Raw genomic sequence first — 44,514 nt, 5'->3', positions numbered from 1 at the left:
CCACGCACACACAAAGAAGGCCACCCCGAAGGATGGCCTCCCCGCTGAGATCCGAAGACCCGGCTGAGTTGGGACACCGACGGTACGCCGCTGGCCGTCAAGCGGTCGTACGATCTTTAAAACATGATCCACATGTGCTCTGACCTGCTGGCGCGGCCGGAAGGATTCGAACCCTCAACCTTCTGATCCGTAGTCAGATGCTCTATCCGTTGAGCTACGGCCGCAGGACCCTGACGGACCAATCAATGAGTGTACCGGCCAAAGGCGGCTGAGCGGAAATCGGTTCTGGATCCGCGCTACGCGGGCCAGCTTGGCGCCCACGATCTGGTACGGACCACACCGCGATTATGGTGAGGTGAGGTACGGACCAGTGTCCGTTTTGTTCGCAAATTGACCCCTGCATGTGAGCCTCTTCACCCCAGATAATGTTCCACGAGCTGAGATGCGGCCTTACGGTCGGAAGTATCCCGTGAATTTCCGCCCGCTCCCGAATGGCCTGGACGGGCGATGTTCGCCGTTCACACCGTCGGCCGCATGCCGGACGGCAACACGAGAAGAGGGTGATTCGACCGCCATGACAGCCATCGCCGATCACCACGTTTCCCACGACTTCGACGACGCACCGACCTCACACCCGCGACTGCTCGCGTGGGTCCGCGAGGTCGCTGAACTCACCCAGCCCGATCGCATCCACTGGTGCGACGGATCCGACGCCGAATGGAACACGCTCACGATCGAACTCGTCGAGGCCGGGACGCTCGTCCCACTGGATCCAGCGAAGAAACCCAACTCGTTCTGGGCCCGCACCGATCCCACCGACGTTGCCCGCGTCGAGGAACGCACGTTCATCTGCTCCGTTGACGAGGCCGACGCGGGGCCGACGAACAACTGGCGCGACCCCGCCGAGATGAAGGCCGAGATGTCCGAGCTCTACCGGGGCAGCATGCGGGGCAGGACGATGTACGTCGTCCCCTTCTGCATGGGGCCGGTCGACGCGCCCAATCCCATGTTCGGCGTGGAGATCACCGATTCCGCTTATGTCGTCGTCTCGATGCGCATCATGGCTCGCATGGGTGCGCACGTTCTCGCCGCCATGGGAACGACGGCCGACTTCGTGCCGTGCTTGCACTCCGTCGGAGCGCCCCTCGAACCCGGGCAGGACGACGTGCCGTGGCCGTGCAACCAGACCAAGTACATCACCCACTTTCCCGAGGAGCGGATGATCTGGTCATACGGCTCCGGCTACGGCGGCAACTCGCTGCTCGGCAAGAAGTGCTACTCGCTCCGGATCGCCAGCGCCATCGCTCGCGACGAGGGCTGGCTCGCCGAGCACATGCTGATCTTGAAGCTCACCTCGCCACAGGGTGCGGTCCACTACGTCGCGGCCGCGTTCCCCTCCGCATGCGGCAAAACCAACCTCGCCATGCTCGAACCGACCATCCCCGGCTGGAAGGTCGAGACACTCGGCGATGACATCGCCTGGATGCATTTTGGCGACGACGGCCGCCTCTACGCGCTCAATCCCGAGTACGGCCTGTTTGGCGTCGCCCCCGGCACCGGATGGGACACCAACCCGAACGCGATGCGAACGATCGAGCGCGGGCACAGCGTGTTCACCAACGTCGCCCTCACCGACGACGGCGACATCTGGTGGGAGGGCATGACCGACCAGCCGCCGGCACATCTCACCGACTGGAAGGGCCGGGACTGGACACCCGACTCTGACGAGCCCTCGGCGCATCCGAATTCGCGGTTCTGCACCCCCATCACGCAATGCCCCATCCTCGCGCCCGAGTATGAGAATCCACGCGGCGTGCCGATCTCGGCAATTCTGTTCGGTGGCCGTCGTGCCACGACGATCCCGCTGGTCACCGAAGCCCGAGATTGGACCCACGGCGTGTTCATGGGCGCTACGTTGTCCTCGGAGACCACGGCGGCGGCCGCAGGGAAGGTCGGTGTCGTGCGGCGCGATCCCATGGCCATGTTGCCCTTCATGGGCTATCACGGTGGTGATTACCTCGGTCACTGGATCTCGGTCGGCAAGGATGCTGACGCCGCGAAGCTGCCGAAGTTCTTCTACGTCAACTGGTTCCGCCGCGACGACGACGGACGCATTCTCTGGCCCGGATTCGGGGAGAACGGCCGCGTCCTCAAGTGGATCGTCGAACGGCTGGAGGGCACCGCCGAGGCCACCGACACGCCGATCGGGCGCGTACCCACCCCGGAGTCGGTCGACATCAGCGGACTCGACCTCAATCGCGAGGAGCTCGAGGCGTGCTTGCGCGTCGACCCCGAGGAATGGCGAGCGGAGGTGCCCGGCATCACCGAGTGGTTCGAGAAGTTCGGCGACAAGCTGCCCACGTCATTGTGGACCGAGCTCGATGGCTTGAAGGCCCGCCTCGGTATGAAGTAAGGCTCAGGCGCACGACGTAGCTCGTCGGCACCGGGCCAAGCGCTCGCGCCGGTCACGACGCGTGGTCGACGCGAGCGCTTGGTCCGGCAAGTGAGAGAGTGGCCACCGAGCTCTCCAGCTACGACGTGCAGGCGTCGAACCAGATGCCGACGTGCACGGCGTGCCGTTCCTGACCCAGGTGACGTCCGGCCGGTATGACGAGGTCACCATCCGGATGAGCAATGTCCAGGCCGAAGGCGTCCAGCTGCGCGACGTGGAACTGATCTCGTCCCACGTCACCGCTTCGCTGTCGACGCTCGTGGATGGTTCGGGGTCCATCCGGGCAGGTCGCATAGAGGGCACTGCTGTTGTCAGCTACGCCACCGTGGCCTCCCTGACCGGCGTCGACAGACTCGAGCTGTCCGCCGCCGACGGCGACACCGTGGATATTCTCCTGCCTGTGGATGTGATGGGAGCGCCCGCCACGCTCACCGGAACCGGAAGCGTCACCGTGGACCAGCACTTCCGTTCAACTGCGCGTCGACGAGGTCAGTGCGAACGACACGCAGGATCTGCCGGCAGACGCGGAAAGACAGGTCCAACAGCAAGCTGATCAGGTAGCCCAGACCGTTTCCGTCGACGTACCGCTGCCGGAACTCCCTACGGGCTCACCATCGAATCGGCACGTCCTGCCGCTTTCGGTATCGTCGTCGTGCTCGGCGCACGGAACGTGCCCCTGTCTCGCTGATGTCCTCCCACCCGGCGCGGCGAATGCCATGCGCTCCGCACACCGGCCGATACCGGCACGATCTTGTCGATGAGACTCCGCGACAGGCTCTCCACGGACCTTTCGGGTGCCACGGCCCCGCACCGGCCAGGGCGGCGAAAGCCCTGGCCGGGTTGGCGGAGGCGGCGGGATTTGAACCCGCGAGAGGGGTAAACCTCAACCCGCTTAGCAGGCGGGCGCCCTAGGCCACTAGGCGACGCCTCCCCACCGCAATGATACGGCGCAGTAAGGCTACCCGGACGGGCCTCGAGAGGGCAAAGTCGTAGTCATGGAACTCAATCGAGGACCCTGGAAGGACCGTCAGGAAGCTGGCCGCGAGCTCGGCAAGGCCGTGCGGGCCACCATCACGGGCGCCATCGACCCTGCATCGGGCCCGCCACCGCCGCCGGACCGAACCCAGGTACCGCTCGTGCTCGGTCTGCCTCGCGGAGGCGTGGTGGTCGCTGCCGAGGTCGCCGACGTGACCGGCGGAGAGCTCGACGTGCTGGTCGTGCGCAAGGCTGGAGTTCCATGGCATCGTGAACTTGCCATCGGCGCGGTGACGGCATCGGGCATCCGTGTCGAGAATCCCGAGGTCGTCGAACGCGCGGGGCTACGCGACGAAGATCTCGACGCCGCGTTCCGCGATGCCGAACAGGAAGCACGCGTCCGGGAGCAGGACCTACGTGAGGGTCGAGCTGCTCCGCATGTCGCAGACCGTACGATCATCGTGGTCGACGACGGCGTGGCGACGGGCGCGACGGCGCTGGCGGCGGCGCAACTGCTGAAGCAGACACGCCCGGCCCCGGAACGAGTTGTCCTGGCCGTTCCGGTAGCACCACCGGATACGGCGCGGCGGCTGGCGGATCATGTCGACGACCTCGTCGTGCTGGCCCAGCCCGAGCTCTTCGCCGCGGTGGGCGAATGGTTCGTCGACTTCCGGCAGGTGAGCGATGATCACGTACGAGCGCTCCTGGCCGGTCACCGGCAATAGGGCTCCGGTGCTTGCTACGACACCCCGTTTATCATGGCAACCTTTTGGATGGTTCGATCGTCATAGAGGTTGAGGGGCATGGTCACTGCCCCTCAACGGGCATGTCGTGTGCCCTTAAACTGGCATGCGGCCCGAGGACTGTCATCCGAAGAAAGGCATGAGCCGTGGAACGAGCCGGACGACCCCGAGGGGGAGGGGCTCGCCGCGCACGGCTGGAGTCACGCCGGCGGCAGCGCAAGCAACGGTACGGGTGGTTTCTCGGGATGACCGCACTCGGCACCCTGGTGCCAGGCACCGGATTGATCGTGGCTGGCAGGCGCCGAATCGGCGGATTCTTGCTGTTCCTGTTCATCATGGCTGTGGCCATCGCGCTCGCCGCGGTCGCCCTGGTGCCCACGCAACGCCTGCTCTCCTACGGCGGCGATCGTCAGATGTTGTTGATCGTCGGCTCCGGCTTGGCAGCAGCGGCCATGATATGGCTCATCGTCGCGCTGGTTACGCACCGCCTCCTCGAACCAGATGGACTACCGGCCGGTAAACGGTTCGGAGGTGCGCTTCTGGTCATCACCACCGCGTCCCTTGCCATCGCTCCCCTGTCCCTCGCGGCCAACAACGTCCTGACGCAGCGCGACCTGATCGGCGCTCTCTCCGGGGGACGCAGCCACACCACTCCAGAGATCGCCAACGTCCAGGACCCGTGGGCCGACATGTCGCGGCTCAACCTGCTGCTTCTCGGCAGTGACGCCGGCGACGGCCGAGATGGGGTCCGGCCGGACACGCTCATCGTGGCCAGCGTTGATACCGAGACCGGTGACACCACGACGATCTCGATCCCGCGCAATCTCCAGAGGTTCCCGTTTCCCCCTGACAGTCCTCTCGCGGAACAGTATCCGCAGGGATTCACCGGTGCGGGAGAGCAAACCGAGTGGATGATCAACGCCGTCTTCCGCAACGTTCCCGCCGCGCATCCCGAGGTCTTCGAGGATGTCGACAACCCCGGGGCCGATGCCACCAAGTGGGCCGTGGAAGGTGCGCTCGGTATCGACATCGACTATTTCGCCATCGTGAACCTCGACGGTTTCCAGGCCATCGTCGATGCGCTGGGAGGGGTTACGCTCGACGTGCCCCGTGACATCCCCGTCGGCAACCGGGAGCTCCCCGGGCGACAGGGCTGCACCGAAGCGCGCGACTACATCCGCGCCGGCGACGACCAGCACCTGAACGGGGCGCAGGCGCTGTGGTTTGCGCGTTCCCGGTGCGGCTCGGACGATTACGACCGCATGGCGCGGCAGCAATGCGTACTCGGCGCGATCGTCGACAAGGTTGACCCCGCGACCGTTGTGACGAAATACCAGAGCCTCGCCTCCGCGACACGGGACCTCATCCAGACCGACATCCCTGAAGACCTCTTTCCCCCATTGATCGAGCTCGCCGTCGACGTCCAGAACGCCACCTTGGAGAGCCTCACCCTCGATCGGAAATTCTTCGAGGCGATGGGTGGCGCCACACCCGCGAATCCCGACTACGACGAGCTGCACACGCGCATCGCCCAGATCCTCGAACCGGCCGGCGACAAGGAGGACGAGGCCGGCGATCACGTCACCGACACCGCTCCTGCCGACCCGAGCGGCCCGCCGAACGGCGAATCGGGCGATGGCACCGAGGAGAGTACCCACGATGACACCGGCTCGGAGGACGGAGATGCGACCACGGGCACGGCGCAGAACGCGGAGACCCAGCCAGACGAGCCCGAGACCGATCCCGACGAGGATCAAGCCGACGACGAACCGGTCGAGACCGATGCCGTCTGCTGAGCAGGAATCGAACGTATGACACGAGCTCGCGAACCGCACCGCGGGCGGCAACCTCGAACCGAGTCACGCCGGCGGCGGCAGCAGGCCCGCCGATATCGCCGTTTCCTCGCGCAGACGGCTTTCGGGACGCTGCTTCCCGGTGTGGGTCTCATCGCCGCCGGGAAACGACGCACGGGCGGGTTCCTCGTCACCGTGCTCGTCTTGGCGATCATCGCAGCGCTGGGAGCCTTCGTCGTCCTGCCCCGCGAGCAGCTCATCTCCTACGGCGGCGATCGCCAGATGTTGCTCCTCCTCGGAGCCGGCCTGGTCACCGTCGCAGCCATATGGCTGCTCATCGCGCTCGTCAGCCACCGCCTCCTCGAACCTCGGGGGCTGAGCGCCGGCAAACGGTTCGCGGGAGCGCTGGTGGTCGTCGCCGTGGCATCGCTCGTCGTCGCCCCGCTCTCCATGGCCGGCTACCACGCGTTTACCCAGCGCGATCTGATCGAGTCCATCTCGGGGGGCCGCAGCCACACGACACCCGACATCGAGGACGACGCGGACCCCTGGGCGGATATCGACCGGCTCAACCTCCTGCTGCTCGGCGGCGACGCCGGCGAGGGGCGGAAAGGACTCCGCCCGGACACCATCATCGTGGCCAGCGTGGACACCGAGACCGGCGACACCACGATGATCGGCGTCCCGCGCAACTTGCAGCACCCTCCTTTCGCCGACGACAGCCCGCTCGCCGAGATCTATCCGCACGGTTTCGACGGCCCGGACCCAGATCCGCAAATGTGGATGATCAACGCGGTTTATCGCCACGTGCCGGACCTGCACCCGGAACTGTTCGAGGACGTGGACAACCCGGGAGCGGACGCCACCAAGTGGGCCGTGGAAGGGACGCTCGGTATCGACGTCGACTACTTCGTCTCCGTCAACATGGAGGGTTTCCAACGGCTCGTCGACGCCGTGGGCGGCGTCACCGTCGACGTTCCCCGCGACATCCCCATCGGCAACAAGACACGCAAGAACGGACCCGGATGTACGCAACCCCGGGACTACATCCTCGCCGGTGATGATCAAAAGCTCGACGGGGCGCAGGCGCTCTGGTTCGCCCGCTCTAGGTGTGGCGCCAGCGACTACGACCGTATGGCCCGTCAGCAGTGCCTGCTCGGTGCCATGGCCGAACAGACCAAGCCGTCCACGGTGTTCACGCAATACCAGAGCATCGCCTCGGCCACCGAGGACATCATCCAGTCCGACATCCCCGAGGATCTCTTTCCCGCGCTGATCGAGCTGGGCCTCAAGGTCCGGGACAGTTCGATCACGAGCCTCACCATCGACAACGAGTTCTTCCGGGAGTTCGGGATGAGCTCGTCCAACCCGGACTACGAAGTGATTCACAACGAGGTCGCGGAGATTCTCGCACCGGACGGCGGCACCCCGAACAACACCGAGGACTCCCGAGACACGCAGGACGCGCAGGGCGACAGCGCCAACGACACCGGAACCGGCGGGGACGACGCGGAACAGCCGGGCGCCGACGACCCGACCGGCGGGTCACCGGACGAGGGCGGCGACCACTCCGGTGACACGGATCAGGGTGAGACCGGCGAGGAGACCGAGCCCCCGGACCCGGACGAGCCCGTCGATCCCGAATCGGCCTGCTGACCACTATTGGCCTGCCGACCACTCATGTGTCCGGGCTCGACCGTTCCTGCTCGCCATCCGAGCCCGGTTGCGCGCCGCCCGTGCCGGTGGATTCGGCTGCCGCCGTACCGAACGGCGTGTAGCCGCGATCCTGGTTGAGCCTCTTGCGCAGCTCCCGGGCAAGCTCGCGCGCACTCACGTCGAGCATGTCGGTCCGGATGACACTCTGCCGGCTGCCGGCGAGGTCGACGGACACCACCGCACCGTCGGCTTGAACCCTGCGCACGTCCCGCCACGCCGCACGACGCACCCCGGCACCGGGTCCGGTGGCATTGGCGAACCCGTCGTCGTCCATCACGAACCGGGTTCGCCACCCGGCGACGCGGACGATTCCGGTGCCGAGGAGCACGATCCCGGCCATCGCCAGCAGGCCGAGAACCGTCCACACCGCGATCGCGGGCACGCCGCCGACACTCGCGGCGAGCGCCAGAACGGCCCCGATCAGCGCGAGTCCCAGGCATATGATCCCGATGCCGATGCCGCGCACGCCCAGCGTCGCGGGCGCCCTATACACAGTTCGACTCACGGCAACCACTCTCACACGCGGGTGATCCGGCCCCAGCATCCAGGCTCGGTTTCCGGCCTGGGCAAGCGGGCAGCTATGCCGGCTGAGCCGTGTCGTCGTGACGACGTTCACGGATGGTCTCGACCACCTTGCACAGCGGGCAGATGTCCAGACCGTTGCGCCAGGTCCAGCCGTTCATCCGGGCGCGCAGATCTTGTGCCGCGGTACCGAAATCGCCGATGTCGCCGCAGTAGTCACAGATGATCGCGACCTGTGCACTCATGATGTCCCCTGCTCACTTTCCCGTGGCGCTGCTATGTCTTCTGATCGGTCTGATCAGCTCATGGCAGACATACCCATAATGCCACCAGCATGCCCGCACGTCGCGACGACTGCTATCGGCTCCGGTTCATCAGCTCGCGTTCACTGGCGCCCGCACGGTGCCGGGCTCCACCGCTGGCCGCCGTGACCGCTCCTCGTGCTGGGCGAACCCGACCACGGTCACCATCAGCACGAGCAAGCCCAACCACTGGGTCCACGTCTGGGTCTCGCCCAGGATCACGACACCCACGACGGCAGCGGTGATCGGGAACGCCAGCTCGGCGAGCGTCGCGCGGGCAGCAGGAGTGCTCCGCAGGCCCCGGTAGTACAGCGACAACGCGACGAGACCCGGCACCAGGGACAGCCCGATGACCGTCGGCCACGCTTGCACGGGAGGCACGACGTCGTTGCCGGTTCCGAGGACGAAGAGCAACGACGTCGGCAGCCCGATGGCGAACCGCAACGCGGTGAGATCGTTCGGGGTGAAACGGCCGGAGAGGTAGCGGCCCGCAACCGTTCCGCCACCCCATAACGCGGCCGCTCCGACGGCGAGGAGTGCAGCCGCGGCACCGGAGATCGTCACGCCCAGTGGATCGGCGAAGGCGAGCAGCCAGGTACTGATCAACGCGATGACCAGGAACCCGCCATAACGTGGCCGAAGCCGTTCACCGAGCAGGAGTGCGGCCGCCAGCGCTACCAGGATCGGCTGCAGCTTCTGCAACGCCACCGGTGTGATCGGGCCGCCGTACCGGAAGGCCATCGTGAACAGCATGGTGGCTGCCGCCGACGCTCCGGCTCCGATGAAGAGCAACGCCCACCATTCCCGTAGCCGCAGGCCACGCACCTTGCGCAGGGCGGGCAACAACCACGGCAGGGTGATCGCCACCAGCACCAGATGCTCGCCGACGACGATGGTGCTGCTGGCGACATCGACGGTCAGAGGCAGCCGGAAGAGGGCATCGGTGCCCCAGAGCGCGGAGCCGAGGGCGACCAGCCAGATCCCGGCGAACCGCGGTCGCCTGATGGAGGAGCCTGCCCGGCTCGTGCCGGTCATCGGATGGTCCACGGGGCCATTCGCATCCATGTGCGGACACAACACGACCCGGCGTCCGGATCATCCCCGGCCGCGGCGCGACGTGCGCCACATCCTCCTGATTCGCCCCGGAAATGGCACCTCAGCGACCGAGCTGACCGCGGCGCCGCTGCTCTCGCAGCCGCCTGCGCTGGGAAGGATCGAGCATCATGTAGCCCGCTGCCGGGATACCGATGATGGCCACCAGCGCCAGGAGCTTCAGCCACCCGGGGAGCAGAAGGAAGATGAGAACGCCGACGGCAATGCCTCCGACGACGACAGGGGTGCTCTTCGCCATGATCCTTCCTCTCCCGCTCGCCTCATCGACGCCGCGCGAGCGTGGTCGCCTTCATATGGTCATGTCGCCATGGTCAACGCGTCCAGTCTATGCGTCTGTGCCAGAATGAGGTTCCGACGATGCCACCGTCACCAGCGGGAGGTTGGTGCCGTGCAGATCATCGCACGATCCTGTAGCTCCATCCGCCACTCTGCTAGCGTCGAGTCCCTATGAAGGTCGCTGTCGTACGTGAGCTCTGGGAGCACGAACGGCGCGTGGCCATGGTTCCCGATCTGGTCGGCAAGCTGACCGGCGCCGGGCTCGACGTCGTCGTGGAATCGGGCGCCGGAGAACCGGCACTCCATTCCGACGAGGAGTACACGGCCGCCGGAGCGAGCATCGCCCAGGGGTCCGCGCTCGACGACGCCGACATCGTCTTCTCCGTCCAGCCCCTCGGCCCCGACCGGATCGCTGCCCTCAAGCCCGGTGCTATCACGGTGTCGTTCCTTCCCCTGGACGAACGCGAGACCATCCGGGCTGCGCGGGACGCCGGAGTGACGGCGTTCTCCGTCGAGCTCGTCCCGCGCATCTCGCGCGCGCAGTCCATGGACGCACTGACGTCGCAAGCGCTGGTCGCCGGCTACCACGCCGTGCTCACCGCTGCCGAACGGCTGCCCCGATTCTTCCCGCTCTCGATGACCGCCGCCGGAACCATTCCACCGGCCGAGGTCCTGGTGCTCGGTGCCGGCGTGGCCGGGTTGCAGGCGATCGCCACCGCGCGCCGGCTGGGCGCACGCGTGCAGGCGTACGACGTCCGCGCGGCCGCCGCCGACGAGATCCGCAGCCTCGGCGCTCGCTTCGTGGAGCTCGACCTGCCCACGCTGGACGGTACGGGGGGATACGCGCGGGAGATGACCGAGGAACGGGCCCAGCAGCAGCGCGACTTGCTCGCCCCGTACGTCACCGGCTCCGACGTCCTCATCACCACCGCCGCCGTACCCGGCCGGACCGCACCGTTGCTCGTCGAGCGATCCACCGTGGAACGGATGAAGCCGGGCAGCGTCGTCGTCGACATCGCAGCCGAGACGGGCGGCAACGTCGAGGGCAGCATCCCCGGCGAGGAGATCAACGTCGGTGGCGCCCTGCTGTGTGGCGGCCGCAACGTCCCGAGCCAGGTTCCCGTCCACGCCAGCCGCCTGTACGCGTCCAACCTGGTCAACTTGCTACTGCTCATGACACACGAGGGCGACGTCTCCGTCGATCTCGACGACGAGATCATCGCCGGGGTGTGTGTGACCCACGACGGCACGGTGCGCAACTCGCATGCCCGCGAGCTCCTGGGGGAGGCAGACTGATGGATCCTCAGATCGCTCTCCTGACCATCTTCATTCTGGCGATCTTCACTGGATACGAGGTCGTGTCCAAGGTGTCGTCCACACTGCACACACCCTTGATGTCCGGTGCCAACGCCATTCACGGGATCATCCTCGTCGGCGCCGTTCTCGTCACCGGGAACGCGGACGGAGCCGCCGAGCTCACGGTCGGGGTCATCGCCACCGTCCTCGCCACCCTGAACCTCGTGGGCGGTTTCGTCGTGACGGATCGGATGCTGGAGATGTTCAAGGTCAAGAAGGCTCCCGCCGCGAACAGCACCGCGGGCTCGGACGATGCGAAACGGTCGGGAGGCGGAGCGTGATACCAACCTGGGCGCAGCTGGCCTACCTCGCCGCCGCAGTGTGCTTCGTGCTCGCCCTCAAGGGGCTGTCCTCGCCGAAGACCGCTCGTGCCGGGAATCTCCTGGGTTCCGTGGCCGCGCTGGCGGCGATGATCATCACGTTCGTTGTCTATGACTTGGACAATTTCGGCTGGATCCTCGGAGCCATCGTCGTCGGCTGTGCCATCGGCATTCCGGCCGCCCGGCTCGTCGCGATGACCGCCATGCCCCAGCTCGTGGCCCTGTTCAACGGGGTCGGCGGCGGCGCGGCGGGGCTCGTCGCCTACCTGGAGCTCGCTGACGCCGAGACAATCTTCCCGCTGGCGGCGGCCGTGCTCACCGTTCCGGTGGGCGCGATCGCCTTCAGCGGTTCGGTGGTGACCTTCCTCAAGCTCCAGGAGTTGATCACTACCCGCCCGGTCACGCCACCCGGCGGGCCGATCTTTTTCAGCATCGGGCTCGTTGCCGCGCTCGTCTTGGCCGGTCTCCTCTATGCGGGCGACGGCACGGACGTCTGGCTCGGTGCGATCCTGGGCGCGATCGCCCTCGTCGTCGGTGTCCTGCTCGTCCTTCCCGTCGGGGGCGCGGACGTGCCGGTCGCCATTTCCCTGCTCAACGCCGCCACCGGTCTCGCCGTCGCTGCCGGGGGTTACGTGCTCGGCAATGCGCTCTTGCTCATCGGCGGTACTCTCGTCGGCGCCAGCGGTACTATCCTCACCCGCTTGATGGCCCAGGCCATGGGACGCTCGGTCAGCTCCATCCTGTTCGGCGCCTTCCGCGGCGGCTCCACCGCCGGAGGGGGCGTCGTGGCCGACCGGCCGGTCCGCTCCGCCGGAGTCGACGACATCGCGATCATGCTGGCTTATGCCCAGAAAGTCTTGATCGTCCCCGGGTACGGTCTCGCTGTCGCGCAGGCCCAGCACACCATCCACGAGCTCGCGGAGCATCTGGAGAGCCGGGGAATCGAGGTCGACTACGCCATCCATGCCGTCGCGGGCCGCATGCCGGGTCACATGAACGTGCTCCTCGCCGAGGCGAACGTCCCTTACCAGAAGCTGCTGGAGATGGAGACCGCCAACGGCCAGCTGCGCAACACCGATGTCGCGCTCGTCGTCGGCGCCAACGACGTCGTCAATCCGGCGGCTCGCAACTCGCCCGGATCACCGATCTACGGGATGCCGATCCTGGACGTCGATCAGGCCCGGGCCGTCGTGTTCCTGAAACGCTCGATGCGGCCGGGCTTCGCGGGGATCGAGAACGAGCTGCTCTACGACCCCAAGACCACCCTGCTCTTCGGCGACGCCAAGGAGTCGCTCACGGGGCTCGTCTCGGCCGTGAAGGCCCTGTAGTACTCGCTGCCGAAGCGGACGCGGGATCGCTTCGCTAGTCGGCCAGCCCGTAGAGACGGTCCCCGGCATCACCGAGACCCGGAACGATGTATCCCTTGTCGTTGAGCCGTTCGTCGACGGCCGCGGTCACGACGGTAAAGGGGACGTCGAGGTGCCCCGTCTCGTTTTCGACGCGGCGAAGGCCCTCCGGTGCCGCCAGCAGGCAGACGGCGGTGATGTGGTCCGCTCCACGTTCGATCAGGTAACGCACCGCCGCTGCGAGGGTCCCGCCGGTCGCCAGCATCGGATCCAGCACGTAACACTGGCGGCCGGTGAGGTCGTCGGGAACGCGATCGGCATACGTCGTCGCCTGCAGCGTCTGCTCGTCCCGGATCATTCCCAGAAACCCCACCTCCGCGGTCGGCAGCAACCGGGTCATGCCGTCGAGCATGCCGAGACCGGCGCGCAGGATCGGCACGACGATGGGCTTCGGGGAGGACAGCTTCACCCCGTGGGCCGGACCCACCGGCGTCTCCAGTTCGATCTCGTCGACGCGGGCATCACGGGTCGCTTCGTATGCCAGCAACGTCACGAGCTCGTCGGTCAGCCGCCGGAATGTGGGCGAGTTCGTGTGCTTGTCACGAAGCGCCGACAGCTTGTGGGCAATGAGGGGATGGTCTACGGCGAGCAGGCGCATGGCCACAGCATGACATGGAGCGCGCACGGCGCCACACTGGCCAAGCGCTAGGCTGCGACACATGTCCCCGTCCGACCGTCCGCGCTCGCCGGCACCACCGCTGAGCCCGGCACTCGTGCGCCGCTACACACCTGCGATGCAGGCCGCGCTCACCGAAGCACGTCACGCGCAGGCATCCGGGGACGTTCCCGTGGGAGCCGTCGTGCTCGGCAACGACGACGGCGTACTCGCACGCGCGCATAACTGCCGTGAGATCGATCACGATCCGACAGCCCACGCGGAGATCGTCGCGCTTCGCGCTGCCGCGTCGGCGCAGAATTCGTGGCACCTCGACGGGGCCACCGTCGTCGTCACGCTCGAACCGTGCGCCATGTGCGCCGGCGCACTCGTTCTCGCCCGTGTCGCACGCGTCGTCTACGGGACGCCCGATCCGAAGGCGGGCGCGGCCGGATCCCTCTGGGACCTGCTCCGGGATCGCCGATTGAACCATCGCCCCGAGGTGATCGGTGGCGTGCTCGCCGACTCGTGCGCCACGATCTTGGACGAGTTCTTCGATGCGCAGCGAGATCACGAAAGCCAGTAACCGGATTTCGTCACAGGGCGAGGTCTCCGGTAACCTCATTCGCGGTAGCGTGTCCGAGTGGCCTAAGGAGCACGCCTCGAAAGCGTGTGAGGGGGCGACTCCTCCGTGGGTTCGAATCCCACCGCTACCGCCATGGCGAAGCGGCCCGTCCCGATGTGGGTACACGTAGGGACGGGCCGTCGTCGTCCGGGCATGTCACGTCGTGGCGAGCCGCCCCGATTTGGCTCGCCCGCGCCCCTCCGGCGTCGAGCCATGGCACCCTAGGCTACGCGGGGAAGGGGGCAGCAGGTGGACGTAGCATCGCTCAACGTCTTCCTGCTCGCCGGTGCCCTCGTCCTGGTGGCGGCCGTACTCGCCGTCCGGGTCAGCGTACGGTTCGGCCTGCCCACGCTTGTCATCTACCTGTTGATCGGTGTGGCACTCGGCGAGGCAGGGCTCGGCGTGCAGTTCAACGACCCGCACGTGGCGCAGTCACTCGCGTACGCCGCGCTTGTGGTCATCCTCGCCGAGGGTGGCTTGACCACGCGTTGGCGCGATCTTCGACCATCGCTGGGCGCCGGGCTGTCCCTGGCCACCGTCGGAGTCGGTATCAGTACGGCCATCATCGCCGCGGCCGGCCATTTCATCTTCGGACTCGACTGGGTTCTTGCCCTCCTCCTCGGCGCGGTGTTCGCCCCCACCGACGCCGCCGCGGTGTTCTCCACGCTGCGCAGGGTTCCGCTCACCCGGCGAATGTCGACCATCCTGGAAGCCGAGTCCGGGCTCAACGACGCCCCGACGATCGTCGTCGTCGTGCTCGTCAGCACCGGCCAGGTCGCCGACTACGGAGTCCCCCTCGCCGGGCTGATGGTCCTCTATCAGCTCGTCGCAGGCGCGGCGATCGGCCTCGCGCTCGGCTGGCTCGGATCGATCATCCTGCACCGGGTGGCGTTGCCGGCACCGGGGCTGTACCCGATCATGACCATGACGATCACCATCCTGGCCTACGCAACCGGCGCCATCGCGCAGGCCAGCGGGTTCGCCGCCGTCTACGTCGCCGCGCTCGTCCTCGGCAACTCGCGGTTGGAGCATCGCGCGGCCACGCGCTCGTTCGTCGAAGGGATGGCCCTGCTGGCGCAGATCGGGCTGTTCGTCATGCTCGGTCTCCTGGCGTCACCAGCGCGGATGCCAGAGGCCTTCGTCGCGGCTCTGGTTGCCGGTACGGCTCTCACCTTCGTGGCACGGCCCATCGCGGTCTGGGTCTCCACGGTGGCGTTCCGGCTGCGGTTCACCGAACAGCTATTCCTCTCGTGGGCCGGGCTTCGCGGCGCGATCCCCGTCGTTCTGGCCACGATCCCGCTCGCACAGGGAGTCGACGGGGCCAACTGGCTCTTCGCCGTCGTGTTCATCGTCGCCGTGGTCTTCACCCTCCTCCAGGCTCCGATCCTGCCCTGGCTGGCCGACCGGCTCGGCGTCTCCGCCAGTGTCGACACCCACGACGCCGAGTTGGAGTCCGCACCGCTCGAACGCATCGACGCGGATCTCATCCAGGTGCGGATTCCGCCCCACTCGAGGCTGCACGGCGTCACCGTCAGCGAGCTGCGGCTGCCCGCGGAGACCACCGTGCCGCTGCTGGTTCGCGGGGAACAGATCGCGGTTCCAGACGATCTCACGCCGTTACGCAGTGGCGACGAGTTGCTCATCGTCGCACCGAAGGGCACGCGTGAGGCAACGGAGCGGCGGCTGCGCGCCGTAGGGCGGGGAGGTCGTCTCGCGGGATGGTTCGGCGAGCATGGGCGCTAGCTCGCGCACGTGTCGATCGTGGCATCCGGATCGGGCTGATCGGCCAGCCCGTCGAACGCCTCTCCCAGGACCAGGTCGACGGTCTCGTCTGCCTGCTCGTCGGACAGCACCTCCGCACCCGGCACGACGGCCGCCACGACGCCCGCGGCGTCGTGCTGATCTGGATGCGTACGCACCTCCGCCGGGCCTTCGATGGCACGTTCCAGGGGATCGTTGGCCACGTTCATGATGACGAAACCACGACTACCCATCTCGTCCGCCACCCGGCGAGCGAGGCCGCGTTCGTCGGTGGAGTTGTAAACGTTGAGCTCGATCGCGTCTGGAGCGGGAGCCTCCGACGGGACCACTTCCACGCAGGCCACGCTGGCCTCCGTGGCAACGTCGTCGTCCTCGGACGGAATGACGTTGTTCCAGCTGTACCAGGCAGCACCGACGACGAAGACCACGAGCACGACCAGCGTGACCGCGGTCCGCACGTGCCGCCACGTGTGCCGCGGTGCCAGTTCATAGTCCGCCGGTGGTTCTTCGGGCTCCATCACTTCTCCGCATCCGCCCGCCGCGTTTGCTTGCTCTCGTCGAGACCTGAGCAGGTCATGGCCTCACGCGGCGAGCCTATCTGGTACGGACGACCAAGGAGCGTCACCCTGTGCGCAGCCGACATCGTGTCGCGCACCGGGGCGGCTCGTCTCTCAATCCAGCAGCAGAACCCGCGCGTGGATGACGGGGCGTTGCTGTAACGCCGCACGTAACGCCCGATGCAGGCCATCTTCCAGGTAGTACTCGCCCTTCCATTCGACGACGTGAGGAAAGAGATCCCCGAAGAATGTCGAGTCGGTGGCCAGCAATGTTTCCAGATCGAGAGTTCTCTTCACCGTGACGAGCTCGTCGAGACGAACCGGGCGTGGCGCAAGCTCCGCCCACATGCTCAGGGTGGTGCCGTGGTCAGGGTACGGCCGACCGTCGCCCACACGCTTGAAGATCACCCCGGGTAGTTTATAAACCTCGTCCGGGCTGATGAAGGGCGACCCGCCGTCTGACCTTAGACCCGCGACCTCTTGACCGCGATGAGACGGCGCCGTCACCACCGGCATCGTCACTCAGGGCGCAAACCCGACGCTGGCGTCGCACTCCGGCGGGCATAATTCTCAGATAATTAATTTCGTACGGTACGTAATAAAGTATGCTACGGTGCCGCCTACGGCGGGTGCGGTTGCGCCCCTTTTTTCGTGGAGAGGAGTACAGCCATGCCGGAGAAGACCTCGCCTCGGACCGTGGCGCCGACCGGACGTGGTGGCAAGGCCGTGAGCAGACGCGCGATGCTCGTCGGTTCTGGCGTCGGCGCGTTGGGACTCGCGTTCGGCGGGCGGCTGCACGCCGTCGCCGGGGGAGAATCCGACAGATTCGCCATGGTCACCGATGTCCACATCAATGCCGAGGAGCCAGAACGCACTGCCGACCTCGAACGGATTATGCGCCACATCGAGGACCGGAATCCGGCCTTCGTGCTCAACTGCGGGGACGTGACCGACCTCGGCCTCGCCGAAGAATTCGAGCACTACCTCTCCGCCATTCCCTCCGGCCTGAAATCGCGCATGCGAGCGGTGCCGGGAAACCACGAGCAGCAATGGCTCGTGGACGCCTTCGAGAGCTACGACCACTACCTCGGCCGCACTCGTTACAGTTTCAACGCCGCCGGCTTCCACGTCGTCGGGCTCGATCCCCTGGTGATGCAAGAGTGGGGCTGGTACTTCGACCGAGAACTGCTGGACTGGCTCGAGCGTGACCTCAAGCACGCACCCAAAGACGTACCGATCCTCCTCTTCCTGCACTTCCCCCTGGGAAACGACTGGAATTACGTGCACAATGACGACGAACTGTTGCGTGTCATCGGGCCGTACCCCGTGCGCGGGATCTTCACTGGGCACGCCCACATCACGCGCATTTCTGCCTACAACGGCGCCACCGAGGTACTGGGCAACTCTCTCAAGTCCGGTCCGTACTACTACTGGGCCGAACGCACGACCGGGAGCGAGGGCCCGGTTTTGGAGATTACCGAGGTCACGGTTCCGGCAGAGGGCGACGCGCGGCACGAGCTGCTCGGCACCGTGCCCCTGAGCGAGCCGGGACCGGGTGGCGCGCTCGGCCCGCTCAAGACGAAGGCGACCGTGCACGACTCCGAGGTCGAGATTCGGGTAGACCTCCCGAACGACGGGTCCGCCGACGAGGTGCTCGCCCGGCCCCACTCGTACCAGTACGGCGGGATCGACGACGAGTGGACGTCGCTGGACCAGACCTCCGGCCGGCGCTGGACCGGGCGCGTGGATGCGGCGCATCTGCCTCCGGGCCCACACAAGATCCAGGTGCGCGCCGTCGGCGCCGACGGCGCGGTCTTCGACGACACCGTGCCCTTCGAACTGCCGTCCTCCGGAACGCGGGTGAACTGGACCACCCAGCTCAACGGGCGCGTGCAGGGAGCACTGGCGAGGCACGACGACCTCGTCGTCGCGGCGACGACCGAAGGATACGTCGCCGGATTCCTACCCACCGCACGGGCAAAGCGCCCCCGGTGGCGCACCCGGATCGGCCCGGTATACAAGGGGCCGGTGTTCACGCCAGACGGAGCCCAGATCCTGGTCCCGTCCGCCGACCACCACCTGTACGCGCTGGACCCGTCCAGGGGAACGACACAGTGGTCCACCAGCGTGGGTGCGCCGATCGCGAGTGACGTGAGCATCGCCGAGGTCGACGGCCACCCCCGTGCCTTCGTCGCAGCCGGGACAGACCTGTTCTGTCTCGACCTCGACGGTCAGATCCTGTGGAGCGCCGACATGGGCGGGATCGTCGCTGGGCGAGCGGCCTGCGACGGGCAACGCGTCTACATGGGCAGCGGGAACGGCTACGCGTACGCGTTCGACGCCGGCACCGGTGAGCAGCTGTGGTCGACCCAGCTAACCGACCGGGACACCACGTACGGGCAGGTCCTCTACGGACCGTGGGCGTGCCACGTCCTGCTGCTACCCGACGGCGCCCCCATGTTCACGACCTTCACCAACGCACACGCTCTAGACGCCGCGACCGGCGAACGGCGGTGGGACGGACCGGGCGACGAGCTCGGCCTGCTGCAGCTCCTCTACACCCCTCCCACGCTCACCGAGCACGGGATCCTCCTCGTCGACGGGTTCAACGGGACGGTACACCTGCTTGACCCGGACTCGGGTGAGCAGACGTGGGAAGCGGAGGCACTTCCCCGCAACTTCGGCGCGGCGCCGGTACCCAGCCCGGATGAGGATTCGGTGTACTGGCTGGTGGGCCAGAGCGGACTGCTCGTGCGCATCGACCTCGCGAACCGGGAGGTCAACCAGGCACTCCAGGTGATGCCGGTCTTCACCCAATCAACGTCCGTGGTACTGGGCTCGGGATCGGAGCAAGTACTCGTCGTGGGTGGCCAGGACGGTCGACTCCGCGGGGTGGTCGGGCTCCACGCCTGACCGTTCGCGGCCATCGATGGCCGCGAACGGCGCGGCGCCAACGACGTATCGGCCGTCACCCGCGATGGGCACGCACCGTCACCGCGACACGTGCGAACTGTTCCCTGCTCGCCGGATCCAGTCCCAGCTCGGAGCAGACCTGGGCGGTCGCGGACCGCAGGGAAAGCTCCGGTTCCGTACCGGTGTCAACCGTGGAGACAGCCCGGTCGAAACGGTCGATGGCCGCGATGCTTTCGTCCAGCGCGCGCGCCATCATCTGCCCACGGAGGACGGGCTCGCCAGAACCGTCGGCCCCCACGTAGGGATGACTCATGCACACTACGTGGGGGCCGAGGTCGCGCAGGCGGTCCAGGGAGGCCCGGTAGGACGTGGCGTCGCGGTACATCGGTGGAGATCCAACATCCCCGCCATACCGTTCAATGGCATCGCCGCTGAACAGCACGCCGATCTCGGGGACGTGAATACACGCCGAACCGGCGGTGTGACCGGGCGTGTGGATAACGCGGAGCGTCAGGCCGCCGAGATCTACCGTGTCTCCATCAAAGACCCACCGGTCGGGTCCCGTGTCCGGGGCGACCGTCTCGTGAAGGAACCGGCTGCGCTCGGCGAATGCGGTTCGCTCGCCCAATTCAGCGAGAGTGGAGGCGGGATCGCACTCATGGCGCAGATGTTCGGCCGGATCACGCATCAGCCAGGCATCATCCGGATGTGCCAGAACCTCCAACGACGACCCTGCCACTGCCCGCAGGTCGGCGTTGCCACCGATATGATCGGGATGTCCATGACTGTTGAGGACGACGTCGATATCCGCCGGCACGATCCCCAGATTCTCGAGCGCGGCAACGATGCGAGGCGCGGAGATTCGCGCTACACCACTGTCGATGAGCGCGACACGCTCTCCCCGCACCACGTAGACGTGGACGACCCCGTTCACGAATGGAACGGGAATGCCCCAGACGGCGTGCGGGACGACGCTAACTAGAGACATCGCAGCGAACAATCGACGCCCGCTTCAGAAGCATCTCGCTGCACCGGACGGCCGCGCTCATGCCGGCACCGGGAAGCGCGCGGGTACCGGTAGCTGCGGATCGCCGACCGGCGACATGGGCAGCGACGCACCACCGCCGCGCTCCATGATGTCGAGCGCCAGCCGGGCTCGCCGCACTCGCTCGCGCGCCGTCTCCGTGGCGGACGCGCGCAAGTGCCCACCCGCCGGGTAGATCGCGGGAGCATTCCGTAGCCCGAATTTGAGATAGATGGGCGAACTCACCCGGATCAGTTCGGCGGCATCGTAGAGCCGGACGATGCCGCCGGCATCGTCCGGCGACTCGAGATAGAAGTCGATGGCCACCGGGCACGCCGCCCGTAACTCGGCTACCTGTGCGACGGTGAGATCGCTCGGCACATTGATCGAATCGGCCCCGAGCCCCGCCACAACAATGACGGATGCCGGGTTGACCGGACCGGCGAGGATACTGACCTTGAATCGCATATCCTGCGGCAACTCGGACTGCTCCCGAAGCTGGTGGCACGCCCACAGGACGCCTTCGTCCGCGACCAACACGTTACGCACACCGAGTTCGGCGGCGCGCACGACGTCTTCCAGACACTGACCGAGTTGATCGCGGCCACGGGCACGCGGGCCGGATCCGCCGGAGGCGGACGTCACGGCGGCACCGATATCCCAAATACCGCGTGGCCCCAGGAACAAGGACAACTCGGCGCCCCCGTCCTGGGCCACGGCCACCATGTCCTTGATCTCGGCATCATCCAACATCATGACGCCGCTGCCCTGACTGACCCGGTGCACCGGAACGCCTCGCTCACGGCTCTCCTCCAGCACGGCGCGGAGTGGTTCCGGCCCCTCGACTGATGGAATCTCCACCCGCCATGCACCCCCGTCCGGAAATCGGCCTTCGGACGTGGTGGACCGGGGCTGTGTGACTTGGAGACCAAGCGACTTGATCTGGCCTTCACCTGGCAAAAGTTGGTCACTGTGCACAGCAACTCCTTACGGCGGATCTCATAGTGATGGTTCCTCGGCGGTCGTGTTCGTCAGGAACGCCAGGGGGGCCTCATAGAACGCATCCAGGACTCGCGTAGCCGGGGCGATCACGATGGCCTGCTCGGCAAAGGACGTGGGCACGATCAGACGTTCCGTATCAATCGCCGTATGCGCACGATTCGACGCACCGCGCCGGACGGCGGACAGGTAATCGGGCGTGTCCGTAACCGCGTTGTCCGAGAAGACGACGATGTCAGGATCGATCATGTCCAGCATGATCGCGGCAGTCTCGCCCACCTTCTCTGCCCGCTCCCGCAGCACGGCCGTAGCGGACTCGTCGCCGTCACGCGCGCGAGCGACCAGTTCTTGAATCGTCGTCACGCCGGTGATGCCCCGCTCCCGCGCATGTCGGACCGCGGCCAGGTCGGTGACGTATGCCTGAACGCAACCACTCCGACCGCAGTCGCACCGAGCGTCGCGATCGTCGAGTTGGAGGTGAGCTATGGTACCGGCGGCGGACCTCGGCCCATAGTGGACGTTCCGGTCGATGACGATGGCGGCGTCCACCACGGTGCCGATGAACAGATAGACCAGGCTTCCTACGGTCTTGGCCGCGCCAGACCAGAGCTCGGCAAGAGCGCGTGCACGCACGCTACTCTCCACGAGCACAGGTAGCTCGATGCGAGCGGCTAGCTCCGCCTGAACGGGGACATTGCGCCAGCCGAGCGTGTCATGCTCGATCACGATTCCGGACTCGGAGTCGATCCATCCGGCCAACGTGACACCCACGCCCAGCAGGTGTCTTTCTTCGCCGTATCGTTCGACGAAGTTGTTGATGTGCCGTGCCGCATCGTTCAATATGTCGTCAGGCTCGGTATGTTCGTGCTCGTAACGCTCGTCGACGATAGCGGCACCGCGGACGTCTACCAGGCCGATCGTCGTCCGCAAGGCCCCGATGTGGACGCCGAGCACCGCATACCGTTCCCGGGCGAAGTCCAGCGGCACGCGAGGGGCTCCCGCGTTTCCCGGCATCGGCTCGCTCGGTAGCTCATACAGCAGTCCCGCCCTGAGCAGGTTTGCGGTCACCTTGCTCACACTGGCCGCGCTGAGACCGGTCAGACGTGCGATCTCCTTGCGGGCGATGGGGCCGTGGACGAGAACCGTCCGCACGGTGGCCGCGACGTTCTGCTGCCGGATCGCCGGAGGCGCCTGTGCGGACAACCACGACCCGGTGTCAGACACTCGGAGCCTCCCGGGCAACCGCGTACCCACCTTCTTTGATCACTTCCGCTCGAGTGAGCCGCCCACCCGCGACCCGCAGCAGCGCCTCGAGCACCCGATCGGCGGCACATTCCAAGCTTTCCTCACCGGCTACCACCGGACCCAGGTCGACATCGAGATGATCTCGACGTGCGACGGTCGACTCGTCGCTCCACCCCACCTTGACGGTGGGAGCCACGAGATGACCGAAGGGGTTGCCGACACCGGTGGTGAACAGCAACGCGTGAGCACCTCCGGCGACGAGACCCGTGGTCGCTTCGGCCGCCGCTACAGGGGTATCCATGAAGTAGAGCCCCGGCTTGGGCGGCGCTTCAGCATAATTCAACAGACCGTCGATGGGCGCACTGCCGGTCTTGGCGACGTTGCCCAATGCCTTTTCCGTCAGCGTCGTAATCCCACCACTTCGGTTTTCCGGACCGACGACTGCCGTCTCCATGTCCGCGGAACTCGACCGATCATGCCGTTCTCGCACTGTCGCTACCATTTTCTTACCCAGTACATCCGACCGAGCTCGCCTGGCCAGGATGTGCTCGGCGCCCCAGATCTCCGCGCTCTCACCGAACATGCAACGGGCTCCCCTGTCGACGAGTTTGTCGACTACCCTGCCAACGACCGGATTGAGCACGAGCCCGGACAGGCCGTCGGACAGGCCGCACTTCAATCCCACGATCAGGTCACGTGGTTCGGCCGGTTCGCGAATCCGTTCGGATGCTTCGATGGCAAGCTGCGTGCTCAGGCGGATACCAGCGGACGTCGCCTCGATCGTGCTGCCGCACTCGACCATGTCCAGAACCGCAGCCGGGGTGCCGACGTCTCGCGCGGCAGCCGCCATGTGCTCAGCGAGTGCCGCGTCGTAGGCGACGATCAGGACCGCTCCGACGTTGGGATGTGCCGCGAGTCCGGTCAGCGTCCGCAGCGTCGTCTCCCGGTCCACATCGACCAGAGCCCGCCCGGCAGGCTCGACGACCAGTACCGCGTCGGCGACCGCGCCCGCGATCCGGCGGGCGACCGAGTTGGCCAGCACCTCGGGCGCGATGATCAGCAGCTGGTTGCGGCTGCCTGCCCTGCCGTCCTGACGTCGATACAATGCAATGTCTCTCACGTTTGTCCACCTGGTTCGATACCGCGCACGTTGTGCTCGTGCACGTGCTCTCCGCTCCGAATGTCCTGCGATGCGACCCCGATGACCTCGCCGCCGTACTTGCGGATCTCCTCACCGGATGCCAGGTCCGTCAAGGCGATCTTGTGTCCCACGGCCACGTCGTCGGCCACGATGATGACGGCGCCCGGGTCGCCCTCGCTCTCGACGGCGACCCGATCACCCGCGGATGCCGGGCTCATCATCGTGGCGACGTTGTCGTCGGCGTTGAGCAGCAGGGCACGCGCGTCGGCGCGTGCAGGGTCGGGTGTAGCCGCTGTGTGCGGCGCATCTGCATTCAACATGCCAACTGTCCCCCGTCAACGTGAATGTCGGTTCCGGTGATGAAGCTCCCCTCGTCGGACGCGAGGAGGGTGGCCACGCCTGCGATCTCGCGCGGTTGCCCGACACGGCCAAGCGGTATGGGCTCGGTACGCATCGTCCGGAACTCGGGATCCGCCAGCAGCTGGCGGTTGAAATCCGATTCGACGGTGCCAGGCGAGATCGAGTTGACCCGTATCTGGTGCGGTGCCAGCTCCACTGCGGCCGCCCGGGTGAGACTCACGATCCCGCCTTTGGCGGCGGCGTAATGCGCCTGACCGGCGACGCCGATGCTGGCGGTGATCGACGCGACGTTGATGATCGAACCGGGAGCGCCCCGATCGACGAGGAGTTGACCGACCCACCGGGTAGCGACAAAGTACGGCCGCAGGTTCACCGCGTGCACCTGATCCCAGTCGGCGAGCGTGAGCTCCAGAAAGGGTTTGCGGGCGGCCATCGCGGCCGCGTTGACCAGAACGTCGATCGAGCCCATCTCGTCGCGCGCCTGCCGTAGCGCACCGGTGAGCTGGTCGGGATCGGACACGTCGGCTTTGATCATCAAAGGTGCGGGCGACGCGGAGGAGGCCGGCCTGCCGTGGTCCGCCGGTTCGTCCATCGGTGTGTCCGCCGGATCCATCGGTGAACGGATGTCGATGATCGCGACGTCCGCTGCCTCCGCCCGGAACGCATCCACGATGGCCCGGCCGATACCCCGACTCGCCGCACCCGTGACGACGGCACGCTTCCCGTCAAGCCTCACGACTGCCCCTTGTCGAGGCCGGCCTGCTCGGCAGCGAGGATGCCGATGTCGTGGTCGGCGTGGCCGCTAGCGACGAGTTCGGTGCAGCGCTGGAGGGCGCGTTCGGCGACCGGCGTCGAGAGACTCAAGTTCGCCGCTAGCTGGACTGCGAGGCGGATGTCCTTCTCGGCCAGGCGGAGCGCGAAGCCCGGTGAGAGGTCTCCAACGAATGCCTTCGCCGGCAGGGCCTTGTCCATGACCGAGGTTTGGGCCAGCGTCTTGGCCGTCACCTCTCGCATGAGATCGAGGGGTAAGCCGGCTTGGAGGCCGACGCCCAGCACTTCACCCACCCCTTGCATCACGGTGATGGTGAGCATGTTGTTGACGAGTTTCATTGCCTGCCCGGTCCCGGGGCCGCCGCAGTGCACGAGCTCGTCACCCATGCACATCAGCACCGGCCGCGCTCGCTCGACCGCATCGCTGCTCCCCCCTGCCAAGAGCAGCAACGCGCCTTCCTTGGCGTGCTCGGGTGTACGGCCCACTGGGCAGTCGACAGCGAAGACACCCTTCGACTCGAGCGTTTCTGCAAGCCGTTGGGCGGTCAGCGGGTCACCGGTGCTCATATCGACGAAGGTTCTGCCGGGTCGAAGACCGCTCGCGACGAGCCCATCCGGCCCGAGAACGATCTCCTCGACCGCCGTGGGATGGGGCAGCATGGTGATGATCACGTCGCGCGATTCCGCCATTTCGGAGACGTCGGCAGCGATGTCCGCACCGAGTTCTCGCAACGCCTCCACGGCCGCCGAGTTCGTGTCGTACACCATTAGCTGGTGTCCGCCGGCGAGGATATTGGTGGCCATAGGCGCGCCCATCGCGCCGAGGCCGATAAAGCCTATACGTGCCATGGTGCCTACTTCCTCACGTATCCTGCGGGCTCGTGTCTCGAAGCCCTAGGCCCATCCGTCCCGACCGCTCGACCAGGTCAGGACCGGGCCGGGCCGGTTGGGTGGCCAGAAACGGACGGACGTGGTCATTCATCAGGTCGGCGACGACCTCCTGGTACGCGGGATCATCGACCAGATCGTGGTCTTCGATCGGATCCATGTGGAGATCGAACAACTGCACCGGCTGCAGATCGCGCTCGTAGATCACCAACTTGTACCGGTTCGTGCGGAACATGGCGAAGCCGTGATTTTCGCTGATCACATGGTCTCGGCCCGCCACGTCGGATCCCGAGAAGACGTCACGGAAGGATCGCCCGGCTCCGTCCGGTATCTCGTCTGCGCCCGCAATCGCCCGAAGCGTCGCGGAGAGGTCGACGTGTTCCACCAGTCCGCTCACTCGTCGGCCGGACGACGCCCCGCCGGGAGGCCGAACGACGAGCGGAACCCGGACCGCCGGATCGTAGAACACCATCTTGTTGAGCAGACCGTGAGTCCCGAGCATCTCACCGTGATCGGCCGAGTAGACGATCCAGGTGTTCTCATCGAGACCTTGCCTTTCAAGAGCAGCCACGATCTCTCCGATGGCGTCGTCGATGACAGTCACGTTCGCATAGTAGTGCCGCCTTACTTCACGAATACGCTGGTCAGTGAGCGTATCGCTGCTGCTGTAGTCCAGAAATGTGTTGAGAAGCGTGCTGAGCGGGCCGCTACCGGGGACCTCCGGCCGCTTGGTGGAGTCGAGCGGAATCTCGTCGTCACGGTATTTCTCCACGTACTGATCCGGAGCGTCCCACGGATCATGCGGCCCAGGAAATCCAACCCACAGGAAGAAGGGATCCGACTCTGATCGCGAATCGATCCAGCGGGCGGCCTGCCTGCCGACATAGGCATCCAGATAATGCTCCGGAGGCAGTGGACACGGGTCCACCACCCAGGTCGGTTTACCTTCATAGTCAGGATCGTCGGCACGGCCCATCCTGATCAGCGGCGACCGTTCGCGCATGAACTCCCGGTACGTCTCCAGATATCCGTGCGCAGCCAGGTAGTCGGTGTATCCCGTACGAACCAGCCCGGACGACAGCTTCCCGATCTCTTCATACACTTCCGTGAATCCGAGTTCGCGCATGCGACCCAGCCCTTCGTCGAGGTCGCCGGGTGTCGGGAAGAGGTGCATCTTGCCCACCGCGACCGTGTCGTAGCCGACGTTTCGGATGGCCTGCGGGAGGGTGGGAAGGTCGGAGCGGGGTTCGCAGTCGTTGTCGAATGCGCCGTGGTCACGAACGTATCGTTCGGTGAGCAACGAGACTCGTGCCGGAACGCACAGGGGGGCTTGGCAGTACGCGTCGTCGAACAGGACGCCTTCCTCGGCGAGCCGATCGAGATGGGGAGTTCTAACGACCGGGTGGCCGGCCGCGCCGAGAACGTCGGCACGGTGTTGGTCGGAGAACAACCAGACGATGTTCGGTCTGTCACTCATTCAGTCACCTCATCGACGGCATCAATGGCGGGTTCCGGGCGGGCCCACGGCGAACCGGGGGAAGCCGCGAGCAAGGACAGGGTGTACGGGTGTTGTGGTGCACTGAAGATCTCCGACGTGGGTCCATGCTCGACAATCTTTCCGGCGCGCATGACCGCCACCTCGTCGCACAGGTGGCGCACGACGCTCAGATCGTGCGCGATCACGACATATCCGAGATCGAGCTCATCTCGCAGGTCAGCCAGGAGATTGATGATCTGTGCTTGCACCGAGACGTCGAGCGCCGATACCGGCTCGTCGGCGACGATCAGCTGGGGTTCGACAGCGAGTGCCCTGGCAATTCCGACCCGCTGCCGCTGGCCGCCGGACAGTTGGTACGGGTACCGATCGAGCAAACTCACCGGAAGACCGACGTGCGAGATGAGGTCACCCACCCGTGACTGGCGACGCTCTCGCGACGCGAGCCCATGTACCACCAGGGGCTCGGTAAGAATCTGGCGCACCGTCTGGCGTGGGTTGAGCGACAGGTACGGATCTTGGAACACAAGCTGCACCGTGCGCCGCAGCCGGTTTCGTTCCTCCCGGCTGGCGTGTGTCCATTGCAGGCCGTCGATGCTGATGCGGCCGGAAGAGGGCGACAAGAGCCCGACGATGGTTCGTGCAAGCGTCGACTTGCCACAACCGGACTCGCCGACGAGCCCGAGCGCTCGGCCGGAATGGGCACGCAGGCTGACTCCCTCCACTACCGGCCGCTCGTCCGGCTGCCGCCACAAGCGGGCCTTGCGCTGATAGCTGACATATACGTCCTGCACATCGAGGATCGGCGTCCCCTCTGATCCGGTCTGGCTCGTCCTCGAGCTTCCCGGGGTCGGTGGGGTCGACGCCGGCAATGGCTCGGCTGCGGCCCAGCAGGCGGCGTGGTGAGGAGTATCCGTTCCTCGATCCACCAGCGCCGGCTCGTCGGTACGGCAGCGGTCCATGGTGAGCGGACATCGTGGGTGGAACCGGCACCCGTCGGGACGGCTCGTGACGTCCGGTGGTTTCCCGGCAATGGCGGGCAGGCGCTCACGTGTGGGCCGATCCAGCCGCGGCGTCGATCGCATGAGCTCCCGCGTGTAGGGATGCCGCGGTTCCCTGATCACGTCTCGCACGCTCCCCTGCTCGACGACTCGGCCGGCGTACATCACCATGACCGAGTCGCAGATCTCCTCGACGAGACTCATGTCGTGTGTGATCAGCACCAACGCCATGCCGAGCTCGGAACGTAGCCGGGCCAGCAGCCGCAGGATGCCTTCCTGCACCGTGACGTCGAGGGCGGACGTGGGTTCGTCGGCCAGCAACAGGGCCGGGTTGTTGGCAACCGCAATCGCGATCATCACCCGCTGCCGCATGCCGCCCGAGAACGTGTGCGGGTAGTCGTCTTTCCGCTTCTCCGGATCCCGAACACCGACCAGTTCCAGCAGTTCGACTGCCCGCACCTCCGCCTTGTCCTTCGGCATACCGTGCAGGACGAGCACCTCGCGGATCTGCTGGCCCACGGTCATCAACGGATTGAGGAATGCCAGCGGATCTTGGAATACCATGCCCAGCTCGGCGCCACGGAGTGCGGCAACCTCCGCGTCGGGCATCTCGAGCATGTCGCGACCCTGAAAGTGGATACTTCCGCTCACCACCGTGGCTGCCCGCGGCAACATGCGGCCGATCGACAGCGCGGTCAGGGACTTTCCCGATCCTGATTCCCCGACGACGCCGAGAATCTGTCCAGCCGGTACGGAGAACGTGACTCCGCTGACGACAGGCACGCCGCCGGATTCCAGGCTCAACTCCAGGCCCAGGTTCCGTACGTCTAGAACAACCTGTTCGGTCACGTGCGCAACACCGCCTGATTGAGTGCGTCGGACACCATGAAGTAGCCCACGACGAGGAGCAGGACGACGAAGATCGGGGCTAGGGCATACAGCGGAGTTTCGAAGAGGTACGAACTGCCATCTTTGATCATCGACCCCAGCGACGGCTGCGGTGACTGGATCCCCAGACCGACGACGCTCAAGCCGCCTTCGATCATGATGGCGTGTGCCATTTCCACGGCGAAACGGACGAAGATCACATCAACGATGTTCGGCAGGATGTGCCTCATCATGATCCGGCGCCGCGGATAACCGAGAACTTCGGCCGCCGCGACATAGTCCAACGAGAGCTGGCCGAGCAGCGCGCCGCGGGCCTGCCTGCCGAAGATCGGCATGGTCACCAGCGCGATCGCGATCATGACCGATTCCATACCTGGAGCGATCGCGATCGCGACACCAATACCGAGAATTACCGCAGGCACACCGATGAGAACATCGAACATCCGCTGAACCACAGCGTCGGCGACCCGGCTGACAACGGCGACGAGCCCCAACAGCGTACCGATCACTGCCGCGACGGGTACCGCGACCAAAGTAATGATCAGGTCCACACGGGTACCCGCCAGCACCCTCGCGAGCAGGTCGCGCCCTACCTCGTCGGTGCCCATGAGGTGATCCGAACCCGGCTGCTGAAGGCTGTTCGGTCCTTGTTCGAACGGTCCGTAAGAGAGCAAGAACGGGCCAATGACGCTCACGAGGATGACGAACGCCACCAACGCCAGGCCGATTGCTCCCCGTGGACTCCTCACGGCACGCCAATATCGCCCCCGGCTACGCGGGACGACCGGTGCTTGCCCACCTCCGTCGACCGATTCCGCGCCCGTGAAGGCCGTCGTGCTCACGAGCTCACCCCCAATCGGATCCGCGGATCAAGGCGGGCCATGCAGACCTCGGTGGCCAACTGCGCGGCAATCATGACGGCGATCCCGAGCAGCAGTAGCACCTGGGCGAGCCGGTAATCCCGCGTCTGCACCGCCTCGACCAGGAGGCTCCCCAAACCGGCTCGCGCGAAGATCGCCTCGGCGACGACCACCCCGCCCAGCAGGTGGCCAACCCGGATTCCCAGCTCGACGATCGCCGGCCCCAGGCTGTTCGGAACCACGTGACGCCACGTGATCCAACGCGTGCTCGCGCCCTTGGCCTGAGCGGTGAGGACGAACTCCTGATCGCGTGTGCGGCGCATCTCCGTCGCCAGCAGCCGGCCAAGGACCGGTGCGGTCGGCAGAGCCATCGCGATGCTGGGCAAGATCAATCTGCTCACCGCGTCAGCGGGTTCACCCAGCAGTGACGCCTCACCACCACTGGGTAGAACTCCCCACACCACAGCGAACAGAAAGATGAGAAGGACACCACTGACGAATGGAGGCATCGCCAGTGCCAGGGTGGCCATAGAGTCGATACCCTGTTTGATCACTCTGGACTTGCTCGTAGCCAGCCCGACGCCCATCGCCGTGCCCAGCAAGATCATGAGGAACGTAGCGGTCACGGTGAGTTGCAGCGTGCTGCCAATCCGCTGCCCGATCAGCTCGCTGACCGGCTGACCTAGCGTGTAGGACATCCCCAGGTCCCCGGTCAGCAGCTGCCGCAGCCAGTCGAGGTACTGCGCGACCGGATGCTGGTCGAGCCCCATCTCCGTTCTGATCGCAGCGATCGTGTCCTCGGCGGCATCCGGACCCGCCAGGATGGATGCGGGGTCGCCCGGGGCGAGGTGCAGCAGTCCGAACACGATGACAGACGTCGCCAACAGGACGGCGAGTCCACTCATCACCTGCCGCAGCACGTAACGAGTCATGTGCTCAACGTCGCCTTTGTCAGATCGAGGGCGAGGGTGAGATCAACCTCGACTCCACTCAGTCCGGTGACGCCGACCACCGGCGTCTGAGCCTGTACCACGGTGTTGTGGAAGGCCTGCTCCAGCATGTAGTCGGTCAGTGCGCTCGTCGCCGTTTCCCGTTCTTCCTCCGAGGCTGCAGTGGTCAGATCCTCGACCAAGGATTCGTATTCGGCATCGGTGACGTTGTGCGTGTTTTCCCCGACCGTCAACGGCAACGCCGTCATAAGCGCCGTCGCCGGCCCCATCGCGGTCAGCGCGATGGGCGTGACCCAGAGTCCCGGGAAGTCAGCCGCCTGCAGATGCTCGACGAACTCCGCCTGGTCATATGCTTCCGAGCGGACGTTCAACCCGATCTCTTCGAGCCCGAACTGGACGATCTCCTCGACGGCGCCGTACGCGGGGTCGGCCGCAAAGGACGTGAGCACGACCTCGGCTCCCTCCGCACCGGCCTCCTGAAGCAGCGTCCTGGCTCGCTCCACGTCGTACGCGTAGTGCGTCGTCTGTTCTTCCGTCACCCCGGGCACGCTGCTGGACCACGGCACGCAGCTGGGCTCCGCCAGCCCGCTGTATACCTGCTCCGCGATGCGCTCGCGATCGAGGGCGTAGGCGATCGCCTGGCGGACACGGATGTCGTCCAGGGGTTGCACGTCGGTGTTCACGCCCACGTAGACGTCAAAGCCTTCGCTGTTGTCGACGACGAAGCGGTCTTCCGGCAGCCTGCTGGCATCGCGTGGGGTCATGCGGTTGACCAGCTCCAGCTCGCCCGATCGCATCGCGGCGAGCATGGCCTCCGGCTCGGGGATGATCCGGAACAGCACCTCCTCGATGGCGGGCTGGTCACCCCAATAGGAATCGGACCGGACCATCTCGATCTCGCGACCCGGCGTCCACGACTTCCACTGGAACGGGCCAGTACCGACGACCTGCTCGCCGTCGGCAATGTCCGGGTAGGTTTCCGAGTCGATGATGGGCAGCATGGCCAGCGCGTCCAGATAGCTCGGGAAAGGGCTGTCGAAGGTCACCGTGACTTCCATGGGGCCGGACTCTTCGATAGTGGCCGCCCGCTCGAGCAGCTTGGCAGCCTGTGCACTGGACTCTTCCGAAAGTGCTGCCTCGACCGAGGCCAGCACGTCCTCGGGGCCGAACTCCCTGCCGGTGTGAAACGTAACCCCATCGCGCAGCGTCAGCACCAGCTCGGTGCGATCGTCGTTCCACTCCCATTCACGTGCCAGCGCCGGCCGGTAAGTACCGTCCGGGTTCTTGTCGATCAAGTAATCGAACACCGTTCGCCGGAGAGGCTGGTTGGTGGCGACGAACATCTGTGTCTTGGGCAGCTCGACGTCAGTCGGGATGCCGACCCGGAGGGTCTTGGCGGACGACTCGCCCGCCGAATTCGACCCGGCTCCAGGGTCTGTGTCGTTTCCACATCCGGCAACGAGTAGTCCACCCCCGACCACTGAGCCCTTGAGGAACGTACGGCGGGCGATCCTGGGAGCGGCGATGTGGTTCATGGTGATCCCTCCAGACCACTTCTGCTGGCCTCAGTAGGTTCTGCCCCTTGCGATTAATTTCTGAACCTAATTAATCGAGGACGCTAGTTGGTGGCCCCCGGCGTGTCAAGAGGGTGCTCGTCGACCCGGTTCTCGTGGACGGCCGGCATCATCGCCGTTCTTCGTGCACAGCGCACATCCACGAGGTGAGGTTTGGAATCTTGGAGGGGCGTCTCATCGCCGCACAACAAGAGCGCACGCGTCATCCGTGCACGGGACAGCCCCAGCTCACGCGCCCACGGAGTCGCGTTGTACTGCCCGGGCGAGTGCCGACTGTCCACGGGTGATGGTCCAGGCAGCGATGGCAAGGGTTGCGGCGGCGAGGGTTTCCCAGGTGTGGGGTGTGGGTTCGGCGAGGCTGTGGGAGAAGGGTAGCCAGGCGGTGAGGTCGCGGGCGGCGTGCTGGGCCAGGATGACCGTGAGGTAGGTGCTGAGAGCGATCAGGGGGCCGATGATGGTGCCGAGCAGGCAGGTCGCCAGCAGCCCGATCGCGGTGATCATGAGGACGTTGAACAGGATGCCGGTACCCGACGTTTGCGCCGGCAGCGTGACGTGCACCAACCATGGCCCGAGTAGGGGCGTGGCGAGGGCTACTGTCGTGGTAGCGGCGTAGTACCAGCGCAAGGGCGCGGTCGCGGTGCGTTCCCAGCTGTGCATGCGTGGGGCGATCAGCGCGCCGACCAGCGTGCCGTAGATCGCCGGTAACGCTTCCCACAGCATGGTCGAGCGGGACGGTTCGGTAACGACGAATCGGATCTCGATGACCGTGCCCCGTTCGAGCAGCGACACGAGGACCACGACAGCGGCGAGTACGAGTGCGGTGCGGGCCGAGCGTGCGGCGAGGAACAGCCGCCAGCTACGTATCACGGCAGCTCGTCCAGGGCGACGTCGCAGTCGAACAGGTCGGCATGGTGGTTCGCGATCCAGTCGCGAACCTGCTCATCCGGTAGCTGGTTCAGGCGGTCGACGGTCTGGTCGACATCTGGATGTACGCCGCCTTGCAGGGCAAAGCCCGCGTAGCCGGCGCTGGCCCAGATCCAGTGGGCGACGGCTTGCGAAACGAGGTACTCGTCGGCGGGTACACCAGACATGCCGGCTGTGTCGCGGCTGAGCCGGTGACAGTATCGGGCGCCGGACATCTCGCCCGCGACATCGAGTGCGGCCCGATCGAGCCAGGCATCGCTGTCCTGAAGCTGTAGCTGCAGAATGACCCGGTCTCGGGTGCCGTCATCGTCCCACAGGATCGCGTCGTATACCTCGTCGACCAATGTGGAGTCGGACAGCCCAGCCGCGTGCGCCGTGTCCGCCACCGCCCCGGCTAGCGGGGCCAGCACGTCGGCGCGAGCCTGATGCACGCACACGTCGATGCCGCCCGCGTCCTCGCAGACTCGGGGCGGGTCTTCCTCATAGTCCAGAGGTTCGGCCGGGCGGGCCAGCGCGACCAGTGCGATCACGGCGGGAAGCGCCAGCACCGGTAACCCGGAAACCGAGGTGCGCAACGTTGCCGTCGAGCGTCCCGACACCCAGCGCGCTGCCGCGATCACGCAACAGGCCGCCAGCACGACGAAAAAGAACACCCGGAACACCGACAGCACCGGGTTCACCTCGTAGCCGGCCGACGGCAGCCCGGTCAGCCACGTCGGCGTGATCGCCACCGCCTCCCGGCCAACTAGCTCGGCGGCCAGCACGAACGCGAACGACCCGACAACCGCAGCCAGGATGCCGGCCCACCGCGGCAACACCACTCCGATCAGATAACCGGCCGGTGCGAACACCACCAGACCGGCCACACCACTGGCGATCACGAGCACGTCCGGTCCGCCCGCAGTGGCCCGCACGGCCGTGGACACGACCAACGGCGCCAACACGAGCACGTACCCCAGGAGCCCGGCACCTGCCAGCACACCCACCTGCCGCAGCACCAGCGGCGCACCCGACCGCGGCGCCGACGCCGGACACACGATGCTACTGCGAGGCGTGAACACCCCAGCCGCCCATGCCGCGCAGCCGGCCAGCACCGGACCGGCCAGCACCAGCGACTCGTGAAACTGCGCCGACACCTGCACCCAGTCCGCCACCGGCCACGTGAACAACGCCCAGCCATGCAGCAGCACCGAACCCGTTACCGCCACCACAGCTACACCGACGATCAACACGGGCACCGGCCAGATAATCCGACGCGCCCACCTCACCCGGCATCCTCCGAGCCCACCAACCGCTCGTACGCCCGCTCCAACGGCGTCGACAACACCGGCGCGCCCGCACCGCCAACACCGCTGCCATCCTCGCCAGCCCCTTCTTCGGCGACGCTGTCAGCCAGAGCCTGCGGCGAACCGTGATAAGCCACCGTGCCCGCACGCAGCACCACCAGCTCGTCACACAGCTGCGCACCATCCTCGATCAAATGCGTCGCCACAATGATCGTCCGCCCGGTACTGATCGCCCTCAGATAGTGGCGCAGCCGCACCCGCTGCGACGGATCCAACCCCACCGTCGGCTCATCCAGCAACAACACCGGCGGCTCGTGCGCGATCGCCGCCGCCAACCCCAACCGCTGACGTTGCCCACCCGACAACCGCCGCACCCGATCCGTGGCCCGCTCCTCAAGGTCAACGACCGACAACGCCTCTATAGCGGCCCGCGCACAATCAGCCACCGGCACGCCATGCGACCACGCCGCATACGCCACCGTGTCCTGCACCGTCATCGACCCCGACAGATCGAACCGCTGCGGCAACCACCCGATCAACTCCCGCGCGGCCGAACGGGCCACCGCCGAGGACACATCGCGCCCATGAACAGTGGCCCGCCCGGCATCCGGACGACTGACCGTGGCCAGCACCGACAGCAATGAGGTCTTGCCCGCACCATTCGGACCCAGCACACCGACAATGCCGCCAGACAACCGCATACTCACCGCATCCAACGCCACCCGGCGCCGATACCGAACCGTCAGATCAGCAACCTCAACCGCAGGAACACCGGCCACGATCGCCGACGATATCATCAACAACTGTAACTAACAGTGATCGAACTTACCTCCTGACCTCCGGGGCCGCTAGTCTCGGTGTAGTAGTTGTTCGAGCCGCTCAGGCAATCCGCAGTGGCCGTCCAGATGACGTTTGTAACATCTCCACTGCGAAAAGCGAGTTCTGAGTCCCAAAGCGTTCGCTCATGCATGAGGCTCGTTCTGACAACGCCGCTCGATACGCATCCTTGTCGACCACCAGTCCCGTCAACCTCCGCTCCAACCTGCTCCGGCGTATACGCCAAAATCCGGCATTGTTGTGGCTCCTCAGCCCACGCCGACGAGACCGTCAGTAGACCACACCCCAACGCGGCTACGGACATTACGCTGACGAGTGTCTTTTTCATGTGACCCTCCTTGCAACTTCGGGTTCGAGTCATACGTTATGAGTGGCACCGATCCGTGCAAAGGGGCCAAAATGACCCTCGATTTTTTAAGTAAAGATTAGCCCATACTTAGACAACATTCGGCTCGTTTCGATGAATAAGCGATCGGATTTGACATCGCTTTTTCTGGCTCGAGAAGGATTTGAACCACGACGAATAAGATTAGTATTTCGGTGCGTAAACGGGCAAATTTATACTCTTGCCCTGGAGTCGATTCCTGCATGTGATCGTGAGGCAATGGTCCGCGTGATCACATTCTGGGAGCATCTGGCAGAGAAACGGCCGTCGGCAGATTGTGCAGTGCGACATCGAAACCGGTGCCCGAATAGACCATCGCACAACGGCCCGCTCGCACCCAAAAGGACCCAGGTTCGTGTCCTGCCAAACACTTGCACGACATGTGTGATCACGGCTAGAACTAGAATAATACGGCTTGTTTCACACTCAAGAACAGGGGATTGTTAGATTAGAATCTCTACGATTTCTGAGATTTCTACACTAGATGAGAGTGCAACTGAGACTGAACCGGCCTGCACGATGAGCACAGCTGAACTTTCCGTTGCGGACAATTCAGCGTACCGAGCCGTCCACACCTGCCGTGTCGAAGATTGGCTATGCCAGGACCGAGATAGATAGAGCTGGACGTCGCTCTCTATGTGGTGAACGACGAGGCCACCATGCAGCACGTCATCGATTCGACGGCCTAACCAGCGATCGATCCCGGAAAGTTGCTCCGCAAGGGTCATTGCTCAATAATCAGATTTCTGATTATTGAGGTCAATACCCGAGCGTTACCTCATTCGGCTCTTGTCGTGCGTGGCCGGGGGGACCTCGATTAACGGAATCAGTAGAGCTCGCTGAGCTCGGGCGACCGCTCATCGAGGCCCGTGAGCTCCGCCTGCCGGTGCTGGACGGCCGACAGGTCCATGGCGGCCGGGATGGCCAGCACTTCCGGCTTCGACTTTTCGCACACCAGTACCGCCCGGGAAAGCTCCTCGCGTGCCTTGCGCGCCGCCGGGCTCTGCAACGGTCGGTGCGCAACGTTGGCCAGATCGAGTGGGATGAGCAGGAGCATCCGGTGCCAGATACCGACGTCGACACGCCCTTCTGCCACCGCGACCGGCATGTGCGGGAAATCGCACTCGACGTATTCGTACCCCTCCGTCGGGGGAAATTCCGCCTCGGTGAAGGTCACGTGATCGTATGACGAGTGGTCAACGCCCACCCGGGTCCGTGTGGGGCTCGTGGGCAGTTCCTCCCCGGCGCGGTGCAAGACGAGGATGGACCCCTCGGCGTAGTACGTGTCGGGACCGAGGTCGGTGATATCGAGCCCGTCGGCCATGCTCTCCTGCAGGCTGCGCGCCGCTCCCCAAGACATGACGGTGACGTCCGCCTCCCCGGAGATCACCGCTTCCGCGCGGCGCGCCGCACCGCGCCGGTACCACAACTCCATCGGCACCTGCAGACGCCGTTGCTCGTCCGCGATCGCTTCGGCCAGGCCATAGCACTCCAGCGGGCCCAGTGGAGGCAGCAGCCACCGCAACGCCCGGGCGCCGGACAGCGCCCACAGTCTTCCGACGTTCCTGTCCACCACCTGTCGGCCCTGATGTCCACGCGACGCGACGGCCAGCGCGCCGGAGGACACCAGGACGCCAAGCGCCTTCTGGACCGTACCGGCTCCGACGCCAAGCTCGCGTTGGTACTGCGAGCTAGTACGCAGGCGACCACCGACCTCGACGCCGATCGCGTCCACCGCCATGGCGCGCAATACGCGCTGCAACGCGGGCTGGGGCTCTATGTCCGTCGGATCCAACACATGTGCACGTTAGCCCAGCCCACCGACGTCTTGCCGCCTCTGGGGTCATCGGGCGGGCGCGAAGGCCATGCGCACCACCGGCGTAATCGAGCCCGCCATGTGCGCGTAGCCGTCGGCGTTCGGGTGCACCCCGTCGCCCAGCATGTGTGCCTGCCCGGGTCCGAACACGTCCAGCCCGTCCAGCAGCTGGATGTCCTTGTCGCCATCCTCACGCAGCAGTTGCACCGCCTCGCCGACCTGGGCACGCATCCCTGCCAGGCTCATCCCAGACGCGCCCGCCGTGTTCTCACGCTCCGGGCTGACGATCGGTGACATGACGATCAGCGGTACTCCCGGATGGCCGTCCCGGATGGTGCTCAGCAACCCCAGCATCGCGGGCAGGAACGACCGCTTGGTGAACGTGCCCTGGCCGTAGACATTTATGCCCAGGCACGCCACGAGCACGTCCGCCGGCAGGTCGCGAATCATCCTGCCGACCATCGGGTCGAGGTGGCACTCGCCAGCGAACCCGAGGCAGGTCAGGTCCAAGTCGAGCTCACGCGCGACGATCGCCGGCCATGTCCTGGTCGGCGACGCGGCAGTCCGGCATTGGGTGATCGAGCTGCCGTAGGTGAGCAGCCGCGGGCGACGAGAGGGCGACGCCGGCCACACACGGGCAGCAGCGTCGACCTCCACGGCCGCCAGCCGGAAATCGCCGAACTGCGGCAGCCACAGCTCCACGGACTTCTCTCCCGCTGGCAGCTCCCCGAACGAGAAATCGCCGCTCGCGCCGACCGGGACCGAACCTGCGAGCCGGCCGTCAACCACCAGGTCCACGATCTGCGTCTCGGCGTCATCAGACACCGGGACGGCCCGGCCACCGACGATGCGTGCGTCGGTGTCGAACTCGACCCGGACTCCCGCCTGCATCCCCGCACGAAATCGCAGGTCGTCGCCAGGGAACAGCCCGATCCGGCGCAGTGGCAACCGCCACCCGCGCGACCACTCCGGCGTGTGCTCCATCTCGACGACACCGGCCCAGCTCAGCACCGGATCGTCGGACCGGAGCTCGCGACGTCCGCTCGCAGCATGCCTCGGATTCGTCGTCGGTTCCTCGCTCGTGCTCACATCCACCCCAACCGCAGTCGTTCTCCCTACCGATGCAGCATCTCAGCTAACCGGAACGCATTCGGCCAGGCCCTGCCGCTGCCGTTCCTACACCCTGGTGATCGATGTGTTCGACGCGACGACGGTGCTCAGACGTCCCGACGACGCAGCACCAACCAACCTCCCACGAGCGCCACCGTTGTCCAGAGGGCGACGATGCCGAGGCCGACCCACGGCCCGTAGGAGTGGGCGAACGCCGGATCGTCCTGCGGCCCGGCGACATGCATGATCACCATGCCCGCCTGGTCCGGCAGGTACTGTGCCACCTCGCGCACGTACGGGACGTTGCCCAGCCCCTGCGAGCCGAGAAAGAACACCGGAAGCATGATCCCGATCGCACGCGTCGACGCTCCCGTGATCATCGCGAATCCGGCCGCGAACAGGACAATGAGCGTGAGGTAGATCCAGCTACCCGCCATAGCTCCCAGGACGCCGTCGTCACCCAGCGTCATCCCGTGCGGCCCGAGTGCCAGTTGCGCCACCGTGAAGGCCACCGGCACCGTGACGATCGCCAGGCACGCCACCGGCAGCGCCACGGCCAGCACCTTGCCAACGTAGAACGTGCCACGCTGCGGCGTCGCCGCCAGGGCTGCCCGGATCGTGCCGGTGGAGATCTCGCTGCCGACCACGAGCACGCCGAAGACCACCAGGGGGAGCTGCGCGAGCGTGAGGCTGTAGAAGGCGGCGAACAACGAATCGAACCGCGTCAGCTGCTCTGCGGACCGGTCCGCGATGTTGTGCCGGAGGTTCAGCCCCATCAGGTAGCTCACCCCGATCGCCAGGATCGCGGCCAGCGACAACGTCCATGCGGTGAACCGGACCGAGTAGATCTTGAGCAGTTCGGCACGCAGCACGCCACTCATGCGATGCCCTCCCGGCCGGCGGGATACTCGACCGCCTGCGATGTCAGCGACACGTACGCATCTTCCAGCCGGCCGAACCTGTCGGCCAGCTCGCGCACCGTGGTGTCGGCGATCAGCCTGCCCCGGCCGACGATGACCAGCCGGTCCGCGGTCTGTTCCAGCTCGCTCATCACGTGGCTGGAGAGGAGGACAGTCCGGCCCTCAGCCGCGAGCGAGCGCATCAGCTCGCGGATCCACCGGATTCCGTCCGGGTCGAGCCCGTTGACCGGCTCATCGAACATCAACACTCCCGGGTCGCCCAGCAGGGCCGCGGCCACACCGAGCCGCTGCCGCATCCCCAGCGAGAAGCCGCCCACCTTCTTCCGGGCAACGCCGGCCAGCCCCACCATCTCCAGCGTCTCCGTCACCCGCCGGTACCCGATGCCGTTGCTGAGCGCCAGCCAGCGCAGATGGTGGTGCGCGCTTCGGGCCGGATGGACAGCACCGGCATCGAGCAGTGCTCCCACGTGACGCATGGGCTGGCGCAAATCGCCGTAACGGCGACCGCCGATCAGGACCTCACCGGATGTCGGCCGGTGCAGGCCGAGCGCGATGTTCATCGTGGTGGTCTTGCCGGCACCGTTCGGCCCGAGGAACCCGGTGACTTTCCCCGGTTCCACCGTGCAGGACAGGCGATCCACGGCGACCGTCCGGCCGTAGCGTTTGGTCAGCTCTCGTACCTCGATCATGCCGTCCACGTTCCATCCGCCGGCCGCCGTCGCACATCGGAGCGAGGACCGGAATTCCGCCTCGGACAACGGGGCGAATCCGGCAGTACCCCACGCGCGTTCTCCGACCTGGGGATGACATCCGGCGGTCCGATGCGCCGCCGCGACCGGACCGGATAGCGTCATCGGGTGGACGAGCTCGCCCAGCGTGCGGTGTTCTCGCCGCGCCTGACACGCCGTCGGCTGGTCGTGGCAGACGTGACGGCGGCGGTGGTCTACACCGGCGTGGTGCTCATCGACCTCGACGCGCAGACCGGACCAGACGTGCCGACGTGGTTTCGCGTGCTGATCGTGGCGGGCACCGGTCTGCCACTCGCGGTCCGGCGCCTGTGGCCGCGACCGGTGCTGGTGCTCGTGCTGCTCTGTTCCGTCACCGGCGTGTTCGTCGGCACCCTCGCCGATCCGTTCCTAGCTGCGGCCGCAGCGCTCTACACCGTTGCCGTCACCGGACCTGCGCGACCCCGCGTGCCGATACACGCCATCGGAATTGCCAGCGCGATCACCATGGTGACCGGCACGATGGGCGGTCCCGCCGGGTGGCAGTCGAGCGAGACGGGTACGGTCCTGCTCGGTGCCGCGATGCTCGGCGCCGCGTGGACGCTCGGGCACATCGTGCTGGAGCGACGCGAACAAGCAGCGTACACGGCCCGCCAGCTGGCCCGGCAAGCCGTCGTCGACGAGCGCCTGCGTATCGCACGCGAACTGCACGACATCGTGGCGCACAGCATGAGCGTGATCACCGTCAAGGCCGGTATCGCGAACCACGTCATCCGCGAGCGGCCAGACGAAGCGGCCGACGCGCTGCAGGTGATCGAGCGCACCGGCAGGGATGCCCTCGGGGAGATGCGCCACCTGCTCGGCGTGCTGCGCGCCGAGCCCGCCGGCGACGATGTGGGAGGCGGCCAATCCGGCGACGACAGAGCCGGTGATGGCCGCTCCGGCGCCGCCAACGCGCGCGACGACGATCCGCAGCGGCCGACGCGGGCTGGGGTCGGCATCGATCTCGATGCTGCCCTCGCGCCCAGGCCGGGCATGACCGATCTCGATGCCCTCGCCGACCGGGTCCGTAGGGCCGGTGTCGGTGTCAACCTGCGGATGAGCGTCCCGCACAGGCTGCCGGACGGCGTGGAGCTGTCGATCTACCGGATCGTCCAGGAAGCGCTGACGAACGCCGTAAAGCATGCCGCTCCAACCACCTGCCAAGTCCGCATCGACGACGACGCGGGCACGGTCACGATCGACGTGTACGACGACGGTCCGGGCGGCGGGCGGCAGCAGTATGAGGGACGCCACGACGACCACGGGCCCGCCCACAGCGCCGAACACCTTGACCAGCCCGGCGCTCGTGACGATCCCGACCGGTCGCCGGACCGACCGGACCGACCGGCAGGTCATGGCCTAATCGGTATGCACGAGCGGGTGATGGTGTACGGCGGCACGTTCAACGCCGGGCCGCGGCGAGAGGGAGGATTCGCAGTGCACGCCACGCTCCCCTACACCGTCCCGGACCCACCCATCCCGGCTCACCTCGCGACCGGGTCGGAGACACCGGACGCCGACCAGGCCGACCCCGCGCGACCGGGCGCCGAGGGGCAGGGCGTCGACGAGGCAAACCCCGAGCGGGCCGAAGACGTGCGGCCAGACCGGGCACGAACAGATGTAGCCGGCCCGCCGCGCCAGCACGGAGGGACGACGTGACCGGTCCTATCCGGGTGCTGGTCGCGGACGACCAGGCTCTGATCCGCGGCAGTTTCCGGGTCCTCATCGACAGCACGCCCGGGCTGACCGTTGTCGGAGAGGCCAGTACCGGCACCTACGCTGTACAGGCCGCCCAGCGCGAACAGCCGGACGTCGTCCTCATGGACGTGCGCATGCCGGAGATGGACGGCATCGAGGCCACCCGGCGCATCTGCCACGGGCCGGAGACTGCTGGCGTGCGGGTGCTGATCCTCACCACGTTCGATCTCGATGCGTATGTCTATGGAGCCCTACGGGCCGGCGCCAGCGGCTTCATGCTCAAGGATGCCCCGCCTGCCGACCTCGTCACCGCCGTCCGCGTCGTCGCTGCGGGCGACGCACTGCTGTCACCGGGCATCACCCGGCGGCTGATCGCCGAGTTCGCCCGCCGTCCCGACCCAACGCAGCAGCCGACGCCACGGCTCGACGGCCTGACACGCCGCGAACGCGAGGTGCTCGAACTCATCGCGCGCGGACTGTCCAACGACGACATCGCCACTCACCTGCACGTCAGCCTGGCCACCGTGAAAACCCACATCGGACACCTGCTCGCCAAACTGCACGCCAGAGACCGCGCCCAACTCGTCATCGCCGCCTACGAAACCGGCCTCGTCAAGGCCGCCACCTAACTGTCGCCAGTCCCGTGCGCCCCTCCGCGCCGTCGACGGCCATGGCGTCGAACCGGCCACGCACAGGCTCCTCCGAACCGGGAAAGAACCGACATTATCGAGATGATGGCCCCGATAATGTCGGTTCGTTCGCCAGCCGATCCCCGATGATGCGTCGAACTGGCGGGTGAACTGGATGTCTCTATCCGGATCAGGCCCGCGAACCCTGGGAGCTGCGGCGGATGAGAGTGATGCCTACGCCGAGCACCCACACCGTCGCCAGACCGACGAAGGGCAGCAGGAGCTCGAACGAGGCTCCGGGCAGCTGCAGGAACAGTGCCGAACCGCCGAGGAACCATCCGAGGGTTCCAACGATGCCCATCCAGGACAGCACGCGCGAGTACTGTCCGCTTCGCGTCATTGCCAGGGCGTACAGGGCCAGCGCCAGGCCCAGGAGGGTCTGGGACAGGATGGAGGTGCCACCGACGAGCCCCTCAACAACCCGGATGTCGACCGCTGCCGCGTCGGCCTCGATCTCGCCGGAAGCCCATTCCTGGGCGAGCACACCGCTGCTGAATCCGTCGTGTGCGAAGTTGACGGCGAAGAGGGCGACCGCGACGATCAGTGTGACTTCGGCCATCCGCGCAATCGACCTGCTCACCGGCTCCCGCAGGGCGCGACCGGCTGTGGTGAAGGCCATGACCCAGCAGAGCATCCCGAGCACCCCGGCGAATGCCGCGACCAGCCAGGGCTTACCGTCGATGTACTCGAGAACTCCGAGCGTGTCGCCGCGCGGGATGTCCGCCCGCTGCTGAAGAAGGTTGCTGACAATCGTCAGGACGGTACCGGCGATAGCAAGGATCCCGGCCCACCTCATCTGGAACCGCAGTGCCCCGCCACCCTCGGTCGCCTGCTCCGACGCGAGCTCCGACATGGGTTTCTTTCCCCTTTCCGTATCCAACATTTGCACCCGCAAGCGCGGCGGGCATGACAAAGATGCCATCCGCGCGGGCCGATCCGCCTCCGGAACGTCCCGGATATCAGGCCGGAGATGCGGACAGGGGCCGCAAGGGGCGATGCTCAGATGCTCAGTTCGACCGTTTCGACCGTTCGATGCCCAGTAGGGCCTGCTCGATGTGTGGACGGCCCGGAACGGGTGTACCAACGTGCCGAGACCGTCGAGTTATGGCGCACGTAGCTGTGCTTAGCACTGGCTGCATGTGCCGCGAGGCTGGCGGGGATATCGTCGTCGCTGTCGGTGACGATCCGGCCGCCGTCGCGCAACAGGTGAATGTGGGTGAAGACGCCTGCGGTATCGAAGATCACGTCGAACTCGCCCAACGCATCGGGGTCGGACGTGGCGTCAACAGCGCCGAGATTGGGCACGGCTTCGATCTGCACGGGGCGCGAGACGAGACTAAGACTGAGACCCGGGGTGCCCAAGCTGGCACCCCAAGCTCATAACCAATAAGGCATATTGCGGGTCTTCGGATCTCAGCGGGGAGGCCATCCTTCGGGGTGGCCTTCTTTGTGTGTGCGTGG

General features: G+C 66.2%; 41 protein-coding genes and 3 tRNA genes. 14 read left to right on the top strand and 30 right to left on the bottom strand.

All coding sequences use genetic code 11. The features are described 5' to 3' along the window. Window positions 1-148 precede the first annotated feature (148 nt). Window positions 149-224 (bottom strand) — tRNA-Arg (locus DPM12_RS20220). Window positions 225-574: 350 nt separating this feature from the next. On the opposite strand from DPM12_RS20220, the gene DPM12_RS20215 reads away from it, so the two are divergent. Continuing rightward, entirely contained in the window at window positions 575-2,413 is a 1,839-nt protein-coding gene (locus tag DPM12_RS20215; RefSeq protein WP_112260164.1) for a phosphoenolpyruvate carboxykinase (GTP), read from the top strand. Window positions 2,414-2,564: 151 nt separating this feature from the next. Further along, complete coding sequence (locus DPM12_RS24550) at window positions 2,565-3,005, top strand: LmeA family phospholipid-binding protein (protein ID WP_112260163.1); 441 nt, start codon at window positions 2,565-2,567, stop codon at window positions 3,003-3,005. Window positions 3,006-3,293: 288 nt separating this feature from the next. On the opposite strand, the gene DPM12_RS20205 is transcribed toward DPM12_RS24550, so the two are convergent. Further along, window positions 3,294-3,383, bottom strand: a tRNA-Ser gene (locus tag DPM12_RS20205). A 64-nt stretch (window positions 3,384-3,447) separates the two neighbouring features. Here DPM12_RS20205 and DPM12_RS20200 point away from each other — a divergent pair. From DPM12_RS20200 to DPM12_RS20190, 3 genes are all read left to right on the top strand, one after another. After that, the gene (locus DPM12_RS20200; RefSeq protein WP_112260162.1) at window positions 3,448-4,152 is read left to right on the top strand and encodes a phosphoribosyltransferase; all 705 of its coding nucleotides are present in this window, start codon (window positions 3,448-3,450) and stop codon (window positions 4,150-4,152) included. Between the two features lie 263 nt (window positions 4,153-4,415). Then, window positions 4,416-5,966 carry an LCP family protein gene (locus DPM12_RS20195; protein ID WP_112260161.1) on the top strand — a complete coding sequence of 517 codons (1,551 nt, stop codon included), beginning with the start codon at window positions 4,416-4,418 and terminating at the stop codon, window positions 5,964-5,966. Between the two features lie 15 nt (window positions 5,967-5,981). After that, a complete protein-coding gene (locus DPM12_RS20190; RefSeq protein ID WP_112260160.1) occupies window positions 5,982-7,619 on the top strand; it encodes an LCP family protein in 1,638 nt (545 codons plus the stop codon). Between the two features lie 22 nt (window positions 7,620-7,641). On the opposite strand, the gene DPM12_RS20185 is transcribed toward DPM12_RS20190, so the two are convergent. The 4 genes from DPM12_RS20185 to DPM12_RS20170 all read right to left on the bottom strand — a co-directional run bounded on the left by DPM12_RS20185 (window position 7,642) and on the right by DPM12_RS20170 (window position 9,854). Next, window positions 7,642-8,184: a hypothetical protein gene (locus DPM12_RS20185; protein ID WP_123788337.1), complete on the bottom strand. Its 543-nt coding sequence runs from the start codon at window positions 8,182-8,184 to the stop codon at window positions 7,642-7,644. Between the two features lie 73 nt (window positions 8,185-8,257). Beyond that, window positions 8,258-8,446, bottom strand: coding sequence for a hypothetical protein (locus DPM12_RS20180; RefSeq protein ID WP_112260158.1), 189 nt, complete (start codon window positions 8,444-8,446; stop codon window positions 8,258-8,260). Between the two features lie 129 nt (window positions 8,447-8,575). Continuing rightward, window positions 8,576-9,538, bottom strand: coding sequence for a DMT family transporter (locus tag DPM12_RS20175; protein ID WP_112260168.1), 963 nt, complete (start codon window positions 9,536-9,538; stop codon window positions 8,576-8,578). 121 nt (window positions 9,539-9,659) lie between these two features. Beyond that, a complete protein-coding gene (locus DPM12_RS20170) occupies window positions 9,660-9,854 on the bottom strand; it encodes a hypothetical protein (RefSeq protein ID WP_112260157.1) in 195 nt (64 codons plus the stop codon). A gap of 209 nt (window positions 9,855-10,063) precedes the next feature. Here DPM12_RS20170 and DPM12_RS20165 point away from each other — a divergent pair, with 209 nt between their 5' ends. The 3 genes from DPM12_RS20165 to DPM12_RS20155 are packed head-to-tail and all read left to right on the top strand — an operon-like array spanning window position 10,064 to window position 12,896. Further along, a complete protein-coding gene (locus DPM12_RS20165) occupies window positions 10,064-11,188 on the top strand; it encodes an NAD(P) transhydrogenase subunit alpha (protein ID WP_112260156.1) in 1,125 nt (374 codons plus the stop codon). Beyond that, complete coding sequence (locus DPM12_RS23690; protein ID WP_112260155.1) at window positions 11,188-11,529, top strand: NAD(P) transhydrogenase subunit alpha part 2; 342 nt, start codon at window positions 11,188-11,190, stop codon at window positions 11,527-11,529. The genes DPM12_RS20165 and DPM12_RS23690 overlap by 1 nt, the downstream gene beginning before the upstream one ends. Then, window positions 11,526-12,896, top strand: coding sequence for an NAD(P)(+) transhydrogenase (Re/Si-specific) subunit beta (locus DPM12_RS20155; RefSeq protein ID WP_112260154.1), 1,371 nt, complete (start codon window positions 11,526-11,528; stop codon window positions 12,894-12,896). Before DPM12_RS23690 ends, DPM12_RS20155 begins: the two co-directional genes overlap by 4 nt. Window positions 12,897-12,930: 34 nt before the next feature. Here the strand turns inward: DPM12_RS20155 and upp are convergent, their stop codons facing one another. Continuing rightward, on the bottom strand, window positions 12,931-13,572 hold the full coding sequence (gene upp, locus DPM12_RS20150) for a uracil phosphoribosyltransferase (RefSeq protein WP_112260167.1): 642 nt from the start codon (window positions 13,570-13,572) through the stop codon (window positions 12,931-12,933). A gap of 61 nt (window positions 13,573-13,633) precedes the next feature. Here upp and tadA point away from each other — a divergent pair, with 61 nt between their 5' ends. The 3 genes from tadA (at window position 13,634) to DPM12_RS20135 (ending at window position 15,937) form a co-directional block, all read left to right on the top strand. Then, window positions 13,634-14,155, top strand: a complete 522-nt coding sequence (gene tadA / locus DPM12_RS20145) for a tRNA adenosine(34) deaminase TadA (RefSeq protein WP_245951327.1) — start codon at window positions 13,634-13,636, stop codon at window positions 14,153-14,155. A 43-nt stretch (window positions 14,156-14,198) separates the two neighbouring features. Further along, window positions 14,199-14,288: transfer RNA gene (locus DPM12_RS20140), tRNA-Ser, on the top strand. A gap of 155 nt (window positions 14,289-14,443) precedes the next feature. Next, the gene (locus tag DPM12_RS20135) at window positions 14,444-15,937 is read left to right on the top strand and encodes a potassium/proton antiporter (protein ID WP_112260152.1); all 1,494 of its coding nucleotides are present in this window, start codon (window positions 14,444-14,446) and stop codon (window positions 15,935-15,937) included. Here the strand turns inward: DPM12_RS20135 and DPM12_RS20130 are convergent. Beyond that, on the bottom strand, window positions 15,934-16,473 hold the full coding sequence (locus tag DPM12_RS20130; RefSeq protein WP_123788335.1) for a LytR C-terminal domain-containing protein: 540 nt from the start codon (window positions 16,471-16,473) through the stop codon (window positions 15,934-15,936). The two genes, DPM12_RS20135 and DPM12_RS20130, sit on opposite strands and share 4 nt — an antisense overlap. A 153-nt stretch (window positions 16,474-16,626) precedes the next feature. Beyond that, a complete protein-coding gene (locus tag DPM12_RS20125; RefSeq protein ID WP_112260150.1) occupies window positions 16,627-16,920 on the bottom strand; it encodes a type II toxin-antitoxin system VapB family antitoxin in 294 nt (97 codons plus the stop codon). A gap of 261 nt (window positions 16,921-17,181) precedes the next feature. On the opposite strand from DPM12_RS20125, the gene DPM12_RS20120 reads away from it, so the two are divergent. After that, a complete protein-coding gene (locus DPM12_RS20120) occupies window positions 17,182-19,425 on the top strand; it encodes an outer membrane protein assembly factor BamB family protein (RefSeq protein ID WP_112260149.1) in 2,244 nt (747 codons plus the stop codon). A gap of 55 nt (window positions 19,426-19,480) precedes the next feature. Here the strand turns inward: DPM12_RS20120 and DPM12_RS20115 are convergent, their stop codons facing one another. The 19 genes from DPM12_RS20115 to DPM12_RS20025 form a co-directional block, all read right to left on the bottom strand. After that, the gene (locus DPM12_RS20115; protein WP_112260148.1) at window positions 19,481-20,413 is read right to left on the bottom strand and encodes an MBL fold metallo-hydrolase; all 933 of its coding nucleotides are present in this window, start codon (window positions 20,411-20,413) and stop codon (window positions 19,481-19,483) included. Window positions 20,414-20,470: 57 nt separating this feature from the next. Continuing rightward, complete coding sequence (locus DPM12_RS20110; protein WP_123788333.1) at window positions 20,471-21,310, bottom strand: U32 family peptidase; 840 nt, start codon at window positions 21,308-21,310, stop codon at window positions 20,471-20,473. A 138-nt stretch (window positions 21,311-21,448) separates the two neighbouring features. Continuing rightward, window positions 21,449-22,672 carry an ROK family transcriptional regulator gene (locus tag DPM12_RS20105; RefSeq protein WP_112260146.1) on the bottom strand — a complete coding sequence of 408 codons (1,224 nt, stop codon included), beginning with the start codon at window positions 22,670-22,672 and terminating at the stop codon, window positions 21,449-21,451. Continuing rightward, window positions 22,665-23,813, bottom strand: coding sequence for a UxaA family hydrolase (locus DPM12_RS20100; RefSeq protein WP_158542973.1), 1,149 nt, complete (start codon window positions 23,811-23,813; stop codon window positions 22,665-22,667). The genes DPM12_RS20105 and DPM12_RS20100 overlap by 8 nt, the downstream gene beginning before the upstream one ends. Beyond that, window positions 23,810-24,154, bottom strand: a complete 345-nt coding sequence (locus DPM12_RS20095) for a UxaA family hydrolase (protein ID WP_112260144.1) — start codon at window positions 24,152-24,154, stop codon at window positions 23,810-23,812. The genes DPM12_RS20100 and DPM12_RS20095 overlap by 4 nt, the downstream gene beginning before the upstream one ends. Continuing rightward, a complete protein-coding gene (locus DPM12_RS20090) occupies window positions 24,148-24,930 on the bottom strand; it encodes an SDR family NAD(P)-dependent oxidoreductase (RefSeq protein ID WP_112260143.1) in 783 nt (260 codons plus the stop codon). The genes DPM12_RS20095 and DPM12_RS20090 overlap by 7 nt, the downstream gene beginning before the upstream one ends. Continuing rightward, window positions 24,927-25,814, bottom strand: coding sequence for an NAD(P)-dependent oxidoreductase (locus DPM12_RS20085; protein ID WP_112260142.1), 888 nt, complete (start codon window positions 25,812-25,814; stop codon window positions 24,927-24,929). The genes DPM12_RS20090 and DPM12_RS20085 overlap by 4 nt, the downstream gene beginning before the upstream one ends. Window positions 25,815-25,827: 13 nt before the next feature. Further along, window positions 25,828-27,330: a sulfatase family protein gene (locus DPM12_RS20080; protein WP_112260141.1), complete on the bottom strand. Its 1,503-nt coding sequence runs from the start codon at window positions 27,328-27,330 to the stop codon at window positions 25,828-25,830. Beyond that, window positions 27,327-29,198 (bottom strand): dipeptide ABC transporter ATP-binding protein, encoded by a 1,872-nt coding sequence (locus DPM12_RS20075; RefSeq protein WP_112260140.1) that lies wholly within the window; start codon window positions 29,196-29,198, stop codon window positions 27,327-27,329. Before DPM12_RS20075 ends, DPM12_RS20080 begins: the two co-directional genes overlap by 4 nt. Continuing rightward, complete coding sequence (locus DPM12_RS20070; RefSeq protein WP_123788331.1) at window positions 29,195-30,079, bottom strand: ABC transporter permease; 885 nt, start codon at window positions 30,077-30,079, stop codon at window positions 29,195-29,197. Before DPM12_RS20070 ends, DPM12_RS20075 begins: the two co-directional genes overlap by 4 nt. Continuing rightward, window positions 30,076-31,029, bottom strand: coding sequence for an ABC transporter permease (locus DPM12_RS20065; protein ID WP_112260138.1), 954 nt, complete (start codon window positions 31,027-31,029; stop codon window positions 30,076-30,078). The genes DPM12_RS20070 and DPM12_RS20065 overlap by 4 nt, the downstream gene beginning before the upstream one ends. After that, window positions 31,026-32,582: an ABC transporter substrate-binding protein gene (locus DPM12_RS20060; protein ID WP_112260137.1), complete on the bottom strand. Its 1,557-nt coding sequence runs from the start codon at window positions 32,580-32,582 to the stop codon at window positions 31,026-31,028. The genes DPM12_RS20065 and DPM12_RS20060 overlap by 4 nt, the downstream gene beginning before the upstream one ends. 267 nt (window positions 32,583-32,849) lie before the next feature. Next, window positions 32,850-33,488 carry a hypothetical protein gene (locus DPM12_RS20055; RefSeq protein WP_112260136.1) on the bottom strand — a complete coding sequence of 213 codons (639 nt, stop codon included), beginning with the start codon at window positions 33,486-33,488 and terminating at the stop codon, window positions 32,850-32,852. Beyond that, complete coding sequence (locus DPM12_RS20050; protein WP_112260135.1) at window positions 33,485-34,783, bottom strand: hypothetical protein; 1,299 nt, start codon at window positions 34,781-34,783, stop codon at window positions 33,485-33,487. Before DPM12_RS20050 ends, DPM12_RS20055 begins: the two co-directional genes overlap by 4 nt. 26 nt (window positions 34,784-34,809) lie before the next feature. Then, on the bottom strand, window positions 34,810-35,610 hold the full coding sequence (locus tag DPM12_RS20045) for an ABC transporter ATP-binding protein (protein ID WP_211659179.1): 801 nt from the start codon (window positions 35,608-35,610) through the stop codon (window positions 34,810-34,812). A 1,269-nt stretch (window positions 35,611-36,879) separates the two neighbouring features. Next, window positions 36,880-37,851 (bottom strand): YhfZ family protein, encoded by a 972-nt coding sequence (locus DPM12_RS20040; RefSeq protein ID WP_112260133.1) that lies wholly within the window; start codon window positions 37,849-37,851, stop codon window positions 36,880-36,882. 45 nt (window positions 37,852-37,896) lie between these two features. After that, window positions 37,897-38,958, bottom strand: coding sequence for an SGNH/GDSL hydrolase family protein (locus DPM12_RS20035; RefSeq protein WP_123788329.1), 1,062 nt, complete (start codon window positions 38,956-38,958; stop codon window positions 37,897-37,899). 128 nt (window positions 38,959-39,086) lie between these two features. After that, window positions 39,087-39,860 (bottom strand): ABC-2 transporter permease, encoded by a 774-nt coding sequence (locus tag DPM12_RS20030; RefSeq protein ID WP_112260131.1) that lies wholly within the window; start codon window positions 39,858-39,860, stop codon window positions 39,087-39,089. Further along, window positions 39,857-40,588, bottom strand: coding sequence for an ABC transporter ATP-binding protein (locus tag DPM12_RS20025; RefSeq protein ID WP_112260166.1), 732 nt, complete (start codon window positions 40,586-40,588; stop codon window positions 39,857-39,859). Before DPM12_RS20025 ends, DPM12_RS20030 begins: the two co-directional genes overlap by 4 nt. 168 nt (window positions 40,589-40,756) lie before the next feature. Here DPM12_RS20025 and DPM12_RS23315 point away from each other — a divergent pair, with 168 nt between their 5' ends. Together DPM12_RS23315 and DPM12_RS20015 are read left to right on the top strand one after the other, a co-directional pair. Next, on the top strand, window positions 40,757-42,325 hold the full coding sequence (locus DPM12_RS23315; protein ID WP_158542972.1) for a sensor histidine kinase: 1,569 nt from the start codon (window positions 40,757-40,759) through the stop codon (window positions 42,323-42,325). Next, the gene (locus tag DPM12_RS20015; RefSeq protein WP_112260130.1) at window positions 42,322-42,993 is read left to right on the top strand and encodes a response regulator; all 672 of its coding nucleotides are present in this window, start codon (window positions 42,322-42,324) and stop codon (window positions 42,991-42,993) included. The genes DPM12_RS23315 and DPM12_RS20015 overlap by 4 nt, the downstream gene beginning before the upstream one ends. 190 nt (window positions 42,994-43,183) lie before the next feature. Here DPM12_RS20015 and DPM12_RS20010 read toward each other — a convergent pair whose 3' ends face one another. Next, window positions 43,184-43,906 carry a DUF4386 family protein gene (locus DPM12_RS20010; RefSeq protein WP_112260129.1) on the bottom strand — a complete coding sequence of 241 codons (723 nt, stop codon included), beginning with the start codon at window positions 43,904-43,906 and terminating at the stop codon, window positions 43,184-43,186. A gap of 146 nt (window positions 43,907-44,052) precedes the next feature. After that, window positions 44,053-44,415: a hypothetical protein gene (locus DPM12_RS20005; RefSeq protein WP_123788328.1), complete on the bottom strand. Its 363-nt coding sequence runs from the start codon at window positions 44,413-44,415 to the stop codon at window positions 44,053-44,055. Window positions 44,416-44,514 lie beyond the last annotated feature (99 nt).

Origin of the sequence: Phytoactinopolyspora halophila, from assembly GCF_003287285.1 — a bacterium.
Classification (GTDB): Bacteria; Actinomycetota; Actinomycetes; order Jiangellales; family Jiangellaceae; genus Phytoactinopolyspora_A; species Phytoactinopolyspora_A halophila.
This window is presented reverse-complemented; position numbering and strand designations above follow the sequence as displayed.

Excerpts from the sequence above, each read along its gene's own strand:
- DPM12_RS20215 (WP_112260164.1), top strand. The coding sequence starts at position 575 with ATGACAGCCATCGCCGATCACCACGTTTCCCACGACTTCGACGACGCA.
- DPM12_RS20200 (WP_112260162.1), top strand. The coding sequence starts at position 3,448 with ATGGAACTCAATCGAGGACCCTGGAAGGACCGTCAGGAAGCTGGCCGC.
- DPM12_RS20195 (WP_112260161.1), top strand. The coding sequence starts at position 4,416 with ATGACCGCACTCGGCACCCTGGTGCCAGGCACCGGATTGATCGTGGCT.
- DPM12_RS20190 (WP_112260160.1), top strand. The coding sequence starts at position 5,982 with ATGACACGAGCTCGCGAACCGCACCGCGGGCGGCAACCTCGAACCGAG.
- DPM12_RS20180 (WP_112260158.1), bottom strand. The coding sequence starts at position 8,446 with ATGAGTGCACAGGTCGCGATCATCTGTGACTACTGCGGCGACATCGGC.
- DPM12_RS20175 (WP_112260168.1), bottom strand. The coding sequence starts at position 9,538 with ATGACCGGCACGAGCCGGGCAGGCTCCTCCATCAGGCGACCGCGGTTC.
- DPM12_RS20170 (WP_112260157.1), bottom strand. The coding sequence starts at position 9,854 with ATGGCGAAGAGCACCCCTGTCGTCGTCGGAGGCATTGCCGTCGGCGTT.
- DPM12_RS20165 (WP_112260156.1), top strand. The coding sequence starts at position 10,064 with ATGAAGGTCGCTGTCGTACGTGAGCTCTGGGAGCACGAACGGCGCGTG.
- DPM12_RS23690 (WP_112260155.1), top strand. The coding sequence starts at position 11,188 with ATGGATCCTCAGATCGCTCTCCTGACCATCTTCATTCTGGCGATCTTC.
- upp (WP_112260167.1), bottom strand. The coding sequence starts at position 13,572 with ATGCGCCTGCTCGCCGTAGACCATCCCCTCATTGCCCACAAGCTGTCG.
- tadA (WP_245951327.1), top strand. The coding sequence starts at position 13,634 with ATGTCCCCGTCCGACCGTCCGCGCTCGCCGGCACCACCGCTGAGCCCG.
- DPM12_RS20130 (WP_123788335.1), bottom strand. The coding sequence starts at position 16,473 with ATGGAGCCCGAAGAACCACCGGCGGACTATGAACTGGCACCGCGGCAC.
- DPM12_RS20120 (WP_112260149.1), top strand. The coding sequence starts at position 17,182 with ATGCCGGAGAAGACCTCGCCTCGGACCGTGGCGCCGACCGGACGTGGT.
- DPM12_RS20115 (WP_112260148.1), bottom strand. The coding sequence starts at position 20,413 with ATGTCTCTAGTTAGCGTCGTCCCGCACGCCGTCTGGGGCATTCCCGTT.
- DPM12_RS20095 (WP_112260144.1), bottom strand. The coding sequence starts at position 24,154 with ATGTTGAATGCAGATGCGCCGCACACAGCGGCTACACCCGACCCTGCA.
- DPM12_RS20085 (WP_112260142.1), bottom strand. The coding sequence starts at position 25,814 with ATGGCACGTATAGGCTTTATCGGCCTCGGCGCGATGGGCGCGCCTATG.
- DPM12_RS20080 (WP_112260141.1), bottom strand. The coding sequence starts at position 27,330 with ATGAGTGACAGACCGAACATCGTCTGGTTGTTCTCCGACCAACACCGT.
- DPM12_RS20065 (WP_112260138.1), bottom strand. The coding sequence starts at position 31,029 with ATGACTCGTTACGTGCTGCGGCAGGTGATGAGTGGACTCGCCGTCCTG.
- DPM12_RS20060 (WP_112260137.1), bottom strand. The coding sequence starts at position 32,582 with ATGAACCACATCGCCGCTCCCAGGATCGCCCGCCGTACGTTCCTCAAG.
- DPM12_RS20030 (WP_112260131.1), bottom strand. The coding sequence starts at position 39,860 with ATGAGTGGCGTGCTGCGTGCCGAACTGCTCAAGATCTACTCGGTCCGG.
- DPM12_RS20025 (WP_112260166.1), bottom strand. The coding sequence starts at position 40,588 with ATGATCGAGGTACGAGAGCTGACCAAACGCTACGGCCGGACGGTCGCC.
- DPM12_RS20010 (WP_112260129.1), bottom strand. The coding sequence starts at position 43,906 with ATGTCGGAGCTCGCGTCGGAGCAGGCGACCGAGGGTGGCGGGGCACTG.